Source organism: Pseudoalteromonas sp. bablab_jr010, assembly GCF_016464105.1.
In the GTDB taxonomy this organism is placed as follows: Bacteria; Pseudomonadota; Gammaproteobacteria; order Enterobacterales; family Alteromonadaceae; genus Pseudoalteromonas; species Pseudoalteromonas simplex.
In genome coordinates, this window is the sequence record NZ_JACDWV010000087.1 from 1 (window position 1) to 57,671 (window position 57,671).

53 protein-coding genes, 1 other RNA gene and 1 pseudogene (1 of these 55 running past the window's edge) are annotated in these 57,671 nt (G+C 42.4%); 21 read left to right on the top strand and 34 right to left on the bottom strand.

The features are described 5' to 3' along the window. Window positions 1-392, top strand: a pseudogene (locus JIG37_RS08485) (transposase); the annotation flags it as partial. A 434-nt stretch (window positions 393-826) separates the two neighbouring features. On the opposite strand, the gene ffs reads toward JIG37_RS08485, so the two are convergent. Next, window positions 827-923: signal recognition particle sRNA small type (gene ffs, locus JIG37_RS08490), an RNA gene on the bottom strand. Window positions 924-1,059: 136 nt separating this feature from the next. Further along, window positions 1,060-1,923, bottom strand: a complete 864-nt coding sequence (locus tag JIG37_RS08495) for a DUF3014 domain-containing protein (protein WP_199529182.1) — start codon at window positions 1,921-1,923, stop codon at window positions 1,060-1,062. Window positions 1,924-2,058: 135 nt separating this feature from the next. Between JIG37_RS08495 and JIG37_RS08500 the strand changes: the two genes are divergently transcribed. Further along, a complete protein-coding gene (locus tag JIG37_RS08500; RefSeq protein ID WP_138599329.1) occupies window positions 2,059-3,204 on the top strand; it encodes a patatin-like phospholipase family protein in 1,146 nt (381 codons plus the stop codon). A gap of 7 nt (window positions 3,205-3,211) precedes the next feature. Here the strand turns inward: JIG37_RS08500 and JIG37_RS08505 are convergent, their stop codons facing one another. Next, the gene (locus tag JIG37_RS08505) at window positions 3,212-5,185 is read right to left on the bottom strand and encodes a monovalent cation:proton antiporter family protein (RefSeq protein WP_199529183.1); all 1,974 of its coding nucleotides are present in this window, start codon (window positions 5,183-5,185) and stop codon (window positions 3,212-3,214) included. Window positions 5,186-5,323: 138 nt separating this feature from the next. Here JIG37_RS08505 and JIG37_RS08510 point away from each other — a divergent pair, with 138 nt between their 5' ends. After that, window positions 5,324-6,220 (top strand): GGDEF domain-containing protein, encoded by an 897-nt coding sequence (locus JIG37_RS08510; RefSeq protein WP_199529184.1) that lies wholly within the window; start codon window positions 5,324-5,326, stop codon window positions 6,218-6,220. A 25-nt stretch (window positions 6,221-6,245) separates the two neighbouring features. Here the strand turns inward: JIG37_RS08510 and JIG37_RS08515 are convergent, their stop codons facing one another. The 6 genes from JIG37_RS08515 to lpxB all read right to left on the bottom strand — a co-directional run bounded on the left by JIG37_RS08515 (window position 6,246) and on the right by lpxB (window position 14,201). Next, window positions 6,246-6,590: a hypothetical protein gene (locus tag JIG37_RS08515; RefSeq protein WP_199529185.1), complete on the bottom strand. Its 345-nt coding sequence runs from the start codon at window positions 6,588-6,590 to the stop codon at window positions 6,246-6,248. Further along, the gene (gene tilS / locus JIG37_RS08520; protein WP_199529186.1) at window positions 6,583-7,893 is read right to left on the bottom strand and encodes a tRNA lysidine(34) synthetase TilS; all 1,311 of its coding nucleotides are present in this window, start codon (window positions 7,891-7,893) and stop codon (window positions 6,583-6,585) included. The genes JIG37_RS08515 and tilS overlap by 8 nt, the downstream gene beginning before the upstream one ends. A gap of 91 nt (window positions 7,894-7,984) precedes the next feature. Further along, window positions 7,985-8,941 carry an acetyl-CoA carboxylase carboxyl transferase subunit alpha gene (accA, locus tag JIG37_RS08525; RefSeq protein ID WP_054553102.1) on the bottom strand — a complete coding sequence of 319 codons (957 nt, stop codon included), beginning with the start codon at window positions 8,939-8,941 and terminating at the stop codon, window positions 7,985-7,987. 16 nt (window positions 8,942-8,957) lie between these two features. Then, the gene (dnaE, locus tag JIG37_RS08530) at window positions 8,958-12,449 is read right to left on the bottom strand and encodes a DNA polymerase III subunit alpha (RefSeq protein WP_199529187.1); all 3,492 of its coding nucleotides are present in this window, start codon (window positions 12,447-12,449) and stop codon (window positions 8,958-8,960) included. Continuing rightward, entirely contained in the window at window positions 12,449-13,054 is a 606-nt protein-coding gene (rnhB, locus tag JIG37_RS08535) for a ribonuclease HII (RefSeq protein WP_138599325.1), read from the bottom strand. The genes dnaE and rnhB overlap by 1 nt, the downstream gene beginning before the upstream one ends. After that, window positions 13,044-14,201 (bottom strand): lipid-A-disaccharide synthase, encoded by a 1,158-nt coding sequence (gene lpxB / locus JIG37_RS08540; RefSeq protein WP_199529188.1) that lies wholly within the window; start codon window positions 14,199-14,201, stop codon window positions 13,044-13,046. Before lpxB ends, rnhB begins: the two co-directional genes overlap by 11 nt. A gap of 421 nt (window positions 14,202-14,622) precedes the next feature. On the opposite strand from lpxB, the gene JIG37_RS08545 reads away from it, so the two are divergent. Genes JIG37_RS08545 through cydC form a run of 5 tightly spaced genes read left to right on the top strand, consistent with a single transcriptional unit; the run spans window position 14,623 to window position 21,013 of the window. Then, window positions 14,623-16,209, top strand: coding sequence for a cytochrome ubiquinol oxidase subunit I (locus JIG37_RS08545; protein WP_054553106.1), 1,587 nt, complete (start codon window positions 14,623-14,625; stop codon window positions 16,207-16,209). Then, window positions 16,206-17,345, top strand: coding sequence for a cytochrome d ubiquinol oxidase subunit II (cydB, locus tag JIG37_RS08550; protein ID WP_138617138.1), 1,140 nt, complete (start codon window positions 16,206-16,208; stop codon window positions 17,343-17,345). Before JIG37_RS08545 ends, cydB begins: the two co-directional genes overlap by 4 nt. Before the next feature lie 12 nt (window positions 17,346-17,357). Next, window positions 17,358-17,510 carry a cytochrome bd-I oxidase subunit CydX gene (gene cydX, locus JIG37_RS08555; RefSeq protein WP_054553108.1) on the top strand — a complete coding sequence of 51 codons (153 nt, stop codon included), beginning with the start codon at window positions 17,358-17,360 and terminating at the stop codon, window positions 17,508-17,510. Beyond that, window positions 17,500-19,260: a thiol reductant ABC exporter subunit CydD gene (gene cydD / locus JIG37_RS08560; RefSeq protein WP_199529189.1), complete on the top strand. Its 1,761-nt coding sequence runs from the start codon at window positions 17,500-17,502 to the stop codon at window positions 19,258-19,260. The genes cydX and cydD overlap by 11 nt, the downstream gene beginning before the upstream one ends. After that, entirely contained in the window at window positions 19,253-21,013 is a 1,761-nt protein-coding gene (gene cydC / locus JIG37_RS08565; protein WP_199529190.1) for a thiol reductant ABC exporter subunit CydC, read from the top strand. The genes cydD and cydC overlap by 8 nt, the downstream gene beginning before the upstream one ends. Here the strand turns inward: cydC and JIG37_RS08570 are convergent. The 14 genes from JIG37_RS08570 to rpsB form a co-directional block, all read right to left on the bottom strand. Beyond that, the gene (locus JIG37_RS08570; protein WP_054553111.1) at window positions 21,010-21,378 is read right to left on the bottom strand and encodes a septal ring lytic transglycosylase RlpA family protein; all 369 of its coding nucleotides are present in this window, start codon (window positions 21,376-21,378) and stop codon (window positions 21,010-21,012) included. The two genes, cydC and JIG37_RS08570, sit on opposite strands and share 4 nt — an antisense overlap. A gap of 109 nt (window positions 21,379-21,487) precedes the next feature. After that, window positions 21,488-22,258 (bottom strand): acyl-ACP--UDP-N-acetylglucosamine O-acyltransferase, encoded by a 771-nt coding sequence (lpxA, locus tag JIG37_RS08575; RefSeq protein WP_054553112.1) that lies wholly within the window; start codon window positions 22,256-22,258, stop codon window positions 21,488-21,490. Window positions 22,259-22,260: 2 nt separating this feature from the next. Further along, window positions 22,261-22,713, bottom strand: a complete 453-nt coding sequence (gene fabZ, locus JIG37_RS08580) for a 3-hydroxyacyl-ACP dehydratase FabZ (RefSeq protein ID WP_054553113.1) — start codon at window positions 22,711-22,713, stop codon at window positions 22,261-22,263. Window positions 22,714-22,723: 10 nt separating this feature from the next. Continuing rightward, window positions 22,724-23,764 carry a UDP-3-O-(3-hydroxymyristoyl)glucosamine N-acyltransferase gene (gene lpxD, locus JIG37_RS08585; RefSeq protein ID WP_054553114.1) on the bottom strand — a complete coding sequence of 347 codons (1,041 nt, stop codon included), beginning with the start codon at window positions 23,762-23,764 and terminating at the stop codon, window positions 22,724-22,726. A 9-nt stretch (window positions 23,765-23,773) separates the two neighbouring features. Continuing rightward, on the bottom strand, window positions 23,774-24,292 hold the full coding sequence (locus tag JIG37_RS08590; protein WP_054553115.1) for an OmpH family outer membrane protein: 519 nt from the start codon (window positions 24,290-24,292) through the stop codon (window positions 23,774-23,776). Window positions 24,293-24,304: 12 nt separating this feature from the next. Next, on the bottom strand, window positions 24,305-26,776 hold the full coding sequence (gene bamA / locus JIG37_RS08595; RefSeq protein WP_054553116.1) for an outer membrane protein assembly factor BamA: 2,472 nt from the start codon (window positions 26,774-26,776) through the stop codon (window positions 24,305-24,307). Between the two features lie 105 nt (window positions 26,777-26,881). Next, window positions 26,882-28,234: a sigma E protease regulator RseP gene (gene rseP, locus JIG37_RS08600; RefSeq protein ID WP_138599320.1), complete on the bottom strand. Its 1,353-nt coding sequence runs from the start codon at window positions 28,232-28,234 to the stop codon at window positions 26,882-26,884. Window position 28,235: 1 nt separating this feature from the next. Further along, a complete protein-coding gene (gene ispC / locus JIG37_RS08605) occupies window positions 28,236-29,435 on the bottom strand; it encodes a 1-deoxy-D-xylulose-5-phosphate reductoisomerase (protein WP_199529191.1) in 1,200 nt (399 codons plus the stop codon). Then, window positions 29,432-30,298, bottom strand: coding sequence for a phosphatidate cytidylyltransferase (locus JIG37_RS08610; RefSeq protein WP_054553119.1), 867 nt, complete (start codon window positions 30,296-30,298; stop codon window positions 29,432-29,434). Before JIG37_RS08610 ends, ispC begins: the two co-directional genes overlap by 4 nt. Before the next feature lie 22 nt (window positions 30,299-30,320). Beyond that, on the bottom strand, window positions 30,321-31,100 hold the full coding sequence (locus JIG37_RS08615) for an isoprenyl transferase (protein ID WP_054553120.1): 780 nt from the start codon (window positions 31,098-31,100) through the stop codon (window positions 30,321-30,323). Window positions 31,101-31,204: 104 nt separating this feature from the next. Beyond that, entirely contained in the window at window positions 31,205-31,762 is a 558-nt protein-coding gene (gene frr / locus JIG37_RS08620; RefSeq protein ID WP_054553121.1) for a ribosome recycling factor, read from the bottom strand. A 14-nt stretch (window positions 31,763-31,776) separates the two neighbouring features. Next, window positions 31,777-32,526 carry a UMP kinase gene (gene pyrH, locus JIG37_RS08625; RefSeq protein ID WP_138599317.1) on the bottom strand — a complete coding sequence of 250 codons (750 nt, stop codon included), beginning with the start codon at window positions 32,524-32,526 and terminating at the stop codon, window positions 31,777-31,779. Window positions 32,527-32,677: 151 nt separating this feature from the next. Next, window positions 32,678-33,529, bottom strand: a complete 852-nt coding sequence (gene tsf / locus JIG37_RS08630) for a translation elongation factor Ts (RefSeq protein WP_138599316.1) — start codon at window positions 33,527-33,529, stop codon at window positions 32,678-32,680. Between the two features lie 103 nt (window positions 33,530-33,632). After that, window positions 33,633-34,361 carry a 30S ribosomal protein S2 gene (gene rpsB, locus JIG37_RS08635; protein WP_054553123.1) on the bottom strand — a complete coding sequence of 243 codons (729 nt, stop codon included), beginning with the start codon at window positions 34,359-34,361 and terminating at the stop codon, window positions 33,633-33,635. Window positions 34,362-34,608: 247 nt separating this feature from the next. Here rpsB and map point away from each other — a divergent pair, with 247 nt between their 5' ends. The 6 genes from map (at window position 34,609) to JIG37_RS08665 (ending at window position 43,924) form a co-directional block, all read left to right on the top strand. Further along, on the top strand, window positions 34,609-35,418 hold the full coding sequence (map, locus tag JIG37_RS08640; RefSeq protein WP_228290538.1) for a type I methionyl aminopeptidase: 810 nt from the start codon (window positions 34,609-34,611) through the stop codon (window positions 35,416-35,418). Window positions 35,419-35,430: 12 nt separating this feature from the next. Next, the gene (gene glnD / locus JIG37_RS08645; RefSeq protein WP_054553125.1) at window positions 35,431-38,049 is read left to right on the top strand and encodes a [protein-PII] uridylyltransferase; all 2,619 of its coding nucleotides are present in this window, start codon (window positions 35,431-35,433) and stop codon (window positions 38,047-38,049) included. Window positions 38,050-38,058: 9 nt separating this feature from the next. Continuing rightward, window positions 38,059-38,886, top strand: coding sequence for a 2,3,4,5-tetrahydropyridine-2,6-dicarboxylate N-succinyltransferase (gene dapD / locus JIG37_RS08650; protein WP_054553126.1), 828 nt, complete (start codon window positions 38,059-38,061; stop codon window positions 38,884-38,886). A 226-nt stretch (window positions 38,887-39,112) separates the two neighbouring features. Then, a complete protein-coding gene (locus JIG37_RS08655) occupies window positions 39,113-39,508 on the top strand; it encodes a hypothetical protein (protein WP_138599314.1) in 396 nt (131 codons plus the stop codon). A gap of 217 nt (window positions 39,509-39,725) precedes the next feature. Next, window positions 39,726-42,836: an efflux RND transporter permease subunit gene (locus JIG37_RS08660; protein ID WP_199529192.1), complete on the top strand. Its 3,111-nt coding sequence runs from the start codon at window positions 39,726-39,728 to the stop codon at window positions 42,834-42,836. A gap of 11 nt (window positions 42,837-42,847) precedes the next feature. Further along, a complete protein-coding gene (locus tag JIG37_RS08665; RefSeq protein ID WP_138617156.1) occupies window positions 42,848-43,924 on the top strand; it encodes an efflux RND transporter periplasmic adaptor subunit in 1,077 nt (358 codons plus the stop codon). 123 nt (window positions 43,925-44,047) lie between these two features. On the opposite strand, the gene JIG37_RS08670 is transcribed toward JIG37_RS08665, so the two are convergent. Further along, the gene (locus JIG37_RS08670) at window positions 44,048-44,446 is read right to left on the bottom strand and encodes a hypothetical protein (RefSeq protein WP_199529193.1); all 399 of its coding nucleotides are present in this window, start codon (window positions 44,444-44,446) and stop codon (window positions 44,048-44,050) included. Window positions 44,447-44,579: 133 nt separating this feature from the next. Continuing rightward, window positions 44,580-44,900, bottom strand: coding sequence for a hypothetical protein (locus JIG37_RS08675; RefSeq protein WP_199529194.1), 321 nt, complete (start codon window positions 44,898-44,900; stop codon window positions 44,580-44,582). A 145-nt stretch (window positions 44,901-45,045) separates the two neighbouring features. Between JIG37_RS08675 and JIG37_RS08680 the strand changes: the two genes are divergently transcribed. After that, a complete protein-coding gene (locus JIG37_RS08680) occupies window positions 45,046-45,288 on the top strand; it encodes a type II toxin-antitoxin system Phd/YefM family antitoxin (protein ID WP_199529195.1) in 243 nt (80 codons plus the stop codon). Window positions 45,289-45,325: 37 nt separating this feature from the next. Next, on the top strand, window positions 45,326-45,469 hold the full coding sequence (locus tag JIG37_RS22655; protein WP_166341879.1) for a type II toxin-antitoxin system RelE/ParE family toxin: 144 nt from the start codon (window positions 45,326-45,328) through the stop codon (window positions 45,467-45,469). Window positions 45,470-45,500: 31 nt separating this feature from the next. On the opposite strand, the gene JIG37_RS08685 is transcribed toward JIG37_RS22655, so the two are convergent. From JIG37_RS08685 to pspA, 9 genes are all read right to left on the bottom strand, one after another. Continuing rightward, a complete protein-coding gene (locus JIG37_RS08685) occupies window positions 45,501-46,070 on the bottom strand; it encodes a hypothetical protein (RefSeq protein ID WP_199529196.1) in 570 nt (189 codons plus the stop codon). Window positions 46,071-46,190: 120 nt separating this feature from the next. After that, the gene (locus JIG37_RS08690; RefSeq protein ID WP_194442686.1) at window positions 46,191-46,535 is read right to left on the bottom strand and encodes a 4a-hydroxytetrahydrobiopterin dehydratase; all 345 of its coding nucleotides are present in this window, start codon (window positions 46,533-46,535) and stop codon (window positions 46,191-46,193) included. A gap of 9 nt (window positions 46,536-46,544) precedes the next feature. After that, window positions 46,545-47,342 (bottom strand): phenylalanine 4-monooxygenase, encoded by a 798-nt coding sequence (gene phhA, locus JIG37_RS08695; protein WP_054553132.1) that lies wholly within the window; start codon window positions 47,340-47,342, stop codon window positions 46,545-46,547. Window positions 47,343-47,568: 226 nt separating this feature from the next. Further along, complete coding sequence (megL, locus tag JIG37_RS08700) at window positions 47,569-48,750, bottom strand: methionine gamma-lyase (protein ID WP_138599307.1); 1,182 nt, start codon at window positions 48,748-48,750, stop codon at window positions 47,569-47,571. 134 nt (window positions 48,751-48,884) lie between these two features. Beyond that, on the bottom strand, window positions 48,885-49,919 hold the full coding sequence (locus JIG37_RS08705; RefSeq protein WP_199529197.1) for a TIGR01620 family protein: 1,035 nt from the start codon (window positions 49,917-49,919) through the stop codon (window positions 48,885-48,887). Then, complete coding sequence (locus JIG37_RS08710) at window positions 49,916-51,328, bottom strand: YcjX family protein (RefSeq protein ID WP_199529198.1); 1,413 nt, start codon at window positions 51,326-51,328, stop codon at window positions 49,916-49,918. Before JIG37_RS08710 ends, JIG37_RS08705 begins: the two co-directional genes overlap by 4 nt. 62 nt (window positions 51,329-51,390) lie before the next feature. Then, complete coding sequence (gene pspC, locus JIG37_RS08715; protein WP_054553136.1) at window positions 51,391-51,792, bottom strand: envelope stress response membrane protein PspC; 402 nt, start codon at window positions 51,790-51,792, stop codon at window positions 51,391-51,393. Further along, window positions 51,789-52,022, bottom strand: coding sequence for an envelope stress response membrane protein PspB (gene pspB / locus JIG37_RS08720; protein WP_036969793.1), 234 nt, complete (start codon window positions 52,020-52,022; stop codon window positions 51,789-51,791). Before pspB ends, pspC begins: the two co-directional genes overlap by 4 nt. A 57-nt stretch (window positions 52,023-52,079) precedes the next feature. Next, window positions 52,080-52,742, bottom strand: a complete 663-nt coding sequence (pspA, locus tag JIG37_RS08725; RefSeq protein WP_054553137.1) for a phage shock protein PspA — start codon at window positions 52,740-52,742, stop codon at window positions 52,080-52,082. Window positions 52,743-52,930: 188 nt separating this feature from the next. Between pspA and pspF the strand changes: the two genes are divergently transcribed. The 5 genes in view from pspF to JIG37_RS08750 are tightly spaced (at most 15 nt apart) and all read left to right on the top strand, a layout consistent with a single transcriptional unit that may run on beyond the window. After that, complete coding sequence (pspF, locus tag JIG37_RS08730; RefSeq protein ID WP_199529199.1) at window positions 52,931-54,004, top strand: phage shock protein operon transcriptional activator; 1,074 nt, start codon at window positions 52,931-52,933, stop codon at window positions 54,002-54,004. 15 nt (window positions 54,005-54,019) lie between these two features. Continuing rightward, on the top strand, window positions 54,020-55,627 hold the full coding sequence (locus tag JIG37_RS08735; protein ID WP_138617099.1) for an ABC transporter substrate-binding protein: 1,608 nt from the start codon (window positions 54,020-54,022) through the stop codon (window positions 55,625-55,627). Further along, the gene (locus JIG37_RS08740) at window positions 55,627-56,661 is read left to right on the top strand and encodes an ABC transporter permease (protein WP_199529200.1); all 1,035 of its coding nucleotides are present in this window, start codon (window positions 55,627-55,629) and stop codon (window positions 56,659-56,661) included. Before JIG37_RS08735 ends, JIG37_RS08740 begins: the two co-directional genes overlap by 1 nt. Continuing rightward, window positions 56,648-57,541: an ABC transporter permease subunit gene (locus tag JIG37_RS08745; RefSeq protein WP_054553141.1), complete on the top strand. Its 894-nt coding sequence runs from the start codon at window positions 56,648-56,650 to the stop codon at window positions 57,539-57,541. The genes JIG37_RS08740 and JIG37_RS08745 overlap by 14 nt, the downstream gene beginning before the upstream one ends. Before the next feature lie 2 nt (window positions 57,542-57,543). Then, window positions 57,544-57,671, top strand: the 5' end (the start) of a protein-coding gene (locus JIG37_RS08750; RefSeq protein WP_054553142.1) for an oligopeptide/dipeptide ABC transporter ATP-binding protein. 865 nt of this gene lie beyond the right edge of the window; 128 of the gene's 993 nt are visible here — the first part of the coding sequence; its start codon is at window positions 57,544-57,546; its stop codon lies beyond the right edge, outside the window.

Sequence of the window (57,671 nt, forward strand, 5' to 3'; positions counted from 1 at the left end):
ATTTACCTGAGCAATCTGACTACACCAGTATTAAATCTAGAATTAATGCAGCTCAAAATAATAAGCAACCGAAATCACTTATGCGCTTTGCAGGTAAACCACGTAAACATATGCCTAAGGGACTACCATTTGAGCTCAAGACATATCTGCAACTCGTCGATTGGACTGGCCGTTCAATACGAGAAGATAAGCCTGGGAAAATCCCAGAAAATGCGTTACCAATACTTGAAAGACTAGATATTTGTAGTGACAACTGGCTTACACTCACCACTTCCTTTACTCGCTCGTTTAAAAATACGGCTGGTAAAGAGCAAGCAATCACAGCTTACACAAATCACATGAAACGAAAACGAAGAAGCTCTATTAGCACTAGTCGTGCACTATTTACCTAAACCGAAACTCGAAAATGTTTAAAGTAGCCTGCATTTGGACTAAATTTGCCCAAATCAGGCGCTAATCAGACAATGTCTACAGAATCACCTAAACATTACATTTATCTGTAAATTAATTTATAACGACTAAGCAAGCCGGCTTTAAAATTAGTTATTAAAATACCTACAAAAGTGGATGTCCGAATAACTTTATTACCTGTACCTAACCAGCTGTGTCATCTTCAATCAAATCATCAACATTGAGCCGGAATTTATATTGTTTAACTTGGGTGTCTAGATAACCTTAAAGTGGATGTCTTGATAACTTAAGAAATAAAAAGCTCAAAGAAAGTAAGATTAATACAAGAATAAAAGATTGGTTCTAAAAAAATTTAAAAGGAATTTAAAAGGAATTTAAATGAAATAAGTCACCCAAATAGAATTTTGGGTGGCAGTCTTACCAGCCGCATCTCGGCACACACATCACACGCTGTGGCTGCTCCCTTCCGGGCCTGACCAGATTCACCTGCTAGTGTTGCGAGAGGACCAATAAGACTACCATTGAGGGCCTTGTTTGGCGCGGGAGGGATTATCTCTACTTTTAGCCAGTTATTCAAGGGGTATTCGAAAAAGAAAGTGCGATTGCATACTTGGTATACAATCGCACTTTCATTAAGGGGGTTATCGCTTACTTTTCAAGTTCAGCTTTAATGTTGCGCAGCGCGGCTTTCACTTTCTTCATATTTTCTGGGCCCATACGCAGCAGTTGTTTTTGCGCATCGGGTAAGTTTTCCCACTCAGAGTAAGCATATTGATAAGTAACTGAGTTACGAACGAGTGGCATATCACCTTTTGGCTCTGGCGTATCAAGCAGTACATCAATCGCTTCTTCTAACGTGCCTGTGAATGCATCACCTTCGTAACCAATTTCTGCATAAGCTTCACTGATAAGGGGTTTATATTCATCATACATACGAATAACTTGAGCAGCGCTTAAGCTAGTAAATAGTTTTACGTACGGCGTATAGCGCTCATAGCTATTTGGGTCGATTGTTAAAATATCGCCCTCAATAACTTTAAACGACTCTTTAGGGCGTTCTACAGGTGCATGGCTAACTGCCACTTTACCTTTTGCGATGTTATCAACGTACACAACACCACGGCGAATAAGGTCATCAGTCACCATTAAGCTCATCACTTGGTCGCTTAGTAACTCATCCATACGAGCAACAACCACTTCATCGCTTTCATTTAACGTTGGTAATGGCTCAACTTCTGGAACTGGCTCTGGAGTGCGCTCTGGTGCAGTGTCTACTACAACAGGCTCTGGCTCAGGCTCTGAAACTTCAGGTTCTGGGTCAGGCTCTTGATACTCAACAACTGGCGCTTGTTCGCTAACAATGTCTTCAACAACTTGCACTGGTTTATCTTCAGGCTTCAATAAAATAAACGCTGCCACACCAGCAACAAGGATAAGCACAACCACCGCAAAAATAAGGTTATTATTTGATGAACCTTTTTGTACTTCAGGTTCTGACGAATGCTCTGACATAGACACTCCCTTAAAAAATAAAACAGATAAAAATACGAAAAAACCATTTAGCCTTGAGCTAATCTTTGCTTCTTCTAGCTTAAAGACTTACAGTTGATAAATAAAGTAAAGACGCACAACTATTTAAATGCAACCATGAGCAGTAAGTTAAAAAAAACACAACACTCTAAAATCGCTTTATTACTAACAGGTGGTGGCGCGCGAGCGGCTTATCAAGTTGGTGTGCTTAAAGCGATAACGCAAAGCATGCCTCGTACAGCACCGCTGCCCTTTACTATTATTAATGGGACATCAGCTGGGGCAATTAATTCCGCTGCATTAGCATGTTATGCATCGTGTGCACATTTAGCATGCAAAAAACTTGAATGGGTTTGGAAGAATTTTTCGACCTCTCAGGTTTATAAAAGCGACTTTTTAAGTGTGTTTTTGCATATTACCCGCAACATGCTTACAAGTTTTCAATCTGAACATATAAATCACCCACCAGCGAGTTTGCTGAACAATAAGCCGCTGAGAAAACTGTTGCACGAAATACTCGATTTATCGCGTATCGAACGAAATTTACATAAAAACTACCTAGATGCAGTGTCGATTACTGCTTCGAGCTATACCACAGGTGACTCTGTGGCATTTTTTCAGTCACTTACACAAAAGCCGTGGCGCAGAGCAAAACGTGAAGGACAAGCAACCCGCATAAATGTTGAGCACTTAATGGCGTCGAGTGCCATACCTATGGTGTTCCCAAGTGTGAATGTGTATAACCACTATTTCGGCGACGGCTCTATTCACCAACTTTCGCCACTGAGTCCGTCGGTTCATTTAGGTGCTGAAAAAATCTTTATTATTGGTGTTGATGAACCAAAAGAACTGCATCCGCCGGGTTATCAGCCTCATTACCCTGGCCTTTCCAATATTGCTGGTCACTTACTCGATAGCGTCTTTACCGACACACTTCAGTCTGATTTAGAACGTTTACAACGTATCAATCGCACGCTGAGCCTATTACCTGCCCGTGACAAACACCAAGAGCTTAAACAAATCGAAACTTGCGTGATCAATCCATCGCAAAACTTTAATGCAATCGCAGCTCAGTTTTATGATGACATGCCCATGGCAATTAAGGTGTTACTACGTATGATTGGTGTTAAGAAACGTTCGCAATCGAGTTTAACGAGCTACTTACTGTTTGAAAAACGTTATACCCAAAAGCTCATTGAAATTGGCTACCAAGATGGCCTTAAAAAGCTACCTGAAATTCGTAAATTCTTAGAGCTGGAGTAGCTAATAGCTACTCCATACCGTCGAGTAAAAACCTCTCTACCCGCTCTACTCGGCGAGGCTTACCTTGCAACACTAAAATATCGCCTGCTAATAAAATAGTTTGTGATGAAGGCGCGTCAATTTCACGGTCTTGTCGGCGCAGCGCTCTAACCGACACACGGCGCTGCTCAAGCTTAAGCTCACTAATTTTCTGATTAACCGCATAAGCATGCTCTGGCAGAGCTATAACATGTAAATACTCAAGCCTATCTGAACTTGCCTCTTCGCCATCAAGTTTATCACCCGTGAAAAAGCCATTTAAAAATTTATAACGATTGCGCCGCTCTTTACTAACACGGCGTATGATCCGTGTCATCGGCACACCAGACATATAAAGTACATGCGAAACTAACATTAAACTTGCTTCAAGGGTTTCTGGTACCACCTCAGTAACACCGAGTTCTTTAAGCGTTTCCATTTCGGTATCATCGCTCATTCGTACCAATATCTTTACATCGGGTGCTATTTGTTTGATGGCATCAACAACTATTTGCGTTTGCTCAAAATCGGTAAAGGTAATAATCACCAACCTTGCACGCTCTACACCCGCTGATTTTAAAATATCTTTTTGATTCACATGGCCAAATATAACCGGTTCACCAGCCGCTTTCGCTTCTTGCAATAAGATAGGGTTACTTTCGACCGCGACGTATTCAATTGCTTCTGGCTTTAAAAAGCGCGCAACAGTTTGACCAACACGGGAGAAACCACAAATAACGACATGATTTTGATACAAAGGGCTACTTGTCGCGGGCTGTTGCCAGTACTGTCCTGCATGGCTTAAAAGGCCAAGTTTTTTGAGAATAAGCGGTGTTTTTTCAATTAAGTAAGGCGTTAGCGCCATCGAAAGCACGCCAACTGCAATTAAAAACGAAGCTTGCTCTGAGCTTATTAACAAATGCTGCGAAGCAAGTGCAATTAATACAAAGCCAAATTCTCCCATTTGCCAAAGCATAATACCCGCTGATACCGCATCTTGCTTACGCTCCCCCATCACTTGCGCAGAAATAGCAAGCACCGCAATTTTAAATAGCAATAAGCCAATTAATACCGCGATGATCCAGTACCAACTATTAAGTACATAAAGCACATCTAGCTGCATACCAACAGTCACAAAGAATAGCCCCATTAATATATCGCGAAATGGTCTAATATCGGCTTCAAGTTGGTGACGATAGTGACTTTCACCCAGCATCATGCCGGCTAAAAATGCGCCTAACGCCATCGATAAACCAAATAGGTAAGTCAAGCCTGCGGCAAACAAGGCAACCAATAAAGTCGTTAGCATAAATAGCTCATCGGTTCTTACCAGCGCTATTTCGCTAAACACTTTAGGCAAAATCCATTTACCTATGCCGAACAATAAAATACACACTAAAGCACCTTTAGTAAGTGCAAAAGCCAATGCACCGGCAATTTCTTCAGAGCCACTTTGGGCTAGCAAGGGGTAAACAATGAGCAGAGGGACAACAGCAATATCTTGAAACAGCAACACCCCTATTGCCAACTGGCCGCGGCGCTGGTTTAAATCTCCAGATTCTTTAAGTAGCTTCACCACCACCGCTGTTGAAGACAGCGCCATTAAACTAGCAATAGTAAAACTGTTTAAAAGGCTGTGCTCTAGCAGCAGTAAAATTAGCATAAACACTATACTGGTCACCACGACCTGTAAGGAGCCAAGGCCAAATACAATATTGCGCATTGCCATTAAACGCGGCAATGAAAACTCAAGCCCTAAGCTAAACAGTAAAAACACAATGCCGAGCTCAGCAACAAAGTGCATTTCATGGCTTTGCGCCATCCAGCCAATACCATGACTCCCTGCCAATACGCCTGTCGCAAGATAAGCAAGAATGGGTGGTAAACCAATTCGTTTGAAGAACCAAACAAATAATACGGCAGCGACAAGCAAGCCAAACACTTGGATCAGCACATTTTGCAAGCAATCAACTCCCTAGACTTAGTGACAAAACTGGTTTCTCTTTTAAATATAGCAACCATCTGTTTTTCGGCCAGTTTAAAAATATGGCACAAATCTCGCTACATGGGAGTATCTAAACACTCCGGGGGGAGAATTATCATGGAAAATGTCCATATTTTGACGCAGCGGGTGTCTGCGCGAGGCGAGTTTCTGCCGTTTTCGGCAGAGCATTACCGAATAAATGAAACAAATAGTCCACACGATTTGGTCGCAAAGTTACAAACCACGTTATCAATCGAAGAAATTTTGACTATTTTTGCCGAGCACGCAAAGCAACTAATCAATTTATCTGGCTTACAGTTCCAATCTGCACTCGGAGTGTCACAAAGCACAGGCAGCGATACCAGCCAAACACCGTACTCTTTTGATTTAGATATCGAAAGTGAACGCTTAGGGCAGCTAATTTACTTTAGTCAGTTCCCTATGGGTAAAGCGATTGAAGCAAAATTAAAGCAGCTCCATACAGCCCTCGTTTACCCATTACGTAATGCGCTTATGTACACCCGCGTATTACGTTTAGCGACTAAAGATGCGCTAACAGGCTTAAATAACCGTAGTCAATTTAATGACAGCTTGGCACAAAAGCTAGAACGTTGCCGCCGTCAACATCGCCCATTTAGCTTAATGTTGCTTGATTTAGATAACTTTAAACAAGTAAACGATAACTTTGGTCATAAAATTGGCGATGATGTGTTACAAGAATTTGCTAACGTACTGCGCAGTAGTGTGCGCGGCACTGACTCGATTTTCCGCTTTGGTGGAGATGAGTTTGCATTATTAATCGATGACCCTGAGTTTACCACCAATAAGGTGATAGCTGATCGCATTATGAGCTTAGTTGCTAACTCAGGGTTGATGGCTCAATATGATGTAACATCAAGCATTGGTTATACGCTAGCCAACAACCAAGACTGCGAAAACGAAGTGTTTGCCCGTGCTGACAAGGGCCTCTATAAGGCAAAAGCAGCAGGAAGAAACTGCGCAAGAGCTTACTAATTGAGTAAAAGCCTAGCATCCCCCGCTAGGCTTTTTTGTTTATAAGTTTATAACCAAATAATACTAACCAAAAACCAGCGAAGAAGCCGCTTAATAAGTAAAGCAAGGCAGCCATGGTGGTAAGGGGCGATACCATCACTAATGCCAGCGGCGTAAGCACGCCCAATATAAAGAAAATACCGCCTTTGCCTGACCAGTAACCTAGCAGCAATAATGAGCATACTAGGCCGCCAGCTAGCGCATAAAAAAGTGTGTTTATTGTCAGCTCTGCATAAGCAAAACCAGCAATTACAGCCACTAGCACCGACAACGCAAAGCCAAGTGGTGCCTTATTAACTAGTGATAAACCAACATGTGGTTGTTCACTCATAGAGTGTCTCCCAAAGAATTCCATCTTCAACACTGTGCTGCTCACTAATAAAGTAGCCAACAACTTGCACAAGTTGATCGTTATAAAAAATAAGTGGTGTCTGCGCACGTAACCAAGGAGCTACTTTGGCATCTTTAAACCAATGTTTTAAGGTGTTTGAGCCGGGTTTATGCAAAGGTTTGATACGTGCTTGTGGCTTATTAAACTCAACCCTTACTTGCTCATCCTGCTTTGGTTTTCTAATGCCCTTGCCCGCTTTCACTATTAGTTTTCGGCCATCTGTCAGTTCAATGCCCTGCAAAGTTATATCCATCGCCTCAGGTATTGCCTGCTCCTTCACAAAGTACCAATGCTGCTGATGCCGACGAACATCACCGCTTTGCAAACAAATTTTTAACTGCGCATCTGCTTTTGCCGTTAAACCTTGCTCAATAATTTGCTGTAGCTGATTCTCAGAAGGTAGTTGATGGGTAAACTGATTCAGCCACGCACGGACAAGGTTTGCTTGTCTGGGCTGGCTAAAGGGCGAAATTGCCTGACAACTTAAGCCACCCTGCGAATTTTGGCAATGCGCAAGGTCACTTTGCGTATATTCATCGAGCAGTGATTGCTGTTGCTGTAAAAGCCGAATACTGCGCGCTGCACTTTTTTCAAACCCTTGAAAACGCTCAATTAAAATAGGCAGAACCTGATGACGTAAAAAATTACGGTCAAAGCGCTCATCAACATTTGAATCATCGGTGATATGGGTAATAGCAAATTCATCGGCAAATTGTTCAATTTGCTCACGCGAGATATTAATCAAGGGTCTAAAACACACACGCCCAGACGCTAACAATCGCGTTTGTGGCATTGATGCTAAGCCCTGTAAGCCAGAACCACGCTTTAGGCGAAGTAAGAAGGTCTCAAGTTGATCATTTAAGTGCTGACCAAGCAGTATTACACTACCTAACATACAGTTTTCGTCGAGTGCTTGGTACCGAGCCTCTCTTGCTTGTGCCTCAAGTGATGTACGCGAGCGCTGATGAATTTCAACCAGCACAGCTTTAAATGCCACGTTGAACTCTTCACATAGCGATTGGCAAAACCCTTGCCACTCATCAGCATACTTGCTCAAACCATGATTAACATACACAGCTTCAATTTTAAGTTCAGAGTGCTGCTGTTGAGCTTGTTTCATTAAATGTAACAATACAACCGAATCAACACCGCCAGATAAGGCAACGCTAAAGCAACTTTGCTGAGCGTTCAGCAAAGGCTGCAATTGTGCTAAAAAATGGTGGTATAAATCTGATGTTTGCATTTAAAACCAATGAGTATACAAGCGTCTTTATTATCGGCATTATAAAACAAAAAAAGCCGCAAAAGCGGCTTTTTTCAATTTTAAGCTGTGTTTAGCAATAGCCAAACGACATTAAACGTTTGTAACGCTGATCAAGCATTTCATCTAGTGAAAGGCCTTGTAAGTCAGCTAGGTCACGCTTAAGTTGGTTTTTAAGGTTACGCGCCATCGCATCGTAATTACGATGTGCGCCACCAAGTGGCTCATCAATTACGTTGTTGATTAAATCAAGCTCTTTAACACGTGCAGCTGTTACACCCATGGCTTCTGCAGCTAATGGTGCCTTGTCTGCGCTTTTCCATAAGATTGATGCACAACCTTCTGGCGAAATTACAGAGTAAGTGCTGTATTGCAGCATGTTAACGCGGTCGCCCACACCAATTGCTAATGCACCACCAGAACCACCTTCACCGATAACAGTACAGATAGTTGGTACTTTTAATGCGGCCATAACTTTAAGGTTACGCGCGATTGCTTCACTTTGACCACGCTCTTCAGCGCCAACACCTGGGTATGCACCTGGGGTGTCGATAAAAGTCATGATTGGCATTTTGAAACGCTCAGCCATTTCCATTAAGCGTAATGCTTTACGGTAACCTTCTGGCTTTGGCATACCAAAGTTGCGTTTAATTTTTTCAGCCGTGTCACGCCCTTTTTGTTGGCCAATAACCATCACTGGTTGACCTTCAAAACGTGCAACACCACCTAAAATAGCTGGGTCGTTAGCAAAAGTACGGTCGCCTGCTAGTTCGTCAAATTCCGTGAAAATGCGCTCGATGTAATCACGAGTATAAGGACGCAACGGATGACGGGCTAACTGAGAAACCTGCCAAGCACCTAATTCAGAGAAAATTTTCTCTTTCATTTCAGCACTTTTCTCTTTTAATCGACTGACTTCCTCTTCTAATCCAAGGTCTAATTCGCCAGCGCGGCTTACATTTTGTAATTCTTCAATTTTTGCTTCTAATTCAGCGATTGGAAGCTCAAAATCAAGATAATTGAGGCTCATGCTCTAAACTACCTAATTAGTTAAATTCTAGTTCTACATCTTGCGCCGCCATCAGCGATAACTTGTGAATTAAGTCATCACTCGGCGTAACACACCATTCGGTTCCTAAAGTAATCTCAGCCAACGCATCCGGACGTTGATAGAATACTTTAATAGGACAAGTACCAAACTTATAAGGTTCCAGCACTTTTTGTAAATTATCGAAGAAGTTCGCCTCGATCTGCACCATATTCAAGGTCATTTTAATCGCTTTTATACGTTTTTCTCGCGCCTGTGCGATGGTGCATATGTCTCTAGCGGTCATTGTAATGCCACCAGAGAAGTTATCAAAGCTGACCTGTCCAGATATTACCAAGATATTGTTTACTTGCAGCAAATCTTGGTACATTTCAAACTGTTCTGGGAATAAGCGTACATCAATACGGGCACTCTTGTCATCTAAAGTTACAAGACCCCATCGATTTCCCTTTTTGTTTATCAAGGTACGAGCAGAAATCACTAAGCCTGCAGCCGTTGACTGCACATCGCGGTTAGTGGGTTGTAAATCAACCAGCCTTCCTGACGTATAATGCTTTAACTCTTTACGATACTGATTAATTGGGTGACCAGTTAAATACAGACCTAAAGTTTCTTTCTCACCGTCTAGCCACTCATTGTCGGTTAAATCTGTGGCTTTAATAAATGCTTGTTCAACTTCATCTGGCTCTGTAGCAAGTAAACCGAATAAGTCGGCCTGCCCTAGTGACTCAGCCTTATGATGCTGATCGGCCGCCCGCATGGCATCTTTTAAGCTTGCGAGTAAGGTTGCTCGGCCAGGCTGTGTTTTATCTGGGCCAAGTTGATCGAGTGCTCCGGCATATATAAGCTTTTCAACAACACGCTTGTTTAAACGCTTTAAATCAACACGGGCACAAAAATCAAATAAGTCCTTAAACGGGCCACCTTCGCTACGAGCTTCTAAAATAGCTTCAACAGGCGCCTCACCAACTCCTTTAATGGCACCGATACCGTAAACAATTTCACCTTGTAGATTAACCGTAAACTTGTACTCACCGGCATTGACATCTGGCGGTAACAAGGTCAGTTTCATGTTTTCACATTCATCTACCAAGGTAACAATTTTATCGGTGTTATCCATATCTGCCGACATTACCGCAGCCATAAACTCTGCTGGATAGTGGGTTTTCATCCACAGCGTTTGGTACGATACTAAGGCATATGCAGCTGAGTGAGATTTATTGAAGCCATAACCTGCGAACTTCTCTACCAAGTCGAAGATTTTCATTGCAAGTTCGCCGTCAACTCCGTTTTTAACAGCGCCTTCTTCGAAGGTTGAACGTTGCTTTGCCATCTCCTCTGGCTTTTTCTTACCCATCGCACGACGCAGCATATCAGCGCCACCTAGCGTATAACCAGCCAGTACCTGGGCAATTTGCATTACTTGTTCTTGATAAAGAATGATACCGTAGGTTGGCTCAAGGATTGGTTGCAAGCTATCGTGTTGCCACTGCGCATCTGGGTAAGATAACTCTTCGCGGCCATGCTTACGGTCGATAAAGTTATCTACCATGCCTGATTGCAATGGACCTGGGCGAAATAGTGCTACCAGTGCGATCATATCCTCGAAGCAGTCGGGCTTTAGACGACGAATAAGGTCTTTCATACCACGAGATTCGAGCTGGAATACCGCGGTGGTTTCGGCGCGTAGCAGTAACTCAATACTTGGCTTATCATCAAGTGGAATAGCGTTGATATCAACGGGCTTTTTACCCTCACGAGCTAAGCGCTCGTTAGTCATATCAAGTGCCCACTGCAAGATGGTAAGTGTTCTAAGACCTAAGAAGTCAAACTTTACTAAACCCGCCGTCTCGACGTCGTTTTTATCAAATTGTGTTACCGGGAATTTACCCTCATCATCACAATAAAGAGCGGCAAAGTCAGTGATTGTGGTGGGTGATATTACAACACCACCAGCGTGCTTACCGGCGTTACGTGTACAGCCTTCAAGGATGCGACACATATCAATAAGCTCTTTGACCTCTTCATCACCGTCGTAGGCTTCTTGTAAACGCGGCTCAACATCAAACGCTTTAGCCAAGGTCATGCCCGGATCGCCCGGTACTAGTTTAGAAATACGATCAACAAAGCCGTAAGGGTGACCAAGTACACGGCCTACGTCACGGATAACCGCTTTTGCAGCCATGGTACCAAAGGTAATGATCTGAGATACCGCGTCACGACCATAAAGCGCCGCTACGTGATCAATTACCTCATCACGCCTATCCATACAAAAATCGACGTCGAAATCGGGCATTGAGATACGTTCTGGGTTCAAGAAACGTTCGAATAGTAAGTCAAATTCGAGTGGATCGAGGTCGGTGATCTTCAGTGCATAAGCAACCAATGAACCTGCACCAGAACCACGCCCTGGACCTACCGGAATATTGTTATCTTTACTCCACTGAATGAACTCCATTACGATCAAGAAGTAACCTGGGAAACCCATTTGGTTGATTACGTCGAGCTCTATTTTCAGACGCTCATCATACTCGCCACGTTTTTCTTTTCGCTCTTGCTCATCTGGGAATAAAAACTGTAAACGCTCTTCAAGACCATCTTCAGAGACCTTAACCAAGAAGTCTTCAATTTTTAGCGAACCGGTTGGGTAATCTGGTAAGAAGTAAGTCCCGAGCTGCACGGTCACATTACAGCGCTTAGCAATTTCAACAGTGTTTTCTAGCGCTTCAGGAATATCGCTAAATAGCTCAGCCATTTGCTCAGCCGTTTTAAGGTATTGCTGCTCAGAAAAACGTTTTGGTCTACGTTTATCTTCTAAGGTGTAACCGTCATGGATTGCAACGCGGATTTCATGGGCTTCAAAGTTTTCTGGCTTTAAAAATACTACTTCGTTAGTTGCCACTACAGGTAACTGCTCTTTTGCGGCAAGCTCAACAACTAGGTGTAAATAGTCTTCTTCTAAAGCACGTTCCGTACGAATAAGCTCAATGTAATAATGATCGCTAAAATGTTGCTTATAAAAGCTAACGACCGATTCTATAAGCCCAGGGTTACCTTTTAATAGGGCTTTACCTAAGTCGCCATCTTTAGCGCCAGATAATAAAATTAGGCCACTTTTGTGCTCCACTAGCCATTCACGGTCTACTACCGGGCGGTGAAATAAATGCCCTCGTTGGTATGCTTTAGAAATCAACAAGGTGAGGTTTTTATAGCCTTCGTTATCTTTCGCTAAGATGGTAATTCGGCTAGGTTCATCTTCAAATTCAGGGCTTCTGAGCCAAAAATCTGCGCCGACAATAGGCTTAATCCCCGCGCCATGGGCAGCACCATAAAAACGCACCAAACCACATAAGTTCATCTGATCGGTGATAGCCAACGCAGGCATTTGCAGCTCTTCTGCTTTAGCGACAATTGGCTTAGTTTTAGCTAGGCCATCCACCATTGAGAAATCTGAGTGAACACGTAAGTGAACAAATTGCGGCGCAGGCATTACAGTTGCTCTCCTTTTAACGCCAAAATGCGCTGAACAGGTTTAAAGCTTTTACGATGTTCTGCAATAGCACCGTATTGTTCAAGCGCTGCAAAGTGTGCTTTAGTTGGGTAGCCTTTATGGCCTGCAAAACCATAGTCAGGGTAACGCTTATCAAGCTCAATCATTTCTTCATCGCGGGCAACTTTCGCTAAAATAGATGCCGCTGAAATCTCTTCGACTAGGCTATCGCCTTTTACTACCGCCTGTGCTGGCACAGTTAATTGACTAGGCACACGATTACCATCAATAAAAACAAACTCTGGCTTTACACTTAAGCCTTCAACCGCGCGACTCATCGCGAGCATGGTGGCATGTAAAATATTTAGCTCATCAATCTCAGTTGGGCTACAACGACCAATAGCATAGCACAGGGCTTTTTCTTTTATTTCTGCCGCTAATAATTGACGTTTTTTGTCTGATAACTTTTTAGAATCGGCTAACCCTGCAATTGGCTGATTTGGGTCCAGTATTACCGCAGCAGTAACAACATCACCGACCAATGGACCACGGCCAACTTCATCTACACCAGCAATATAATTAACATTCGGTCGTTCAATTTGCATTTAGTAACTCCGCGACTGCTGCTGCAGCTTGTTCATTGGCATTTAATCTAATGTTTTTATGTATGGCTAAAAAGCGCGCCTTTAGTTCGCTGTTATCGGTATTAAGCATAGGTGTTAGCGCAGCCGATAGGTTTTCAACATTACACTCAGTTTGTAGGTACTCTGGGACGAGTTCTTCATCGGCTAATAAATTAGGCAACGAGAAATACTTAATGTTAAAAGTGAATAAGGTTTTGAAAATCCAGTAACTCAATGGCTTAATTTTATAACCCACAATCATCGGCTTTTTGTACAGCATACCTTCAAGTGTTGCGGTTCCTGAGGCAAGCAAAATGGCATCAGCGGCTTGCATTGCAAGATTTGACTGACCATCCAATAATTGCAGTTTTAGATCAGGGGCTGTTTTTTCTAAAATCTCACAAAACTGTGCTTTTCGTTTTTCATTGACTAACGGCACCACAATTTTAAGATCAGGATTTTGCGCTTGTAATTTCGCCGCTGTTTCAATGTAAGTTTCGCTTAAAAGCCCTACTTCAGAACCTCGACTACCAGGTAGTAATGCAAGCACTTTATCAGTTTGTGCCAATCCAAGTTGATTACGAGCCTCGGTTTGGTCGTGCTCAAGAGCAATATCATCAGCCAGAGTATGACCCACAAACGTACAAGGTACATCGTGCTTATCATAAAAGGCTTTTTCGAACGGCAATAATGCCAACACTAAGTTAGTGGCGGCACTGATTTTATGAATGCGTTTTTCGCGCCACGCCCACACTGACGGGCTAACATATTGTACTGTTTTAATACCCGCCTCTTTTAGCGGCTTTTCAACACGTAAGTTAAAGTCAGGGGCATCTATACCAATAAATACATCTGGTGGGTTATCGATAAAATGCTGCACCAATTGTTTGCGTATTTTTAGTAGGCGCGGTAATCGGCCAAGTACTTCAACTAAGCCCATTACAGATAATTCGTCCATATCGAATAATGTTTTACAGCCAGCCGCTTGCATACGCGGGCCTGCAATCCCCTCAAATATGGCATCTGGAAAACGGCGTTTAAGTGCTTTTACTAGCCCTTCACCTAAAATATCACCTGATAACTCACCTGCCACCAAGGCAATACGTAACGGCTTTGTTTGTTCTTTCATTCGTTGATAATTCGCAACTTTTGGCACTAATAAAAATGAGTTTACCGTGTTTTAGCAGTCGGATAAATGTCACACGAGTAATTAATACTAGAATTTAAATAAGTGCTTATTCATTAACCTAGGTAACCAGCTAAGAAAGTAAACAATTAATTTTTTAGCCGAGAGAATACCTATAAGTGAGTAATCTTTTTGTTCTATAAAAACTGGCTAAAAGTTTTTGATAAGGTAATTAATCGATTGAAAAGTTAAGCTTTAATCTCTAGTCTGTAGAAATGATGAACAATTATTTAATCTTATTTTCTTATTTTTCTATTGACTAAAATGGATACAAGGTTAATATTCACAAAGTTTCAATAATTACTGAAACTTCATAACCAATAATTTGTCGTGTCTACCGCACTCGCTAACAAGGAGCTAAACAATGATAGATGAAACATTTGTGGATCTATCGCGATTGCAGTTTGCAATCACTGCCCTCTTTCACTTCCTATTTGTTCCCCTTACTTTAGGTATGACGTGGATTTTGGTGATCATGGAATCCGTTTACGTGATGACTGGTCGCGAAATTTATCGTGATATGACTAAATTCTGGGGTAAGTTATTTGGTATTAACTTTGCGATTGGTGTGGCGACAGGTCTAACCATGGAGTTTGAGTTTGGTACCAACTGGTCTTACTACTCTCACTACGTGGGCGATATTTTTGGCGCACCGCTAGCGATTGAAGGCTTAATGGCATTCTTTTTAGAGTCAACCTTTGTCGGTATGTTCTTTTTAGGTTGGGAGCGACTAACAAAACGTCAGCATTTAGCTGCAACTTTCCTTATGGCTCTAGGTACTAACCTATCAGCTTTATGGATTTTGATTGCCAATGGTTGGATGCAAAACCCTGTAGGGGCTGAGTTTAATTATCAAACCATGCGCATGGAAATGACCAGCTTTGCTGAACTGGTATTCAATCCCGTCGCACAAGTTAAGTTTATTCATACCGTTTCGGCAGGGTATGTTGCAGCATCTATGTTTGTACTGGGCATTAGTAGCTGGTACATCCTAAAAGGTCGCGATCTTGCTTTTGCTAAACGCTCGTTTTCGGTTGCTTCTGGGTTTGGTTTAGCGTCTATCCTTTGTGTTATTTTACTTGGTGATGAATCTGGCTACGAAGTTGGCGAGGTACAAAAAGTTAAACTCGCAACCATTGAAGCTGAGTGGCACACCGAAGAAGCCCCTGCTGCATTCACTCTGGTCGGTATTCCTGATTCAGAAGAGCAAGTCACCCACGCTGCTGTTAAAATACCTTATGCACTGGGCATCATTGCTACTCGCTCTATTGATGAACAGGTAACGGGTATTAAAGATCTAGAAAAGCAACACGAAGTACGAATTCGTAATGGCATGGTTGCATACGAATACTTAGAGAAGCTTCGAGGTGGTGAAGACACTCCAGAAAACATTGCAAAATTCGATAGCTTAAAAGACGACCTTGGCTATGGTTTACTACTAAAACGCTATACGCCTAACGTGGTAGATGCCACAGAAGAGCACATTCAAAAAGCAGTGAAAGATTCGTTCCCTAAAGTTGGTCCTATGTTTTGGTCCTTCAGAATTATGGTCGGTTGCGGTGTGATCATGCTTGGCGTATTCGTGCTTGCATTTTATTACAACGCGCACCGCATTATTGAGCAAAAACGCTGGTTATTATGGGCTGCGGTATGGAGTATTCCACTGCCGTGGATTGCCATTGAATTTGGTTGGATTGTTGCTGAATATGGCCGCCAACCATGGGCTATTTCAGAGATTCTACCAACCTTCTTGGCAACCTCATCTCTGACGGTAAACGATTTACTTATCAGCATTACTGGCTTCATTATCTTTTACACAGGACTTGCTGCTGTAGAAGGCTGGTTAATGCTGCGCTTTATTAAACAAGGTCCAAGCTCGCTTCATACTGGTAAATATCACCATGAACTTGCTAAAGCAGATTCACTTGCAAGCCAAGGAGCTCAGTCATGATTTTTGATTACGAAACATTAAAACTAATCTGGTGGCTGTTAATTGGTGTATTACTGATTGGCTTTGCAGTGACCGATGGCATGGACATGGGTGTGGCAATTTTGCTTCGCCTAGTTGGTAAAACCGATGTGGAGCGCCGTACTGTAATTAACACCATAGGTGCTCACTGGGATGGTAACCAAGTTTGGTTCATCACCGCTGGGGGTGCACTGTTTGCTGCTTGGCCTATGGTATACGCGGCCGCGTTCTCTGGCTTTTACTTTGCTATGATGCTGGTGTTATTTGCGTTATTTTTCAGACCGCTTGGTTTTGATTACCGCTCAAAAATAGACTCACCACGTTGGCGAAACAACTGGGATTGGGGCTTATTTGCAGGCAGCTTTATCCCTGCTTTAGTATTTGGTGTGGCATTTGGTAACTTATTACTGGGCGTGCCTTATCATATCGACGACCTACTGCGTGTTAGTTATCAAGGTTCATTCTTTGCGTTATTAAACCCATTTGCCATTGTTGTAGGCTTAGTAAGCGTACTAATGCTGGTTGGTCATGCAGGCATGTGGCTACAACTTCGTACGGATGCAGAGGTTGCAAAACGCTCAGCACAATACGGTCAATATGCGCTGATGGCGTTTATTGTGTTGTTTGCCTTGGCAGGTGTGTGGGTATCGCAAATTGACGGTTATAAAATCGTTAGCATGGGCGATACTCAAGGCTTTGCAAACCCGCTTGGTAAAACAGTCACGCAGGCACCAGGTGCATGGCTTGATAACTATACAAAAATGCCATTAACCATGCTGTTCCCTGCCCTTGCATTCGTGATGGCGGCACTGGCGATTGTGTTATCTAAATTACAAAAACCGGCAATGGCATTGGCAGCGTCAAGCCTAATGCTTGCAGGCGTAATTTTAACTGCGGGTATGTCAATGTTCCCGTTCGTTATGCCTTCGAGTAACAACCCAAATATTAGTTTAACTATGTGGGATGCGGTTTCGAGCCATATGACTCTCAACGTGATGTTTATTGCAGCGGTTATTTTTGTACCACTTATCCTTATTTACACAACGTGGTGCTATGTGAAGATGTGGCGCAAAGTAACCATTAGTGAAATCGAAAACAACACGCACGGTAGCTACTAAGGAGATTTAATTATGTGGTATTTTGCCTGGATTTTAGGTGTTCTATTAGCCTGTACCCTTGGGGTGATCAACGTAATGTGGTACGAATTCCACCAACATAAAGATTCGATTGCCGATGATGAGCTAGAGCTTTACGCGAGACTCAAAAACACCGATGACAACTAAACCCCGACCAAATCGCGCGCAGCAGCAAACGCTGCGCGCTTTTTTAAAGCAGTATAGCCAGTCCGCTTCAGGACTTCTTAAATTAAGCATTAGTCTGGGCACACTCAACGCCCTATTAATGATTGCCTCTTGTTATCTTCTTGCAAACGCGGCTCATCAAGTCATGTTTGAACAAGCAAACTTGCAAGCCGTAAGCCCATTATTATGGCCGCTGGCTGGGCTAATTTTAGTTCGTGCTTTGTTGGTTGCCCTAAGTGAACGCGTAAGTAACCGCGCCGCGTTAAAAATAAAAAACGTGATGCGAAATACATTGCTAGAAAAGCTCAGCAAACTTGGGCCAGCCTACAGTGAACAAAAAGGTCATGGCGCAACACTTAACACCTTACATAATGGGGTTGAAGCACTGCATCAATATTACGCTAATTACATTCCAAGTGTGGCTTACAGTGCGCTTATTCCACTAGCGATATTAGTGATGATTTTTCCAACCGATTACAAAGCAGGCCTCATATTCCTTTTAACAGCCCCGCTTATCCCCTTTTTTATGATTTTAGTGGGCCATAAAGCGGAGCAGTTAAACCAAGAGCGCTGGCAACAACTTGCGGTACTTGGTAATTACTTTTTTGACCGATTACAAGGCCTGACTCAACTCAAGCTCTTTAATGCAACCAAACGTGAGCTAAATAGCATCAGTCAGATTTCTGATGATTACCGTGGAGCAACCATGGGTGTATTGAAAGTCGCCTTTTTATCGTCTTTCGCCCTTGAGTTTTTAGCCACCATTAGTGTGGCACTTGTTGCTGTGATCATTGGCTTTAGATTATTTTTTGGTACCCTCGATTTTGCCACTGGATTTGTGGTGTTACTACTGGCCCCTGAGTTTTACTTACCACTTCGACAAATGGGCACTCATTATCACGCAAAGCTCGAAGGGATCAGTGCCGCTGCTGATATGGTCGACATAATCAATCAAAGCGACGCCGATGAACATGTAGGGTCATCTAAACTTGAGTTACCAATAAAGCATATACAGCTGAATGCGCTTACCTTTCATTACCCTGAAACAAACGAAGGGGTAACTGATATCAACTTAACCCTGCCAAGCTCAGGCTTAATTGCCTTTGTGGGTGAAAGTGGCTCGGGTAAAAGTACCTTGTTTGATTGCCTATTGGGTTTTCATCATCAGGCCAATAGTGCCATTAGCATTAACGAGCAACCACTTAGTGATACTGCATTAGCTGATTGGCAAGCACAGCTGGCGTGGATCCCACAACACGCCACGTTTTTTTATCGGAGCGTTGCAGAGAACCTGCGTTTAGCTAAACCCGATGCAAGCCAAGCAGAGCTCGATGAAGCAGCAAGTAAAGCTGGCGCACTTGAGTTTATTACTGCACTACCTGATGGCTTTGATACCTTGCTCGGTGAACAAGGAGAAGGCCTCTCTGGTGGGCAAAAACAACGTATTGCCCTTGCTCGTGCATTTTTGAAGAATGCCCCTGTGCTAATGCTAGATGAGCCTACCGCTCACTTAGACAGCCAAACCGAGCATTTAATCAATCAAGCGATCCGTGAGTATGCAAAAGATCACTTAGTGCTAGTTATTGCTCACCGACTGAATACGGTTAAACACGCCGATAAGATTTACGTTATGCAACAAGGTCACATTGTTGAATCTGGTCAGTACCAGCAACTGACTGAGCAAGCTGGCCTATTTGCTAAACTGGTAAGCCAAGGTGACGCCCATGCATAACTTTATACGTCTATTAAAACTGTGCAAACCTCATACTGGCATGCTGCTTTTAGGAGCTTTTTTAGCAAGCTTAACGGTACTTGCTAATGTAGGCTTGCTCGCTATATCGGGGTGGTTTTTAGCAGCCATGGCAGCGGCGGGCATTGCTGGTGTGCAGATGAATTACTTTACCCCAGCTGGAGTGATCCGCTTTTTAGCTATCGTGCGCACAGCGTCTCGTTACGGTGAGCGGATGATAACTCATAATGCTACCTTTTTATTACTGAGCGAAATTCGCGTAAACATGTTCAAGACTTTGAGCCAACTGAACAACGTTGACTTAGCAATGAGTCGTAGTAGCGATTTATTTAACCGGCTACAGAATGATGTCGATGCGCTGGATAAGTTTTACCTAAATGTACTGCTGCCTATTATTGTCGCCCTTTTCAGCATTCCTATAGTAATGGCCTTCATGGCCATGTATAACGCTGACGTTGCATTAGTGTGCTTTACTTCACTGATGATTATTGGCGTACTGCTTCCCACATTGTTAAGCCATAAGCTTCACCAACAAGCGGATAACGAAACCCAGCTCTCAGCCGAGTTAAGATCTGAACTTGCCGATACGTTATCAGGTGCTAGAGAGCTTGCTGTCTATCAAGCACACGCGGCGCAATTAGCGCATTGTGATTCACTCAGTAAACAATACAACAGCCAGCTCTACAATCGTCACAAGGCCATAGCAAATAGTAATGGCTTAAACACTTTGGTGATACAACTCACCATGCTAGCCAGTGTATTTATGATAATTCCACTGGTTGCAATAGGGAGTATGAAAAACGTTGAACTGGCGATGCTCGCGTTATTTGTATTAGCAAGCTTTGAAACCGTGCTCACTCTTCCTACGGCATTTATTGAATTGCCGCTTACTTTAAGTGCCGCAAAGCGACTGTTTGATCTTGAAGATAAACACAACAGCTTAGCCGAAAAGCCAAACAACTTAGATGATCAGCTAGCAAACCAATTAGCTGACAAATCAGGGCTTGGTCTTGAGCTAAGCGAGGTCAATTACCAATACTTGGGGGCAAAAAGTAAAGCCCTTAGCAATATCAATTTTGCGATTACACCCGGCAGTAAAGTTGCCCTAGTCGGTGCCAGTGGCAGTGGCAAAACCACTCTAGTTAACTTACTCACGGGCCTTTGGCCGCTGCAATCAGGCTCATTAAAGCTCACCACCAAGCAAGATAACTTTGAACTTGAAAGCTTGAGCACTGCAACACGCTTTAAGCAGCTAACGATAGTTGCCCAGCAGCATCATATTTTTGATGGCACGCTAGGTGAAAATCTACGCTATGCAGCTTTTGATGCGACAGATGAGATGCTAATTGAAGCCTGTGAAAACGCTGAACTTGGCTCTTGGCTTAAGAACTTAAAAGCCGGCCTTAATACCCGCTTAGGAACCGCAGGCAGAAAACTTTCTCATGGTCAGTCACGTCGTATTGCCATAGCTCAAGCCCTATTAAGGCAAGGTAATTTAATCATTCTTGATGAGCCAACAGAGAGTCTAGATAACCACACTAAGCAAAACTTGCTGACTACACTTGAGAAAATATGGGCAGATAAAACCATGTTGACCATTACCCACGACCCAGCAATGCTAAGTCGTGTTGATAAGGTTATTTGGTTAGAACAAGGACAAGTAAGAGCCTTTGCAAGTCATGCTGAATTGATGGCTAATGAAGCCGATTACGTAGAGCTTATTACCCGTTTTTAATCGAGCTGCTCAACAGTAACGTCAATCACACCTTGCTTGACTGAGGCAATTTGTGAAAACGCCTTTTTTGATAAATCGATAATACGACCGCGGATAAATGGGCCGCGGTCATTAATGGTAACAATCACACTTTTATTGTTACTAATATTGGTGACCCTCACTCTGCTGCCAAAGCCAAGCGTTTGATGAGCCGCGCTCCATGCCTGTTGATTAAACACCTCACCACTTGCTGTCATTCGGCCATGATATTTATCAGCGTAATAACTGGCTTTGCCTTTTTCTATCGCTCCTTTTGATACTGAAGGCGCACTACTACAACCACTTATTATTAAGCTTAACAATGCAAAGATGATGAGTTTATTCATATTACTAGATCCTTTTTTGTCGTGAAGCTAACAAGCACTGACTTAGCAAAACCTGAACTATAAAAACAAAAAAGCCACCTTAAGGTGGCTTTTAGTAATTAGCTTTTGATTAGCGAATAATTCCGCGCTCAGAGCTTTTCACGAAGTCTATCATCAACTGAACAGCTGGATACTTCGCAGCATCTTCACTTAGCTCAGCGATTGCTTCTTCAACACCTAAGCTCTTACGGTAAAGCGTTTTATATGCACGGCGTGTTGCCATGATTTCATCGCTTTCAAAACCACGGCGTTTCATGCCTTCAGTATTGATTGCTACAGGGCCTGCCGGCGTGCCAATGGTCGTTACAAATGGTGGCACATCTTTATTAACACCTGAGTACATACCAACAAAGGCATGTGAACCAATTTTACAGAACTGGTGAACACCTGAATTACCAGCAAGGATCACCCAGTCACCTACGTGTACGTGGCCAGCAACAGAGGCATTATTAGCAAAAATAACGTTATCGCCCACTACTGCATCATGCGCAACGTGTGTGTAAGCCATAAATAAGTTGTTGCTACCAATTTTTGTTACACCTTGGTCTTGAATCGTACCACGGTGAATGGTCGCACACTCACGGATCACATTGTTGTCACCAATGATCAAGGTTGTAGGCTCATTCGCGTACTTTTTGTCTTGGCACGCTTCACCGACCGAAGCAAATTGGAAAATATGGTTACCAGAACCAATCGTCGATGGGCCTTTTACAACCACATGAGATTCGATGATACAGTTATCACCAATAGTTACATCGTTACCGATGTAGCTATAAGGGCCAACTGATACGTTATTTCCAAGTTTTGCACCTGGTTCGATTATCGCCGTAGGATGGATCACTATTAAAACTCTCTTCTCGCACACATGATTTCGGCAGTACACACTACTTTGCCGTCAACTTTTGCTTCTGCTGCAAACTTCCATATATTGCGGCGCTCTTTTAAAAACTCTACATGTAAATGCATAGTATCGCCAGGTAATACTGGCTGTTTAAATCGCGCATTATCAATCGCAGCGAATAAATATAGTTCGTTATCGCTACGATTTTCAACTGTCTTAAAGCCAAGTAAGCCAGTTGCTTGGGCCATTGCTTCTAAAATCAACACACCTGGAAAGATAGGTTGATTAGGAAAATGACCCGTAAAAATAGGTTCGTTCACTGTTACATTTTTAATCGCATGTAACGACTCGCCTGGCGTGTAATCTAGAACACGGTCAACAAGTAGCATCGGGTAACGATGCGGAAGTAAACTTAAAATATCTTGGATATCAAGACTATTTAATTCATTTGCCAAAATAGCATCCTTATTTGTCTTCAATATTGAGTGACTTAGTCAGTGACTCAAGAGCTTTAATGCGGTCTTTCATATCGCCAAGATTGCGGATGTGGGCAATACTTCGGCGCCATTCTTTGTTAGTTTGATGAGGTAATCCTGATGAATAGATTCCAGGCTCTGTGATTGCTTTCGTCACCATACTCATGCCGGTGATTATAGCACCATCGCATACGCTAAGGTGACCATTAATTGCAACCATACCACCAATCTGACAATTCCTACCGATCTCGACGCTTCCGGCAAAAACCGTGCAACCGGCAACCGCTGTGCCTGAGCCGATCTCGACATTATGCGCTATTTGACATTGATTATCGATAATTACATTACTATGGATGATCGTATCGTCTAATGCACCACGGTCAATCGTAGTAGACGCGCCTACCTCAACCTTATCACCGATGATTACTCGGCCAAGTTGCGGTATTTTCACCCATTCCCCACGCTCATTAGCGTAACCAAAACCATCGCTGCCCACGACTGTATTCGCTTGGAATAAACAGTCGCTGCCAATCTCAACTTCATGGTAAATGCTTACATTTGCCCAAAGCTTAGTGCTTTGACCAATTTTTGCATGCTCACCAATGAAACAGTTTGGACCAATCTGCACATTGTCAGCAATAACAGCACCCGCTTCAATCACCACATTGGCGGCGATCGCGACATTATTACCAATCGAAGCTGAATCATGAATGACTGCACTAGGGTGAATACCCGTCACTGCTGAGCGCGGTGTGGTGTCCATTAGCTGAGCAAGCTTGGCGTAACAAACATAAGGGTTAGCAACAATGAGCTTATTACCCGAAAAGTACTCAGCGTCTGCTGATGATAAAATCACCGCACTTGCTTGAGTATCATCTAATTGCGAGCGATATTTCTTGTTCGCTAAAAATGCAATATGCCCATGTTGGGCATTTGCAAGTGTAGATATTTTTTTAATCTCTGTAGCGCCGTCACCTTGAAGGTCAGCGCCCAGAAGATCCGCTATCTGCGAAAGCGTGTAGTTTTGCATATATGATTTCTATTGCTTACTTACTTTTTCAACAACTTTGCTTGATAAGTCATCGACAGTTTTAGGGTTAACATAAATCGTTGTTTCTTTAACTTTAACTTCATCGAATTTGCCAGCTTTCGCTACTTCTTCGATTGCATCTAAGATTAGCTTTTGAACTTTAGCCAGCTCTTGGTTTTGACGCATTTTGATTTCTTGCTCTAAAGGACGACCTTTTTCAGCAAGTTGCTGCTGCATACCTTGAATCTTAGTACGTAATTCTTCTTTTTGCTTGTCGCTCATCGTTGTCGCTTCACGCTTGAACTTTTCAGCTTCAAAACGAATATCACCTTGAAGTTTTTCTAGCTCTTGACGACGCTCAGAGAATTCAGCTTCTAAAGTTTGCTCTACTTTCGCCATTTGTGGGATTTGTTTGTAGATTTCTTGCATATCAACAATACCTACTTTGTGGGCAAATGCGTTAGTAGATAGGCCCATAGATAAAGTAGCAAGTAGTGCAAAAGCTGTTGATTTAATTGATTTATTCACGAAAAAACTCCTTTAGAATGTATTACTAATGTTAAAGCTGATGGTCTTCGTATCGTCATCTTCTTCTTTTTGCAATGGATACGCAAAACTGATCAGCATTGGACCCATCGGAGAGATCCATTGTAGAGAAAGACCGGTTGAAACCCTAAAGCGCATCGGATCTGAGTAATCATCCAATTTAGCACGCTCATCTGTTGACAGGTTTTGATAACGGTCAATATTAAACTCTGTATCCCATACGTTTGCTGCATCTACGAAGAAGCTGGTACGTACAGAGCTAGTGTTTTCTTCATCTAAGAAAGGTGTTGGAACAATAAGCTCCATCCCTGCGACCGCTTTGGCGTTACCACCAATTCGGCCTGCTGTGTAAAGCTGGTCAAACTCTGATGCACCACCAATGCTACCTGTCGGTGCACCATCATGTGATGGCGTGCCAGGGATAGTTTGCGGAACACGTGATACAGCACGTGGTAAAATCGTATTTCGATCAAAACCACGTAGTTCCATTTCAGTTATTCTGAAGAACTCTTGGAACGGTAGTGTTTGGTCATAACCATTGGTTGTACCATAACCATTACCATATGCAAGCGCCGCACGCGTTGAGAATACCCAGCTATGGTCATTACTGATTGGCCAATAAAAACGTGAATCGTAATTTAGCTTAAAGTACTGTAAATCAGAGTTTGGCGTTGTTGCAGTTAAGTTAAGAGATTGGCGCGAACCTGCTGTTGGGAATAAACCACGGTTCACAGTAACGCGTGACCAACCTGCACTTAGCTCGTACTTAGTAAAGTCAAAACCTGCATCTGGGTTATTTGGATCTAAGAAGGTTTCACGAATAACACGTGTTTGCTCGTACTCAGCAATATCTGACAGTTCTTCTTGTACCCAACGAACACCAAAGTTAATACGGTTTACTGCATCGATTGGGAAACCAATGTTAGTACCAATACCATAGCTCTTCGATTTATAGTCGATTAGGCTAAACTTACTCGCATCGTAGTTACTGTAGAAAATGCTACTACCTTGCGATACACCATCAGGCGTAAAGTAAGGGTCAGTATAAGACACACTAATACGCTCAGAACCACGTGAGGTATTGATGTTGAAACCAATTTGGTTACCGGTCCCTAAGAAGTTTGATTCACTGACACCAATGTTAAATTGCAGACCTAAGTAAGAACCATAGGCAAGGCCTGCGTTAAAGCTACCTGCAGATTGTTCTTTCACAGTAAAATCTACATCAACTTGGTCATCTACACCTGGTACTGGCACCACATTAAAATCAACGCTTTCCATGTAGGGTAAACGCTGAATTTGCAGTTTAGAGCGCTCAAGGCTTTGATTGGACAACCACGCACCTTCAAGCTGTGTCATTTCACGGCGCACTACTTCATCAGAGGTATTTTGGTTACCACCCACAATGATACGACGAACATAAACACGCTTACCCGGATTAACCGATAGCGTTAATTGAACTTCTTTATTTTCATCATCAATTTCTGGGATGGTACGCACTTCAGCATTAGCATAACCAAAACGCGCTAAGTAGCTTTTGATAAACTCTTCTGAAGAGGTCACAACAGAGCCATTATAAAGCTCACCTGTTTTCAGCGGGATAACACTTCTGATGAGTTCTTCACGACCTAACAAGTCACCAATAAAGTCAAAGCCTTTCACTTTGTATTTAACGCCTTCGGTGATATTTGCTGTTACATAAACAGAGTCACGCTCAGGGCTTACAGATACTTGTGTTGAATCGATATTAAAGCGCAGGTAACCACGGTCTAGGTAGTAACTGCGAATTTTCTCTAAATCGCCTTCAATGGTTTGCTTTTGATAACGGTCGCTCGACATGAACTTCCACCACGGCAAATCTTGCTGTGACTCAGCTAATTTAAGCAGCTCTTCATCAGAGAAAAGTTCGTTACCAACGAGATTGATTTGACGAATTGATGCAGCATCACCTTCATCAAATTCAAATAATAGTTTTACACGATTTCGAGGTAACTTAGTGATACTAACTTCTACCTTTGCATTGTACTTACCAATACTGTGGAAGAATTCAACTAGACCTTTTTCAATGTTATCAAGAACTGTTTTATCAAGCGGCTCACCAGTACGGATATCCTGCTGGTCTAGCGACTCATTTAGCTGCTCATCTTTGATATCTTTATTGCCATCAAATTCGATCATACTGATCGTTGGGCGCTCAGTCACTCGGAAGATAACACTGTTGCCATCACGTAATGCTTTAATATTGTCAAAGTGACCAGAACGATAGAGAGCCTTTATGGTTCTTGAAATTGTGTACTCATCAATATTATCGCCCACATTGATCGGAATATGCGTTAACGCAGCACCCAGTGCAACACGCTGTAAACCTTCAACTTTTAAATCTTCTACAATAAAGGAGTTTTGGCCTAGGGCTGCAAAGCTAGCGCCTAATAAACTTGAAACTGCCAAATGTTTTTTTATAGCCATTTTGTTATCTTTATCCTTTACAACTGTATTACCGCTCAACACCTTTTTAAATAAACTTTTTGGTGTTTTACAATCGTGTTCAAATTGGAATTTTTCGCTTACTTGTTATAAACGCGATACATCATTGAACAAAGCGAAACATGTTAAAAATAGAAGCAGCAAGGCCCCCACTTTAAAACCAAATTCTTGCGTCTTCTCAGAGACCGGCTTTTTGCGAAAAAGTTCAATTATGTAATACATTAAGTGCCCACCATCTAGCACTGGCAGCGGCAATAAGTTAAATACACCAAGGTTTACACTAATTAATGCTAAAAAGCTTAAAAAGGCAACCAAGCCATAGCTTACGCTAGTTCCCGCGCCAACTGCAATGCCCACCGGACCACTTAAATTTTTAACCGACACCTGACCAGTAATTAAATTACCAATCATGTCAAAACTAAGGGTAATTAAACGCCATGTTTCTTGTATGCCCAGCACAATACTATCGACGGGGCCATAATGTCTAGTTTCAATATAGTTTTCTGGCCATGGCTCGACCACCGGAGACACGCCTAAAAATCCTTGAGCAACGCCTGCATCATTGGTTCTGCTTTGTGGCGTTACCGTCAGTTCTTTTATACTATCTTGCCTTTGTACACTAAATTGTAAGGATTTGTTAGGTGATTGCTGAATTAATGAAACTAACTTGCTCCAACTGCTGATATTTTCACCATTTACAGCAAGTATTTTGTCGTTAACCTGTAAACCTGCAGCTTCTGCCGCCGAGCCTTTACTGATCATGGCCACTTCTAAAAGTGCCTTAGGGCGAAACGGTACAATACCTATCGAGGTTAATGGTGGTACGTCTTGTTGATCTAATTTCCAACCATCTAAATTAAGAGTACGCACATGTTTTTGATAATTTTGATCACGAAGCGTTACCACAACACTTTGCTCACCTAAGCGACTCATAAGCGAGAATGTGGCATCTTGCCAAGTGTTAATGTCGTCTTCACCAATTTTAATAATTTGCTGGTTTGGCTCAATCTTAGCAGCAGCGGCACGGCTGCCTTGAGTTACCTCACCCACCACAGGTTTTAATGACTGCACCCCCACCATATACATCACAGCAAGTGCAAAAATAGCGAATAAAAAGTTTGCCATCGGGCCTGCAGCCACAATCGCAATACGTGCTTTTACTGATTTAGCATTAAATGATAAATGACGCTGCTCTGGCGGCACTTCGTCAACACGCTCATCAAGCATTTTGACATAACCACCTAGTGGGATTGCAGCAATCACATATTCGGTTTGCTGTTTGTCGTACCACTTGATCAACGGCTTACCAAAGCCAATTGAAAAACGTAGCACTTTCACGCCCGCTTTTCGCGCAACCCAGAAATGACCATATTCATGCACAGTCACTAAAATACCTAAGGCGAGAATAAATGAGCCAAGATTCCAGAAAAAATCAAACATGCTAGTTGATGCCTCTTTTTACAAACTCAGTCGCTTTTACACGTGCAGCTTGGTCGCAAGCTAAAATCTCATCGAGAGTTTGCACGTTGATGTTTTGTGTTGCGTTGAGCGTTTCAGCGTTAATTCGATAAATATCTGTAAAGCCGATTTGACCATTTAAAAAGGCAGCAACGGCAATTTCATTCGCCGCATTTACTGTGGTGGTAGCACCTTGCCCCATTTCACACGCATCAATGGCAAGTTTTAAATTAGGGTAACGGGCATAATCTGGTTTAGTGAAAGTAAAATCTGCCATTTGTGAAAAATCGAGCGGTTTTACACCCGCATCGACACGCTCAGGAAAAGCTAAAGCATGAGCAATTGGTGTGCGCATATCCGGATTGCCCATTTGCGCAAGCACTGAGCCATCTTGATATTGCACCATAGAGTGAATAATACTTTGTGGGTGGATCACCACTTCAATATCACTGGCACAGCAGTTAAACAGCCACTTGGCTTCTATAAACTCTAGGCCTTTATTCATCATAGTGGCTGAATCAACAGAAATCTTTTGTCCCATTGACCAGTTTGGATGTGCCACTGCCTCAGCAACAGTCACTGATGATAATGTCGCTAAATCACGCTTTAAGAAAGGACCGCCAGACCCTGTAAGCAAGATTTTGCTTACACCATTATCAGGAAGTAGGCCTGATGCATTCTGTAATGATGCTGGCATACATTGGAAAATCGCATTATGTTCGCTGTCGATAGGCAGTAAAGTGGCGCCATGTTGTTTTACTTTATCAATAAACAACTGACCTGACATAACGAGCGACTCTTTATTAGCGAGCAAGACCTTTTTGCCAGCTTCAACTGCACTTAAAGTCGGTAACAGACCTGCTGCACCTACTATCGCCGACATCACTGCATCAACATCTATATGTGCAGCAAGCTCACACATCGCATCAACACCTGCTAGCACCTGTGTGTTACACGAGCTATTTGCAAGTAAATTTGATAGCGCACTAGCGGCTTGTTGATCAGCCATAACAGCAAACTTAGGCTGATGTGCGATACACAACTCAGCCATTTGCTCGGCATTTTTCCCCGCCGCTAAAGCAAAAACCGCAAAGCGCTCCGGGTTTCTAGAAACAACATCTAAGGTGCTTAAACCGATTGAACCAGTTGCGCCCAGTACGACAAGTTGCTCTACTTTGCTCATAAACTCAGTGTCCATGCGTAGCAAAGTACAAAAATTGGCGCAGCTGCTGTTAAGCTATCGATACGGTCTAAAATACCACCGTGACCTGGTAAACACGAACCGCTGTCTTTCAAGCCAACCTCACGTTTAAACATACTTTCGAGTAAATCGCCCACCGCTGAAAATAACGCAATAAATGCAGTCATTACGGCATAGATTGGCCAAACACTCATATCAACATTAGTGAAGTGGCAAAATGCTAAAACAAAAACAACCGAAGCCACTACACCACCTAATAAACCTTCAATCGTTTTATTAGGACTTACCTTTGGCATTAGTTTACGTTTACCTAAATTTTTACCGGTAAAATAAGCACCAATATCTGCGCTCCACACAATACCAAGTACAACTAAAATTAACATTGAACCAAAGTGAGTAGATTCGCCATAACCTGCGCTACGTAGTGTATTTAATGCAAGCCAAAGTGGCACTAAGGTTAAAAAGCCTGCAATGGCACGCATTACAATGCCTTCATTCCAAGCCTTTGCCATTGCTGGGTAGCGCCAAACTAAGTATGTTGCCACAATCCACCATGCAAATGACAAGGTAAATAGATAGTTTGCATCACCCACTAATTGACCATTTTGCCAAAGTGATTCAATGGGCCAATGCCAGTTGAGTAATGCCAAAAATGCAGCCGTTGCTGCTACAAATCCAAAGCGTTTAACTTTATCGCATAGGCCCATAAATGCAGACCATTCCCACGCACCGAGCAAAACAATACCAGCGGCGATATAACTAAATAGTGTTAATGGGGTATAAAAAACCAAAATAAGTGCAAGTGGTGCCAACACGAGCGAGGTTAAAATTCGTTGTTTTAGCAATGTGTGTACCTTCAACTAGTAATTAGGTCTCGGCGAGTAATTGTTTTATTTGTTCGCCTGTACAACCAAATCGTCGCTCTCTGGCAACGTAACATGCGATAGCATCAGCAAATGCAGCTTCATTGAAGTCTGGCCAAAGCGTATCGGTAAAGTAAAGCTCAGCATAAGCCGCTTGCCATAAAAGGAAGTTACTGATGCGTAAATCTCCACCGGTGCGGATCATTAAATCAAGCTCACCTTGGTCGGCCATACTCATTTGTTCAGCCATTAGCTCTTCAGTAATATCTTCTGCGGCCATTTCACCGGCTGCGACTTTTTTCGCAAGCGTTGTTGCGGCGTTAGTAATATCCCAACGTCCACCATAATTAGCTGCCACGTTTAACTGTAGACCCGTATTATTACGAGTTAATTCATGGGCTGCATCAACTTTATTGCGCAAACCTTCTGAAAAGCGTGATAAATCACCAATTATGTTTAGCTTTACATTATTTTTATGAAGTTTTTTAACTTCTTTGCCCAGTACAAATAAAAATAGCTCCATGAGCGTATTTACTTCGTCTTCTGGACGTCGCCAATTTTCGCTACTAAATGCGAATAGTGTTAACGACTGTATACCTAAGCGAGTACAAAATTGCACTGATTGACGAACCGCATCAACGCCCTTTTTGTGCCCATAAACACGTGGGCGATTTTTCGCTTGTGCCCAACGTCCGTTGCCATCCATGATTATAGCGACATGCTTAGGCAAACTTTGCTGGGAAATTTTATCAGCGTTAAGAACCATAAATATCGAGTATTCCATAAAAAAACGCCGTCTAGTATACCCTAGACGGCGTTTCAAAACTAATAAATTTAGTTACGCCTGTTTACTTACAGAATCAGTGTCTGAAAGATAAACAGCAGCGATTAGATTTCCATTAACTCAGCTTCTTTTGCAGCTAGTTGTGCGTCCATCTCTTTGATGAACTTATCAGTAAGCTTTTGGATCTCGTCTTCTGCTTGACGTGCTTCATCTTCAGAAATGTCTTTTTCTTTCAATAAGCTCTTAATATCGCCATTTGCATCACGACGGATGTTACGTACAGCAACACGACCGCTTTCAACTTCGCCACGTACGATTTTGATAAGGTCTTTACGACGCTCTTCTGTAAGTGGAGGAAGTGGAACACGAATAACAGTACCTGCAGACATTGGGTTTAAACCTAAATCTGAAGCCATGATCGCTTTTTCTACTGCTTGCGCTAGTGACTTATCGAACACGCTAATTGCAAGTGTACGAGAGTCTTCAATTGTTACGTTAGCAACTTGGTTCAATGGCGTGTCAGCACCGTAGTAAGACACTTGAATACCGTCAAGTAATGCTGGGTGCGCACGGCCTGTGCGAATTTTAGATAATTGACTGCCTAGTGCCGCAACACTTTTTTGCATACGTTCTGACGCATCTTTTTTGATATCGTTAATCACGGTTCAATCCTAATCTATTTGCTAGTTTCGTCTGAGGCTTGTGAAGAGATAAGCGTTCCTTCATCTTCGCCCATAATAACACGCTTAAGCGCGCCTGATTTATTCATGTTAAATACGCTTAATGGCATGTTGTGGTCACGCGCCAGCGTAAATGCAGCTAAATCCATAACCTTAAGCTCTTTTTCAATGATTTCATTGTAGCTTAAGTGGCGATATAGTGTAGCGTCTGGGTTTTTCACTGGATCATCAGAGTAAACACCATCCACTTTAGTCGCTTTGATTACAGTATCTGCTTCAATTTCAATACCACGTAAACACGCTGCTGAGTCAGTCGTGAAGAATGGGTTACCTGTACCCGCTGAGAAAATTACAACGCGGCCAGATTTTAATAGGCTGATAGCTTCTGCCCAGTTGTAAGCATCACACACACCGTTCAGTGGGATAGCAGACATTAAACGACAATTTACAAATGCACGGTGCAGTGCATCGCGCATTGCCAAACCATTCATTACAGTGGCAAGCATACCCATGTGGTCGCCAACTACGCGGTTCATACCCGCTTCTGCCAATGAACCACCACGCAAGAAGTTACCGCCACCGATAACTAAACCTACTTCTACGTCGAGCTCTACAAGTTCTTTAATTTCTTGAGCCATACGGTCAAGTACTTTTGGGTCGATGCCGAAGCCTTCGTCTCCCATTAATGCTTCACCGCTAAGTTTAAGAAGAACACGTCTAAAAATAGGTTTACGATTGATAGTCATAATATTTGGGCCAGCCTTAGTAATGAGATAAAAAATAACCGCGCTATGGTTACACATAAAACGCGGTTATTTTAAAGAATTTTCATCAGTGACGCAAAAGCTAATAGCAGATTAATTTCATCTTATTGCCCTACGTCACTAAGTTAGAAAATTACTCGCCTTTTGCAGCAGCGATTTGAGCAGCTACTTCAGCAGCGAAGTCTTCTTCTTTACGCTCGATACCTTCACCAACTTCTAAACGGATGAAGTTAGTAACAGTTGCGCCTTTCTCTTTAAGAATTTCGCCAACTGATTTTTTAGGTTCCATGATGAAAGCTTGACCAGTAAGAGAGATCTCACCAGTGAATTTCTTCATACGACCGATAACCATTTTCTCAGCGATTTCAGCAGGCTTGCCTTCGTTCATCGCGATATCGATTTGAACTGCTTTTTCTTTTTCAACAACGTCAGCTGGTACGTCTTCTGGGTTTACGAACTCAGGCTTAGACGCAGCTACGTGCATAGCAACTTGCTTAAGTGTTTCTTCGTCAGCTTCACCAACTACAACAACACCGATACGGTCGCCGTGGCGATAAGAAGAAAGCTTGTCACCGTCGATGTACTCAACGCGACGAACGTTGATGTTTTCACCGATTTTAGCAACTAGAGCAACACGAGTTTCTTCGAATTGTGCTTTAAGTGCTTCGATGTCTGCTTTAGATTCTGCAGCAGCGTCAAGAACTTGGTTAGCGAAACCAAGGAAGTTAGCGTCTTTAGCAACGAAGTCAGTTTGACAGTTAACTTCAAGAAGTGCAGCGAAACCGTTACCTTCTTTGATTAAGATTGTACCTTCAGCAGCGATGTTACCTGCTTTTTTAGCAGCCTTTGCAGCACCGCTCTTACGCATGTTTTCGATCGCTAACTCGATGTCACCGTTAGTTTCAGTTAACGCTTTTTTACAATCCATCATGCCAGCGCCAGTACGCTCGCGTAATTCTTTAACTAGGGCAGCAGTTACAGCCATTAGAATATCCTCAATTGAATTCTGTTATAGGGAAGCGGTATAGGCCGCTTAACAAGAATAACAAGTCTTCATCTTAATTAGATGAAGACTTGATGACAGCTAATTACTCAGCTTCTACGAAGTCGTCTTTCTCAGCTTGAGCAACGATGTTGTTCTCACGACCTTCAGTGATCGCAGCTGATACAGCGCCAGTGTAAAGTTGGATAGCACGGATCGCATCGTCGTTACCAGGTACGATGTAATCAACACCGTCTGGGTTAGAGTTAGTATCAACGATAGCAACAACTGGGATACCTAGGTTGTTAGCTTCACGGATAGCGATGTGCTCGTGGTCTGCATCGATAACGAAAAGCGCGTCTGGAAGACCGCCCATGTCTTTGATACCACCAAGGCTCTTTTCAAGCTTTTCCATTTCACGAGTAAGCATTAACGCTTCTTTCTTAGTTAATTTCTCGAAAGTACCGTCTTGGCTTTGCGCTTCAAGGTCTTTAAGACGCTTGATTGATTGACGAACTGTTTTCCAGTTAGTCAACATACCACCTAACCAACGGTGGTTTACGTAGAACTGCTCGCTTTGAAGAGCGGCTTCTTTAACTGCTTCGCTTGCTGCGCGCTTAGTACCAACGAAAAGTACTTTACCTTTGTTAGAAGCTGCGTTCGATAAGAACTTAAGTGCTTCGTTGAACATTGGTACAGTTTGCTCTAGGTTGATGATATGAACACGGTTACGAGCGCCGAAGATGAAAGGCTTCATCTTAGGGTTCCAGTAACGTGCTTGGTGACCAAAGTGAACACCAGCTTGAAGCATATCGCGCATTGAAACGTTTGCCATTTGTATAATCCTCTATAATTTAGGGTTAGGCCTCCACATATCCCATAGCACCAACACCGTAGTTAATTTGTAACTTAAGTGCACCCAAGTGTATGTGACGATACGTGTGTGTGTTAAAATAAAATTGTGTTTGCCTTAAATACAAAAAATCAGTTAAGAATTTATTTGTAAAAAGACGGCGCGCTTTATACCATATTAAAATTGAAAACTCAACGTCTAGTGCAAAATTTGTGCACTAAAAACTGACCTGAAAAACAACTTTGGAGCCTCAATGAGTGCTGTGATCAAGACCCCTGAAGAAATCGAAAAAATGCGTGTTGCCGGGCGCTTAGCCGCCGAGGTACTAGAAATGATAGAACCGCATGTGGTGCCAGGTGTAACCACAGATGAACTAAATACAATTTGTCATGATTATATTGTTAATGTTCAAGATGCTATTCCAGCACCGCTTAATTATCACGGTTTCCCAAAATCAATTTGCACCTCAGTGAACCATGTAATTTGTCACGGTATTCCAAATGACAAACCACTTAAAGAAGGCGATAGCGTAAATATCGACGTGACTGTGATCAAAGATGGCTATCACGGTGATACATCGAAGATGTTCCACGTTGGTACACCTAACATTCAAGGCAAGCGCCTTGCAGATATCACACAAGAAAGCCTATACCTTGCAATTAAAATGGTTAAACCAGGCGTACGCTTAGGTGATATTGGTGCTGCAATTCAAAAATACGCAGAAAGCTTTAGCTATTCTATCGTTCGTGAATATTGTGGTCACGGCATTGGTGCTGAGTTCCACGAAGAACCTCAAGTAATGCACTACGGTAAACCAGGTACTGGTGAAGTATTAAAAGCAGGTATGTGCTTAACAATCGAACCTATGGTTAATGCTGGTAAACGCCAATGTAAGCTACTTAAAGACAACTGGACAGTTGTAACAAAAGACCGTTCATTGTCTGCACAGTGGGAACATACACTGTTAGTGACTGAAAATGGTGTTGAAATTTTAACGCTCCGATCAGATGATACTATTGACAGGATCATCGAACACTAGGAGCCAGCCCCAGTGGCATTACCCAATAAAGTAAAAAAGTTGCTCAGCCAAGCTGAGCAACTTAGCGATTATCGCGACTGTTCTAGTTATTTTTATAAATGGCTACAGAACGAATTCTCAAAACAACCCGTTAGCAACTTAATTAATGCCCGCGCTGAGTTTATCGACCGCTTATTAATTAAACTGTTTCACGATTACGACCTTGCTCATGAAAGTGACTTAGCCCTGATTGCTGTGGGTGGTTATGGTCGTGGCGAACTGCACCCCTATTCCGATATCGACTTTATGTTGCTGGTAAGCGAGCAGCCAAGTGAAGCCGTGTGCGAGAAAATTGGCCAGTTCGTTACCATGCTTTGGGATCTAAATTTAGAAATTGGTCACAGCGTTCGCACTATAGAACAAGCATTAGAACAAAAACGTGAAGATGTGACATTTGCCACCAGCTTACTCGAAAGCCGATTAATTTTCGGTAACCATATCGAATTCGAAAAATTAAAAAATCATTTAATTGATACGCCGATTTGGCGCTCAGACGAATTCTTTTTGGCAAAAGTACAAGAACAAAGTTTACGCCATAAAAAATGCCATGGTACAGCTTATAACCTTGAGCCTAACATCAAAGAAAACCCAGGTGGCCTGCGCGACTTACAGACCATTATTTGGGTTGCTAAAAAGCACTTTAGAGCCGAAACATTACAAGAACTTATAAATCACGGCTATCTTACTCACGAAGAATATCAAGAGCTGTCTGAGTGTTTAGAAAACCTATGGAACATTCGTTTTGCGCTACACATCGCTGCGGGTCGCTCTGAAAACCGCTTATTGTTCGATCATCAGCCTAACGCCGCTGAAATTCTTGGCTTTGGTAGTGATGGTAAAGCCTCGGTCGAGCGCATGATGAAACGCTTATTTAGGATTATGAGCCGCGTACGTGAGCTTAACCAAATGCTGCTTTCATACTTTGAACAAAGCATTTTACCGGGTGCTGGTGAGTTACCTGTGATTGAGCTTGACCGTAACTTTGAGCGTATTGGTCATCAAATTCGTGTTAAGAATCCATCGGTGTTCTTCCGCCGTGATCAGCTATTTGTATTGTTCGAGCATATTGCTGATAACCCAGAAATCACCCATATTTACCCAAGTACCATACGTACAATGCGCCAAGTTCGCCGTCGTTTATTGGGTGATTTACAAGATTACGCCGCCTGTCGCGAAGCATTTTTGCGTTTAATCAAACACCCTAACGGTATGGGCCGCGCATTTACGCTGATGCACAAGCACGGTATTATCGCTGCCTACTTACCACAGTGGCGTAATATCTTTGGGCAAATGCAGTTCGATTTATTCCATGCCTACACCGTGGATGAACATACCCATAAACTCATCAACAATATTTATAAGTACTTTGATAAATCAAAAGTCAGCGAATTTCCGTTATGTAGTGAAATTGTCACTCGCATGGACAAGCCTGAGTTACTTTATTTAGCCGGTATTTTCCATGATATTGCTAAAGGTCGTGGTGGCGATCACTCTGAGCTTGGCTCAGTTGATGCAATCGCGTTTGCTAAGCTACACCGCTTCCCAGCCTCAGATGGCAAGCTTATTTCGTGGTTAGTGGCTAATCACTTACTTATGTCGGTTACAGCGCAGCGCAAAGATATTAATGACCCAGATGTGATTAAAGACTTTGCAAGTAAAGTGAAAAATGAGCGTCAGCTTGATTACTTGTACTGCTTAACGTTAGCCGATATTCGCGCAACTAACGATAACCTGTGGAACGATTGGAAAAATACCCTACTACGTGAGCTGTATTTACACACCCAGCGAGCGCTTCGTTTAGGGCTTGAAAACCCAATGGACCAACGTGACCAAATACGTGATAAAAAACAGCAAGCCAAACAGCGCTTACTGAACCACGGTTGTAACGAAGATCAAATCGACTTAATTTGGAGTCGCTTTAAAGCCAATTATTTTACTGCTTTTAGCGAGCAACAGATTTCGTGGCACACAGAGCACTTACTAAGCTGTGACGATTTAAGCCAGCCTAGCGTTGCCGTGTCTAACACCGCAATGCATGGTGGTACACAAGTATTTGCTTATAGCCCTTACTCGGGCAGTTTATTCTCACGTTTAGTTAGTGTGATTGGTTCGAAAAAAGCGCAAATTCAACATGCGCAAGTACTGACCACAAAAGATGGCTACGTGCTATTTAGCTTTGTTATTTTAGAGGTCAATGGTGACCCGATTGCGAGTAACCGTTCGCAAGGCATTAAACGTGCTTTAGATCTTGCAATTAGCGACCCGAAAAAGAAAATTCGCCTTAAAAAGAATCGCTCTCAGCGCTTTAAAGACTTTAATATCAAACCAAAAATTGTGCTTAGACCGCATGCCCGTAAAGACCGCAGCTTAATTGAAATTCAAGCGGTGGATATTCCGGGTCTATTAACAAAAATTGCGGAAGTATTTCAAGCGCACTTATTACATATTCATGCCGCACGGATCACCACAGTTGGTGAACGTGCAGAAGATTTCTTCGTGGTATCAAATAACGAATACCAAGCATTAACAGACGAAGAACAGGCTAAAATTCATCAAGCATTGCGTAAAAAACTCAACGCAGAAACCGAATAAGAGGATCTTATGTCAGATTTAAAAACCATGATCGAAAACGCCTGGGACAACCGCGATAGCATCAGCCCAAGCACGGTATCAAGTGAAGTAAAACAAGCTATTATCGACGCGCTTGAATTACTTGATAGCGGCGCTGCACGTGTTGCTGAAAAAATCAGTGGTGAGTGGGTTGTACATCAATGGTTAAAAAAAGCGGTGCTACTGTCTTTCCGTATTCGTGATAACCAACCAATGAGCGATGGTGTTAATCAGTTTTACGACAAAGTACCCCTTAAATTTAGCGACTATACACCAGAGCAATTCCAACAAGGCGGCATGCGTGTTGTGCCTAATGCTGTGGCACGTAAAGGCAGCTTCGTAGGTAAAAACGTGGTGCTTATGCCATCTTATGTCAACATTGGCGCCTACGTTGATGAAGGTACCATGGTTGATACATGGGCAACGGTTGGCTCATGTGCACAAATTGGTAAAAACGTTCACTTATCTGGCGGTGTAGGCATTGGTGGTGTACTTGAGCCACTACAAGCTAACCCAACTATTATTGAAGACAACTGCTTCATTGGCGCACGTTCTGAAATTGTTGAAGGCGTGGTAGTTGAAGAAGGCGCCGTTATCTCGATGGGCGTTTATATCAGCCAAAGCACACGTATCTATGACCGTGAAACTGGCGAAATCCATTACGGCCGAGTACCAGCCGGTGCGGTTGTTGTTCCTGGTTCTTTACCGTCAAAAGATGGTTCGCACAGCCTATATGCTGCCATCATCGTGAAAAAAGTGGATCAGCAAACTCGCGAAAAAGTAGGTATTAATGCCCTACTTCGCTCGATTGATGAATAATAAAGCGGAGCTTTAAGCCGTCAGCTATAAGCTATAAGCTATAAGCTATAAGCTATAAGCTATAAGCTATAAGCTATAAGCTATAAGTTTAAAAGTTCAAGAAGCGCGATGCTAACTAGTTTCGCGCTTTTTTGTTTTCTGTAATGCAGTGATTTTTAGCTAGTTTGTTGAGGTATACCCGCAAATATGTTTTAGTATAAAAAACAAACAAAAAATAATAGTGAAAATGTTTAAGTCTTTTCGGAGTTTTACCCACACGGAGTTATTTTATTACACAGGGTTATTCTACCTTGTGGCAATCTTGCTGTTTGTATCACGTAGCTATCTATACGAATTGCTTGTAACCGATACCAATTCACATCGTGCTGAGGTCAAAAAACTTGAAGTTGCTTTAACATCGCACGTTCGTAAAGAATATGTTTTTGAAGCATTGCAAACAACCTTAGATGGCCTTGCAACCCCAGATCGAGTTGAAGTTACAATTCAGTGTTATACAGCTTTGTGCGATGTTAGTTTTACGAACCCGTTTATCATCATCAACGACCACAATCACTACAGTGCAGAAGTAAAGCGTGTGTTTGAGCAAAATGTTGCTGCCATTCGCCGAAAAGATATTCATTAAGCTGATCTGCTTCTCATTTAGCGCTTTTTTGCACTTATAGCTTAAGGCTTTTAACTTAAAGCGCCTCAGCTAAATTGTTACATCTTATTTCAAATACACACTTTATCGCTTAATTACGGCTATTCAGCGTTACTTCTGAAACACATTTCATTTACCTCACTGGCACTTTTTTTACATCGCACTACAATGCACACAAACTGATTTTGGAACACACACAATGAATCTGACACGTAGTTCGCTGAAAAACCCTGCGAGTGTTATTGTCATCTTGGTGTTGATTATGTTGTTTGGCATGTTGAGTATTTTTAAGCTGCCAATTCAGCTCACACCAGATATTGAGCAACCGCAGATCACTATTTTCTCTGGCTGGCGCCAAGCTGCACCTGAAGAGATTGAATCGGTGATCATTGAGCCGCTTGAGAACGCAGTAAAAAACACCCCGGGTGCCTTAGAGGTTAATACTTACATTAACCGTGGCAATGGCTCTATCACGTTAACTTTTGCTGTTGGACAAAACATGCAACAGGCCATGCTTGATGTGTTAACTAGCCTTAACCAAGCGCCGCCTCTGCCGTTAGATGCATTTGATCCTGTGGTTTTTGCTGGCGGTAATAATGGCGAAGCCGCTGCAACGTTACTGGTCACCCCAAAAGATTTTAACAGCGACAGCCTAGATTTAGACATGGCGCAGTTCCAAAAACAAATCGATGAATTTGTTGAACCCCGCTTGGCACGTATTCCTGGTGTTGCCCGCGTTGATTTAGCCAGTGAGCGACCAAAAGAATTACGTATTACCTTTGACCCTCACAAAGCCGCCGCACTTGGCGTCAGCCTTGACCAAATCAGTAACGTATTAGCCAGCTCACGCGATACTTCCGGTGGCCTTGCCAATGTTGGCCGTCGTCAATATACCGTACGTTTTACTGGGCAATATGATTTATCAAGCATGGCACAAATGCGCGTTGGTTATTCAGGCGATAGACCCATTTACCTTGGCGATATCGCAAGTGTAGAACGCACTTTTTCTGACCGTTTAGGAATGAGTGGTCGAAATGGTAAACCCGCGTATTACATTCGTATTTCGCGCGCTAACGAAGCCAATACCGTTGCCCTACTCGACGACATTAACCTTGCCATCAAAGAGCTAAACGAAGGGCCGCTGGCTGAGAATGGCTTATCGATTGAATTAAGTTTTGATGCCTCAGTGCATATTCGTAATGCCTTGTCGTTAGTTAAAAGTAACTTAGGCCTAGGTGTTTTGCTGTCGTGTTTAATCTTGTGGCTATTCTTTAGGGGCTTAAAGGCCACGTTTGTGATTGCAGCGACAATTCCTGTCTCTTTGTTAGTTGCGTTTTTAACGTTGAATATTTTTGACCGCAGCTTAAATGTTATTTCACTAGCAGGCCTTGCCTTTGCGGTTGGCTTAGTACTTGATGCCGCCATCATAGTGCAAGAAAACATCGCAAGGCTCAGAAGCGAAGGCTTTGATACTAAAAAAGCCGCGCTAAAAGGTGCAGCTCAAGTAACAGGCGCTTTATTTGCCTCAACCACCACCAGCGTTGCTATCTTCTTGCCAATTTTATTTATGGCAGGTATTGAGGGGCAATTATTCTCTGACTTGGCGCTCACCTTATCTATTGCTGTTATTGCCTCTATGATTTGCGCAATTACACTAATCCCGTTAGCTAACCATTTTTGGCCAGACAAAGAGCTCAAAGCGGATCCTTATAGTAAATATTGGCATAAGCTAACTAACTTCATCATGGCGCTAACCAATACCCGCGTTAAACAAATAGTGTGGATAGTGTCATTATTGGGTGGCTCACTCGTCGCGACCATGACCATGCTCCCGAAAACTGATTTTATGCCACGCGCACCAACCGATGGCTTTTTCTTTAACTTGAATACCCCGCCTGGCGGCAATGTGCAGTTTATGGAAGAAGAGCTGCTGATGCGCATCAAAAAGCGCTTAATGCCTTATTACACAGGTGAAAAAGAGCCGGGGATAAAAGATTTTAACTTTTATGCTTTTGGTTCGAATGCTGGTGGCTTTATTTATTCTGCTGATCCGCAACGTGTTGAAGAATTAATGAAGGTAGCCCGAGAAGAAATCTTCATTGATTTACCCGACACCCAAGTATTCTTCTTTCGAGGGTCGATGATCCAAGTTGCTAATGGCGGTGATGGTCGCAATATCAATATCGATTTAACGGGTCCTAATATGGACGAGCTAATCGCCGGTGCTAATGTGGCGCTGCAAGCTGTCACCGACGCAATGCCGAATGCCACCGCAAGGCCACAACCACGACTCGATATGGCAGAGCCAGAGCTTAGGCTCACACCCAATGACCGCCGTATAACCCAAGCAGGGCTAACTCGTCGTGATGTATCTCAAGCAGTGCAAGCCTATACAGGCGGGTTATTTGTTAATGAATACTTTGATGGCAATGAACGCATGAACGTGATTTTGCGCGGTATACCGTGGCAAACTCCAGAGGAGCTTAAAGCCCTGCCCATTGTGACCCCGCAATCAGGTATTCAAACCTTAGGTGAGCTTGCCAATATTGAGCGCACCGTGGGGCCAACACAGCTTAGACGTGTTAATGGCCGCCGTACCGTGAGTATTGTTGTCACGCCACCAGCAGATATGAGCTTGCAACAAGCGCAAACTATTCTCTCTGAGCAAGTTATGCCAAAAGTTCGTGCAAGCTTGCCTGACAGCTCTGGTGCGATTTTGGCGGGGAACGCACAAAAGATGAATTCGGCCATGCAAGAAATGACAATCAACTTTATCTTGGCTCTGTTTATTTTATTCTTGCTAATGACCGCATTGTTTAAGTCAGCCAAAGACAGCGCGTTAGTTTTACTGGTCATGCCATTGGCAATTGCAGGCGGTGTCCTGGCCCTATTCGTACTTAACTTATTTACCTTCCAATCACTCGACTTACTGACCATGATTGGCTTTATTATCTTGCTGGGTCTGGTGGTAAATAATGCCATTTTGTTGGTTGACCAAGCCCGTGTTGCGATGGCCGCAGGACTCAATCGAGAAGACGCCGTTCGCCAAGCTGTGCTACTGCGCGCAAGACCCGTTTACTTAAGTACCTTAACCAGCTTATTTGGCATGCTGCCACTTATGCTAATGCCGGGGGTAGGATCAGAAATTTACCGTGGCCTTGCCACTGTGATCGTCGGCGGCATGGCCATTAGCGCCCTATTCACCCTGATATTAATGCCAAGTTTATTGCAACTTGGCAGACAACTGCCGCCTGTTAATAACAAACAGCAACCAGAAAAAACGCCTTTAAGCTTGGTATCGAATCAATGAGTATTAAAACAATGAACACACCTTTTCGTAAATTAACCGCTCGCTTTTGTGCGCTATTCAGTCTTATCGCATTTAACGCCTTTGCAGTCGTGCCGGTTACGGTAGAAACTGTCACACAAGCTCCACTGACAAGCGAAATTGAAGTCAGCGGCACTTTGTATGGCAAAGACGATGTAACCCTAACAGCAGGCGTTAGCGGGCGTTTATTATATGTTGTTGAGCCAGGTACTCTGGTGAAAAGTGGCGATACCCTAGTTCGTATGGACACCTTACCGCTTGAACTTGAAAAAGCACGCCAGCAAGAAATGCTCAATCGCGCCAAAATAAACCTACGCTTATATCAACAAGAGCTCGCTCGTTTACAAAAACTCGCCAAAGCCAGCAGTGCTGCAGCAAGCCAAGTCGATGATATGCAAAATAAGCATGACCTTGCGTTATCTGATATCGCACTGGCTAAGGTTGAATTAAAAGTGATAGACGATCAGCTTTCGCGTGCAACCGTTCGCGCTCCATTTGATGGCGTGATCAGCGAGCGTTTTAAACGCGCTGGTCGCGAAATAAATCGCGCAGATGAACTGATCACTCTGCTCGATATTAATAACTTAGAAGTGCGTTTGTATGTACCTGTTAAATACTTAAAGTTTTTACACAAAGGCATAGAGTTACCAATTAAAGCTGGCGACTTATCAGCCCCTGATATGACAACAGCCACCGTAACAGCGGTGATCCCATCAACCGATCCGCGTTCACAAACCGTAGAAGTACGTGCTTTACTAGCAAATGATGCTGAGCAAACATGGGCAATTGGCCAACTGGTTGATGTAGCCGTGCCACTAAAAAGCAAAGGGGATGTACTACTGGTGAATCGCGATGCGCTGATCTTACGCAAAAAAGGCACCCATATCGTCAAAATCGACAACGACAACAAAGCCCTGCAAATTCCCGTAAAAGTAGGTAATGGCAAAGATAAACTTGTTGAAGTCACCCCGACTTCTAACATCACTTTAAATGCGGGCGATAAAGTGGCAGTACGCGGCGCCGAGCAACTACAAACCGGGCAAGAAGTCGAAGTTCAGGTAAAGCAATAACTGCAAGGCTTGAGATGACTGCCAGCTATTAAATAATTTAAGAGCTGGCAGTTATGATAAAGGGTAGTAATGATTATTAAGAGTTGCGCTTGTTTTTGACTTTCTAGGAAGCAAAAAGCAAGATCAGAGCCCTTCGACTTCCTTACTATCCTGAGTACCTAATTTAATTCCGATGACAGTACCAACAATCGCAAAGGCTATACTCAAAGGCACTTCTACAAACCATAAAGGTGGGATAAAAAACATTTGTAATAGTATCGATACAATTACTGTTTCCACTATAAAGCTCAGTAAATATACACTTAGGGCATAATTCCAAGCTTTTACAACATTGCGCTTAGCCAGAACGGTATAAATAGCTGCGCTCAATAAATAAGATGGTAATAACTGGTATGTAAAATATTTACCGAATGAGAGTGAAGCTAAGTTATCACTTCCAATTATTAGAGTGATAAAGGTACTTAATACGGTATTCAAAACCAGCATGACTAAAGTGTATTTTACTATCCTTAAACTGTTCAATTTGTCTCCATATGTTATGTCACAATTATGATTTAGAAATGACCAACTAGATACACTAACGCAGAACTAAGTTTACAGCTACGATTCGCGTTTAAAATACTCGCCTTATAATGCTTTAAAATAGTGAATCATTCTAATAACCTCTTTTTATTTTATAGCAATAAAGAGGTTCCCAGCGAAAGCTTAGTGGCAAACACCACCAAAGCATTGAACCTGTGTAAAATTTTGTCTCTTGCTTACTAAATTTAAACTTACATCCTTTGAGGGCTGAACCAAATTTTAAGCTTTTTGGCCTTCCACCTGTTGTAAGTGCTTCATTTGCTTGAGAGATAGATAGCATATCTACTTCTAAGTCAATACAACCATGGCTACAGCCAACCTTTCCTACTTTTATTGAAATAGGATCAGAGTTTTCAATATGCTCGATTACTATGTCATCTAATATAAATTTCATAATTCTTTTATATATGTTACGTGCCTTATAATCAGTGCCTTGTAAGTAAAACTACAGAACCCAAACTAATCGCGCGATTTAATTATTTCGACCATTTCATGCTTTTTACTATAATTCCCCTATCACTTTATTTTAGAGCTCAGCCATGAATACACTAACAGCAAATGATGCAAAACGTAATTTTGCTGAGCGACTTTTAAACGCTCAACGTGAGCCTATTAAAATTAGTAAAAACAACGAGGACGTCGTAGTGGTCATGTCTATAAGGGATTATGAAGAATTAAAAAATAAGAAAGTCGACTATATTAAGCATTGCTTTGAAAACGCAACAAGAGACTTAGCTCAAGGTAATGTAGTTGATGGTAAAGACTTCTTGGATACTTTATAAAACACTTTGCAAAAGATAAGTTACAAAAAATCCAGAAATTGGGCGTAGCTGTAATGACATTTATCCAAATGGTTTTTACTTTCCTATTGGTAAACACACTGCTTATTTTATTAAAGAAGATGGTTTTATAATGATTGTTGCCGTACTAAGCCAATCTCAGCTTCCTGAAAACCACTTATAACTGCAGCCTCCTTTCACAAAGCCAACACCTCTCACTGCAAACAGCCAAACCCTTTTAATAAAATTTCTTGAGTATTCGCGCCGCTTTGGTTTTTATGTTGAATGATCAAACGTGAATCTTGGCTAGTAAAGGTAAAGGCTCCGAGCCAAGGTAGCTGGGCTATAGGTTGCATGTGGTAAAAACCATTGGCATCAAAGCATATAAATGAGAACTCATGATGTACCGGTGCAAATACGCCATAATCAGCGGTAAATACAGCAATGTTGTCTTGCAGCATAAAATGTTTCGCTTGCGTACCCGCTACTAAATACCAAAAGCATATTGCAGTCATTATCACCACTTGTAAGCCGCCGAGTAAAAAGACTGAAAATTTAACAATACGGGTCGATTTACTGGCTTCCATATAAAGGCGCTTTGCTTTTAATAATAACCAAAGCCCAATGGCAACCAAAGTGAGCTTTACAATCATTAGTACTACGCCTACTTGATACATCAGCTTAGGGCTGTGCCATTGAATGCCAAATGTTTGCGGGATAAACAAACTATCAATTAAGGGCAGTAAAATGAGTAGGAATGGCAGAATAAGCGCTTTGTTTTTCATTATTTTCTTTTCTAGTGTTCTCACAAAGATAAGAGTTCAATGTTAATTCTTGGACTCTAAAAAAGCAAAAAGGCGCAACCTGAGGTTACGCCTTTTATCGTTCTGGGCAGAACTTAAAATTTACAGTGCAGCGAATACATCGTCTGTTTTAGCAGCACAGATAAAATCATTTTTGTGTAACCCTTTGATAGAGTGGCTCCACCAAGTAACAGTTACTTTGCCCCACTCGGTTAACAGACCTGGGTGGTGACCTTCTTCTTCAGCCATAGCGCCCACTTTATTAGTGAACTCAAGTGCTTGTTTGAAGTTTTTAAACTTGTAAACACGCTCTAATTGCATAATGCCGTCGCGCACTTCAGGAACCCAGTCTGGGATCATTTTGATCAATTCTGCTAATTCAGCATCAGATACTTTAGGCGCATCCGCACGACACGCTTCACACTTTTGTGTGCTTAATGAAGACATTATAAATCCTTAACTTGCTAATTTTTCTTTAGGAGGAAACTTTGGCTCATGTAGCCCTAATTCTTTTGCTTTACTCACCAGCGACATGATATCCATTTGTGAAATATCAAATAAGTCATTGATTGAGTTAATGGTGTAGTACACAGGCTGCATAATATCAATACGATAAGGTGTACGTAATACATCAAGCACGTTCATCGCATTGATTTCTGGCTTATCTGAGTACACATACTGTGTTTCGCCTGGGCTTGATAAAATACCACCACCATAAATACGCAGACCTTGTTCGGTTTGCATTAAACCAAACTCAACGGTAAACCAGTAAAGGCGAGCTAAATAAACACGATCTTTCTTTTCAGCGGCATAACCTAACTGACCATATTTGTGGGTAAACTCAGCAAATGCTGGGTTGGTAAGCATGGCACAATGGCCAAAAATTTCGTGGAAGATATCTGGCTCTTGTAAGTAGTCAAACTCTTCACGGCTGCGAATAAAGGTCGCAACTGGGAACTGCTTATTTGCTAGTAATCGAAAGAACTCATCAAAATCGATCAGTGCCGGAACAGGCGCAACTTGCCAGCCCGTTGTTTCGAGTAACACTTCGTTGAGTTCACTAAGTTGTGGAATACGATCTGTTGGTAAATTAATTTTCTTAAGACCTGCTAAATATTCATCACAGGCTTTACCTTCTATGCAAGCGAGTTGGCGAGCAACTAGCTCAGACCATATTTTATTTTCTTCTTCGCTCCAATGGATAACCCCATTTTCATCAGGTTGCTTGGAGGTGTAATTACTTGCTTTAGCCATAATAACCTTCTTCGTTAAATCTTGATCAGCATTGATCAGAATCTCATTAACTTGTTAAGCCGATACTATGTAAAAGTAAGCGAAATTTTAATAGTTAAGGCAGTTTCTAAGGTTTGCAGAAACACCCTTAACGTAAAGCTAAAATTACACTAGAAGATCGAAAAGTTTACACACCACATTTTTAAAGGGGTAAAAGCAAGCGCAACCGTAAACTTAAAACTACAACCTAGCCAATGAATGTAAATGCAGTTTTAAGATCGTTAATAATATCGTTAACATCCTCAAGACCAACTGATAATCGAATTAAGCCATCACTGATCCCTGCTGCTGCTCTTTCTTCAGGTGTATAAGGCGAATGTGTCATCGATGCAGGATGTTGAATGAGGGTTTCAGCATCCCCTAAACTGACCGCAAGGGTACAAAGCTGAGTGTTATTTATAAATGTTTCGCCATCTTCAAGGCTGCCTTTTATTTCAAAGGCAATAACACCACCAGCGGCTTTCATTTGTGAACCAATAAATTGATGACCCGGATGTGATTTAAGCCCTGGGTAATAAACTTTGCTAACTAAAGGATGCTGCTCTAAATATTCAGCAACTACTTGGGCACTTGCACAGTGGCGCTCCATGCGTACAGCAAGGGTTTTTAAACCGCGATTAATTAACCATGCATCATGAGGACTAATCGTTGCACCAATATCTTTTAGCACCGTCATTTTTATCAGGTTGATATGCTCCTCTGTGCCGCACACAAGTCCTGCCACCACATCACCATGGCCATTTAGGTATTTAGTTGCGCTATGTACCACAATATCAATGCCAAACGAGGTAGGTTGCTGGAGCAGAGGCGTTAAGAAAGTATTGTCGATAACGCTTATCAGTTGATGCTGCTTGGCGACATCAGCAATTAAACTTAGATCAAGCACCGCCATGGTCGGATTAATTGGTGTTTCAGCAAAAATCATTTTTGAATTGGCTTTAACCGCGCCGCGAAGTTCAGCCTCGTTGGTCATATCAACAAAAGTAACTTCGATACCAAAGCGCGGCAACATGTGAGCAAAAAATGCAAAGGTACAACCGTATAACGCGCTTGATGCCACTAGGTGGTCACCTTGTTGTAAAAAGCTAAGCACAGACGCAGACACCGCACCCATACCCGTTGCTGTGGCAGCCGCTGCTTCACAGTTTTCTAACTGAGCCACTTTTTGTTCTAGCTCTTGGGTTGTCGGATTACCCAAGCGGGTATAAATAAAGCCCTGCTCTTCACCGGCAAATCGGGCTGCACCTTGAGCTGCATTAGCAAAAGAGAAGGTAGAGGTTTGATAAAGTGGCGCACTCAGTGCGCCATGTGGATCATTTGGTTTTTCTGGACCATGAATACATTGTGTATGTAAGTGATGCTTAGTCATTGTGTGTTCTCGTTTTTATTATCAGTACTTCATACTCATAAATAAAACGTAGATACCCACAATGCACAAGCATGCCGGATGCTCAGATGGCTAAATATCACTCAGCCGTTTTTATTAACTGTACACAAAAGTTGTCATTTTGTATTTTCGGTCTCCTTGTCGCTGGTACGTGAGGCAATTTTACGGGCAATACTATTGGCGGTTTCTTTTAACAAGCTACGCTTATGCTCTAAGCGAGGTAACGGGCGGCTAAGTTCCATCGCTTTATACCCTATACGCGCGGTAAAAATACCTGCACTTAGCCCTTGCGCTGCACGGCCCGACAATTTCCCCAGTAATTCAGCGCTTAGTGCCGTTGCTGCTAAATCTGAAACTAACTCTGCACTACCAACAAACAATACTTGTTTCACTAATAAGCGGTACAATTTAATACGGCTTGCATAACCAAAACCAATACCGTAAATATGGCCAATTTGTTCAATGAGCTTAGTGCCACGCCATAGTACCGCCATCATATCGACTAAAGCCAGTGGGCTTAACGCAACCAATAAACCAGACTCAGTGGCAAAACGGTTAATCAGTTTTTTCGCTTGCTGATCTTGGCTTACCAATAAGCTATCGGCGTATAAGGTCATGATTTCTTTATCGGTATGATGACTCGCTATTTGCTGCTTAAACTCTTCAAACCCAGTAAGCGTTTGATGCTTATTAAGCTTTTCTAGCCACGGCAGTGCTTCTCCTACTTGCTCGCTATTGAGTAAACGGTCGGCCTCGGTACGATGTAATTGATTGCGCTTTAAACTTCTTAGCATGCGGTACTCGCGCCAAATAACACGGGCAATCAGTAGCACACCACTGAGAACAGCCGTTAAATACACCGAACCTAAAATAATTGATTGCTGAAACGTCACAAACAATGACAGCGCAAACTCAAGTAACACTAAAACTAAAAAGCTAACAACAAACACCCCTTTTAGGGTTTGCCATTTCGACTTTTTATACACGGGCTCAAGCTCAATGCTATCTTGCTGATCTTCTTCAGTGTCGATAAATTCGGCGTTTTCTATCACTTTAGCAACAGTTAACTCCTCTGTAGGAGCTTCGTTACTTGCAGAGCTTGAAATACGGCGACCAGCCTGAAAGTTCATCTCCTTTGGTTGCTCACTCATGTTAGTTTATCTCCTATCAGGTACTGCATGACATGATCTAAACGAATATGCTTTAACCGTTTATCAGGGCATGGCAGTGGCGAAAACGATAAGAACTCAAAGCCCTGTTTTGGCCACTCTTGTTTGTTGAGCAGGCGTGACGGTGGTTGCGGTGGTAAATACGTTAGCCATTCTTGTTCGCCTAAAGGCTTGCCATAAATACAAGCTAACTGTTGGCCTTTTTCAGCCACTTGGCGCGGCTCTGTAGCGCAGATAGATGACATTGCCATGGTTTCGATTTGCACACCTTCGAACTTTAAATGATTCGATTGGTCATGCACGATTGAATCAAGCAATAGCGCTAAGTCTTTATGATATTGCGCACTAATATGATCTGACTTATTGGCCGCAAACAGTAGCTTGTCGATGTTTGGTTTAAACAAACGTTTAAAGAAGCTTGCTTCACCATAATTAAAATGGGCCAACAATTGGTTAATAACACGGCTTTGCTCATGCAGGGTTTCGCTGCCTTCATTCAAAGCACTGAGCACATCCACTAGCACAATTTGTCGGTCAAAATGACGAAAATGCTGCTCGTAAAAAGGTTTTACAACCTCTTTTACATAGGCTTTATAGCGCTTTTTAAGATGCGCTAGATTCGACCCTTCGATTATTTCGTCAGGCACATTCGCAACCGGAAAAAACTGCAGTAGCGGCGCTCCTTTAAGCTCGCCTGGCATCAGCATGCGACCAGGTTGCAGCATGGCAAGTTTGGTGTCTTTTTTAAGGCCCACTAATAACTGCTGATAAAGCGCAGCGATATCAGCAAGTTTGCTCTCATCAACACTGGCTGATAGATCAAGTTCAGCAAGGGCTGTTAAAAATGGCTTCGCTTTTTCGTTGCGTGCGGTTTGCTGCAAGAGTGAGTATTGTGACTCACACCAATCAGCAAATGATTGCTCTAGCATTGGCAAATCAAGTAGCCATTCACCTGGGTAATCAATAATGTCTAAATAGAGTGTTGATTGCGGTGCAAAGTGACCGCGTAGCCCCGAATTACTTTGGTACTTAATAGCTAAACGTAGCGTATTTATACGCTCGGTAGAGGCAGGCCAAGCTGGCTCACCTTCAACAGGTAATAACGCTGATAATGCATTTGTGTATTCAAATGTCGGTATTGTCAGTGCTTGCTGCGGCACAATTTTTGTAGCGATATGACGCTTTTCGCGCATCACATCAAAAAAAGGTAAGTTTTTTTCGTCAGCTTGACTGGTTAAATGTTTAACCAAGGCGGTAATAAAAGCGGTTTTGCCGCTGCCACTTAAGCCTGTAACGGCTAACTTCACGTGTTGATCTAAACTACGGTGAAGGGCTTTTTCCGCTTTATTTTTTAACGAATTAAAGGTGTTCTTTGCAAATGATTGGCTCATAAAGTGTCTAGCACCTTATTTGCGCTGGGTATCACGATGCAAACAAGGTGCGTATATATCCTTTAAAGTTTGTTGATTTCACGGCTAACCGTAAATTCTGTTGATGTGACATAGCGTTCCATCTCTTGTAAACGACCATCAACTCGAGCAAGACGATCTTTTAAGTCTTGCAATGCACGGCGAGGTGGTTCCCCTTTTTGCCATACTTTAAATTTTACTTCAAGCGGGTCTTGGTGAATGCTGTCTGTGCTTTTCTCTGTTTTTTCTGTCGGTTTTTTATCTAAAATAAACCAAGCAGCAATGTAAGCAACAACAATAAATTGACCACCTGATAATAACGCTGCCGAAACAACTAAGATACGTACCAGCCAAAGCTCCATGTTAAAGTAATCACTGATACCTGCACATACACCACCTAACTTGCCACGTTCAGGATCTTTATATAGTTCGCGTTTGATACTCATACTTTACGTCTCCACTGCGGAGCCTCTTGATCAAGTAAGGCTTCTAATGTTTCAACACGCTCTGCCATTTTATCTGCTTTTTGTGCAAGCTCTAATAATTGGCGGTGCTCGTGTTCACTTAAACCTTGGCTCACTTGTTTTTTACTACGGTAATGTAAAATTAGCCAAAGTGGGGCAACAACCACCATAAAAACAATAATCGGTGCCATCAAAACTTCTGCGTCGAACATGGTACTCTCCTGTCAATCCGTTATGTGTTTAAGCATTGGGGGACATGCCCCCATTTATTATTTTTTATCTGCTAGTTTTTTCTTAAGCTCAGCGAGCTCATCATCAATCTTTTCGTCTTGCTGAAGACCAGCAATTTCGTCAGCTAATGATTTTTTACCAAGATCATAAGACTCTATTTGTGATTCTAGACCATCGATCTTAGTTTCGTAACGTTCAAAGCGGTTTAAAGCGTCTTCAACTTTAGAGCTGTCGAGTGCTTTTTTAACTTCAAGACGTGACTCAGCAGAGCGTTGACGTAAGATGATTGCTTTTTGACGCGCTTTTGCATCAGCTAGCTTCTCTTGTAACGTGCTCACTTCTTGCTGTAGTTTCTCGATGTGAGACTCTACATGCTCAAGCTCAGTTTCAACCGCTGCGACTGCATCTGCTGACTTTTGCTTTTCAATCAGTGCTGCACGCGCTAAATCATCACGGTCTTTACTTAGTGCTAATTCAGCTTTTTCTTGCCAGTCTGCAACTTGAACTTTTAAAGTTTCAACGCGACGTACTAGCTCTTTTTTCTCAGCAAGTGTTTTTGCTGATGTAGAGCGAACTTCTACTAATGTATCTTCCATCTCTTGGATGATCAGGCGAACCATTTTTTCTGGGTCTTCTGCTTTATCTAAGATGGCATTGATATTAGAATTAACGATGTCTGCAAAACGTGAAAAAATTCCCATAACATTTACCTCTTTGGTGTTTTAACTTAATCAGTTGGTATATCTAGTATCAATATGCTTGCCAACTTTTATAAACTTAGAATAACTTAATACATTCAAACAGTTAAACTAAATTTATAAATTTCTTTAGTTCTCATAGATAATGAAATACACTAGATCTTAGTAAAAATGACTAAGAGTTAGGGAATATGAGCCAATTTCGCCAACAGGATAATTTACTCGGCCAATCTGACAGTTTTTTAAGTGTACTTGATCAAGTTTCTCAACTAGCTAGTTTAGAAAAACCGGTCCTTATTATTGGTGAGCGCGGTACGGGTAAAGAACTCATTGCTGCCCGTTTGCACTTCTTATCTAAGCGTTGGGATCAAAACTATATAAAGCTTAACTGTGCAGCGCTTAACGAAAACCTGCTCGAAAGTGAATTATTTGGTCATGAAAGTGGCGCATTCACTGGTGCCAGTAAACGCCACGAAGGCCGCTTTGAGCGTGCTAATGGCGGTACGCTATTCCTTGATGAATTAGCCAACACCTCGGCGATGGTACAAGAAAAACTACTACGCGTTATTGAATACGGCGAGTTTGAACGCGTTGGTGGTAAGCAAACCGTTAAAGTCGATACCCGTTTAGTCTGTGCTACTAATGAAGACTTACCAACCCTAGCTGAGCAAGGCGAATTTAGAAGCGACTTACTCGATCGCCTCGCTTTTGATGTTATTACCCTGCCCCCGCTGCGTGAACGTCAAGAAGATATCATGTTACTAGCAGAACAATTTGCAATTAACATGGCCCGCGACCTTGAGTGGGAGCTATTTAGTGGCTTTACGCGTAGCGCCATCGAAACGCTACAATCTTATGAGTGGCCAGGTAATATTCGTGAATTAAAGAATGTGATTGAACGTAGTTTATATCGTCATGGTAACGAACATATTCCCGTTCACCAGATTATTTTAGACCCATTTGCGAGTAAATTTAGACCTAAACAGCGCGTTAAAGCTGCAGTTAGCAGTGCCCCTGTTGCAAACGTCGAAGCTGCGCCTATCGCCACAACACAAAATCAAGACGTTGTGACACTTAATAAGCCCGACATTAAATTTCCTTGTAATTTAAAGCAGCTGTCTAACGACTTTGAAATTGATGTCATTAAAAAAGCACTTGAACATAGCCAATTTAACCAAAAGAAAACTGCAGAACACTTAGAATTAACGTATCATCAATTACGTGGCTATTTGAAAAAATACAATTTATTAGATCAGCAGCAATAGTTAGAGGCTAATCAGGTGTTTAAACCGTTACTTGCTTTGTCTTTGGTGTGCTTAGTAGGCTGCCTAGATAACGAAGAAAAAACCACAGAACAAAAAAACCAGGGCTTAGTCTATTGCGCTGAAGCAAACCCTGTGTCGTTTAATCCGCAAGTGACAACGACAGGTTCGACTATCGATATTATCGCCAACCAGTTATATGATCGCCTGTTAAGTATTGATCCGGTGTCTGCCGAGTTTAAAGCAGAGCTGGCAACTGATTGGAAAATTAGCCCTGACGGCAAAGCAATTACCTTTACCCTGCGTAAAGGGGTTAAATTCCATACCACAAAATACTTTACCCCAAGCCGTGATTTTAACGCTGATGATGTAATTTTTACTTTCAGCCGCTTATTCGACGTTTATAACCCTTATCACTTTGTTGGTGATGCCAGTTACCCTTATTTTCAAAGTGTGGGTATTGATCAGCTTATTCGTCGCATTGTGCGTGTTTCTGATTACCAAGTACGGTTTGAGCTTTATAATGCTGAAAGCAGCTTTTTAGCAAACCTTGCAACCGACTTTGCCGTGGTGTTATCGGAAGAATACGCCATGCAGCTTAAAGAGCGAAACCAAGAAAACTTATTTGACCAATACCCTGTGGGTACTGGCCCTTATGTATATAAAGAATATCGTCGAGACCGCTTAATTCGCTATTACCGAAACCCTGACTACTGGAAACATCCTGTAGCACTTGAACAACTGGTGTATGACATTACGCCAAACGGCACCACTCGCGTTGCGAAAATGCTCACTAAAGAGTGTGATGTGACTGCGCACCCAAGCAGCGCGCAGCTAAGTATTTTATCGCAACGTGAAGACATAAAAGTTCAAAAAGAGCAAAACTTAAATATTGGTTACTGGGCCTTTAATACTGAGCGACCGCCTTTTGATGATGTACGTGTACGCCAAGCACTCGCAAGCGCCATTGATGTCGATAAAATCATGCAAGCGGTGTATTACGGTAACGGCATTAAAGCGCAGTCATTACTGCCTCCGGCTTCGTGGGCATTTGAAGCGCAAAAAGCCATGCCTGAATTTAACCCAGCTCTTGCCAAAACCTTGCTCGCAGAAGCTGGCTACAAAAATGGCTTTGATATGAATATTTGGGCTATGCCGGTAAGCCGTATTTATAATCCAAACGCCCGTAAAATGGCTGAGCTGATGCAAAGTGATTTACGCAAGATTGGTGTAAACGTTAATATCGTCGAGTATGAGTGGAACACCTTTTTACAACGCGTTGGTGAGCATAGGCACGATAGTGTGTTACTTGGTTGGGCTGCTGATACGCCAGATCCTGATAATTTTATGAGCCCATTGTTAAGTTGCACCGCAACATTTAGTGGTAAAAACCCTGCCAATTGGTGTCATCCTGAATTTGATTTATTACTTACTCAAGCCCTCGACACCACAGATCTTGAAAAACGAAAACAATACTACAATCAGGCACAGCGGATCATAGTGCAAGAGCTGCCTATTTTGCCGATAGCCCATGGTATGCGCTTTCAAGCAGCAAGTAGTGACGTAAAAGGTATAAATTTAAGCCCATTCGGCGGCATTTCACTAGCTAACGCGAGGAAAGAATAATGATCCTTGATTATATTCTTCGTCGTCTAGCGTTGTTAATTTTTATGATGCTGACGCTGAGTATTTTTACCTTTTCATTGAGCTTTATGTTCCCGGGTGATGCGCTAACTAACTTAAGCGGTATTACTAATAGTACGTTCTCGCAAACCAGTGTGTTAGAGGAAAAGTTTCACTTTACCGACAACTACGTGGTGCAATACTTTGCCTTTTTAGAACGCATTATTCAGGGGGATTGGGGAATTTCTTTTGCATCTGGTGAGAGTGTATTTCAACATATAAAAGACTTATTTCCAGCAACACTCGAATTGAGTCTTTATGCGCTCATTGTATCCGTCATAGTTGGCGTACCAAGTGGTATTTTGGCCGCTGCCTACTACAAACGTTGGCCTGATAAACTGATAAATTCCGGCACACTTTTTGGCTATTCAATGCCCGTTTTTTGGTTAGCATTGTTACTAATTATGGTGTTTTCACTGCAACTAGGCTGGTTTCCTATGTCGGGCCGCATGGGCCTTCTTTACGAAATAGAACCAGTTACCGGCTTTATACTGATTGATATCTTTTTAGCTGATTTCCCCTATGATGGCATGGCATTTTTAGATGCAATCCATCATTTAACACTACCTACCATAGTACTTGCTATGTATCCGACCACAGTACTAGTTCGCTTTACCCGTGATTCAATGCTGAAAGTACTCGATCAAAGTTATATTAAAACAGCGCGCGCAAAGGGCTTAAACCGTGCGCAGCTGATTATTCACCACGCTCTGCGTAATGCGCTGCTACCGGTGATTAAACAAATAGGTCTACAGTTTAGTACCTTGATCACCCTTGCGATGATCACCGAGGTTATTTTCTCATGGCCGGGCATTGGTCGTTGGCTTATCGATAGTATTTATCAGCGTGACTACCCTGCAATTCAAGGTGGCTTACTCGCTGTTTCTATGTTCGTTATTTTAGCTACCATTATTGCTGAGCTCACTTATACCTTATTCGACCCATTATCGCGGAACCAAGCACATGGCAAAGTTTAATTTATTCTCTGAAGAGTCGAATAAATCGCCGTTAGCGCGATTTTGGAAGAAATTTAAAACCAATCACCCTGCCCTTGTCGGCTTATGGTTGTTTATTGCTTTAGTGTTACTGGCAGTGTCTGCACCACTCCTTGCACCTTATGGCGTGAACCAGCAACACAGCGATGCACTGCTATTACCGCCATCGTGGCATGATGCAGGTGACGTACGCTTTTTATTAGGCACCGACGATTTAGGCCGAGATGTATTGTCACGTTTAATGAATGGTGCAACTTACACCTTTGGTTTATCGGTTGTCGCAGCTTTGATCACCACAGTGATAGGTGTGTTAGTGGGCACCTTTGCAGGAATTAGCAAAGGTATTCGCTCAAGCTTTTTAAATCACTTGCTTGATATTACCTTATCAATTCCATCATTATTACTGGCCATCATTATTATTGCGATTCTTGGCCCTGGCTTAATGAATACAGTATGGGCGATTATATTAGCCTTATTGCCTCAGTTTATTCACTCGGTGCGTAACTTAATTGTCGAAGAGCTGAACAAAGATTACATAACAGCATTCAAGCTTGATGGCGCATCCAATTGGCATATTCTTGCTCGTGGTATTTTTCCGAACATTTACGAGCATATTGTGGTTATTTTTACCATGGCGCTTTCTACTGCGATTTTGGATATCTCGGCACTTGGCTTTTTAAAATTGGGCGCCCAGCCCCCCACCACAGAATGGGGCGCTATTTTGGCTGAAAATCTAGGTTTAATTTACCTTGCCCCTTGGACTGTTGGCTTACCAGGCGTATTATTATTTTTAGCAGTGCTGTCTACCAATTTAGTAGGTGACGGTTTACGCCAAGTGCTTAAAGAACGTAAGGCCGACTAATTATGCAATTACTCGATATTCGTAACCTCACTATAGAGTTACGCACTTCAGATACCGTGATTCGTGCGGTGGATAGAGTCAGCATGACCTTAAAAGAAGGCGAAGTACATGCTTTGGTTGGTGAGTCTGG

Excerpts from the sequence above, each read along its gene's own strand:
- JIG37_RS08740 (WP_199529200.1), top strand. The coding sequence starts at position 55,627 with ATGATCCTTGATTATATTCTTCGTCGTCTAGCGTTGTTAATTTTTATG.
- lpxB (WP_199529188.1), bottom strand. The coding sequence starts at position 14,201 with ATGAAAGAACAAACAAAGCCGTTACGTATTGCCTTGGTGGCAGGTGAG.
- JIG37_RS08665 (WP_138617156.1), top strand. The coding sequence starts at position 42,848 with ATGAACACACCTTTTCGTAAATTAACCGCTCGCTTTTGTGCGCTATTC.
- JIG37_RS08745 (WP_054553141.1), top strand. The coding sequence starts at position 56,648 with ATGGCAAAGTTTAATTTATTCTCTGAAGAGTCGAATAAATCGCCGTTA.
- JIG37_RS08690 (WP_194442686.1), bottom strand. The coding sequence starts at position 46,535 with ATGTCTTCATTAAGCACACAAAAGTGTGAAGCGTGTCGTGCGGATGCG.
- rpsB (WP_054553123.1), bottom strand. The coding sequence starts at position 34,361 with ATGGCAAACGTTTCAATGCGCGATATGCTTCAAGCTGGTGTTCACTTT.
- JIG37_RS08570 (WP_054553111.1), bottom strand. The coding sequence starts at position 21,378 with ATGAATAAACTCATCATCTTTGCATTGTTAAGCTTAATAATAAGTGGT.
- JIG37_RS08675 (WP_199529194.1), bottom strand. The coding sequence starts at position 44,900 with ATGAAATTTATATTAGATGACATAGTAATCGAGCATATTGAAAACTCT.
- JIG37_RS08705 (WP_199529197.1), bottom strand. The coding sequence starts at position 49,919 with ATGAGTGAGCAACCAAAGGAGATGAACTTTCAGGCTGGTCGCCGTATT.
- pspC (WP_054553136.1), bottom strand. The coding sequence starts at position 51,792 with ATGAGTATCAAACGCGAACTATATAAAGATCCTGAACGTGGCAAGTTA.
- megL (WP_138599307.1), bottom strand. The coding sequence starts at position 48,750 with ATGACTAAGCATCACTTACATACACAATGTATTCATGGTCCAGAAAAA.
- ispC (WP_199529191.1), bottom strand. The coding sequence starts at position 29,435 with ATGAGCAAAGTAGAGCAACTTGTCGTACTGGGCGCAACTGGTTCAATC.
- pspB (WP_036969793.1), bottom strand. The coding sequence starts at position 52,022 with ATGTTCGACGCAGAAGTTTTGATGGCACCGATTATTGTTTTTATGGTG.
- cydB (WP_138617138.1), top strand. The coding sequence starts at position 16,206 with ATGATTTTTGATTACGAAACATTAAAACTAATCTGGTGGCTGTTAATT.
- JIG37_RS08685 (WP_199529196.1), bottom strand. The coding sequence starts at position 46,070 with ATGAAAAACAAAGCGCTTATTCTGCCATTCCTACTCATTTTACTGCCC.
- JIG37_RS08500 (WP_138599329.1), top strand. The coding sequence starts at position 2,059 with ATGAGCAGTAAGTTAAAAAAAACACAACACTCTAAAATCGCTTTATTA.
- JIG37_RS08615 (WP_054553120.1), bottom strand. The coding sequence starts at position 31,100 with ATGGAATACTCGATATTTATGGTTCTTAACGCTGATAAAATTTCCCAG.
- pspF (WP_199529199.1), top strand. The coding sequence starts at position 52,931 with ATGAGCCAATTTCGCCAACAGGATAATTTACTCGGCCAATCTGACAGT.
- cydX (WP_054553108.1), top strand. The coding sequence starts at position 17,358 with ATGTGGTATTTTGCCTGGATTTTAGGTGTTCTATTAGCCTGTACCCTT.
- JIG37_RS08515 (WP_199529185.1), bottom strand. The coding sequence starts at position 6,590 with ATGAGTGAACAACCACATGTTGGTTTATCACTAGTTAATAAGGCACCA.
- JIG37_RS08660 (WP_199529192.1), top strand. The coding sequence starts at position 39,726 with ATGAATCTGACACGTAGTTCGCTGAAAAACCCTGCGAGTGTTATTGTC.
- lpxD (WP_054553114.1), bottom strand. The coding sequence starts at position 23,764 with ATGCAAAACTACACGCTTTCGCAGATAGCGGATCTTCTGGGCGCTGAC.
- rnhB (WP_138599325.1), bottom strand. The coding sequence starts at position 13,054 with ATGCAAATTGAACGACCGAATGTTAATTATATTGCTGGTGTAGATGAA.
- JIG37_RS08495 (WP_199529182.1), bottom strand. The coding sequence starts at position 1,923 with ATGTCAGAGCATTCGTCAGAACCTGAAGTACAAAAAGGTTCATCAAAT.
- cydC (WP_199529190.1), top strand. The coding sequence starts at position 19,253 with ATGCATAACTTTATACGTCTATTAAAACTGTGCAAACCTCATACTGGC.
- accA (WP_054553102.1), bottom strand. The coding sequence starts at position 8,941 with ATGAGCCTCAATTATCTTGATTTTGAGCTTCCAATCGCTGAATTAGAA.
- JIG37_RS08710 (WP_199529198.1), bottom strand. The coding sequence starts at position 51,328 with ATGAGCCAATCATTTGCAAAGAACACCTTTAATTCGTTAAAAAATAAA.
- bamA (WP_054553116.1), bottom strand. The coding sequence starts at position 26,776 with ATGGCTATAAAAAAACATTTGGCAGTTTCAAGTTTATTAGGCGCTAGC.
- pspA (WP_054553137.1), bottom strand. The coding sequence starts at position 52,742 with ATGGGAATTTTTTCACGTTTTGCAGACATCGTTAATTCTAATATCAAT.
- dnaE (WP_199529187.1), bottom strand. The coding sequence starts at position 12,449 with ATGCCTGCGCCGCAATTTGTTCACTTACGTGTTCACTCAGATTTCTCA.
- JIG37_RS08680 (WP_199529195.1), top strand. The coding sequence starts at position 45,046 with ATGAATACACTAACAGCAAATGATGCAAAACGTAATTTTGCTGAGCGA.
- pyrH (WP_138599317.1), bottom strand. The coding sequence starts at position 32,526 with ATGACTATCAATCGTAAACCTATTTTTAGACGTGTTCTTCTTAAACTT.
- tsf (WP_138599316.1), bottom strand. The coding sequence starts at position 33,529 with ATGGCTGTAACTGCTGCCCTAGTTAAAGAATTACGCGAGCGTACTGGC.
- JIG37_RS08655 (WP_138599314.1), top strand. The coding sequence starts at position 39,113 with ATGTTTAAGTCTTTTCGGAGTTTTACCCACACGGAGTTATTTTATTAC.
- JIG37_RS08510 (WP_199529184.1), top strand. The coding sequence starts at position 5,324 with ATGGAAAATGTCCATATTTTGACGCAGCGGGTGTCTGCGCGAGGCGAG.
- rseP (WP_138599320.1), bottom strand. The coding sequence starts at position 28,234 with ATGTTTGATTTTTTCTGGAATCTTGGCTCATTTATTCTCGCCTTAGGT.
- cydD (WP_199529189.1), top strand. The coding sequence starts at position 17,500 with ATGACAACTAAACCCCGACCAAATCGCGCGCAGCAGCAAACGCTGCGC.
- phhA (WP_054553132.1), bottom strand. The coding sequence starts at position 47,342 with ATGGCTAAAGCAAGTAATTACACCTCCAAGCAACCTGATGAAAATGGG.
- dapD (WP_054553126.1), top strand. The coding sequence starts at position 38,059 with ATGTCAGATTTAAAAACCATGATCGAAAACGCCTGGGACAACCGCGAT.
- tilS (WP_199529186.1), bottom strand. The coding sequence starts at position 7,893 with ATGCAAACATCAGATTTATACCACCATTTTTTAGCACAATTGCAGCCT.
- JIG37_RS08545 (WP_054553106.1), top strand. The coding sequence starts at position 14,623 with ATGATAGATGAAACATTTGTGGATCTATCGCGATTGCAGTTTGCAATC.